This window comes from Mesorhizobium sp. CNPSo 4688 (assembly GCF_057784295.1).
Genome location: NZ_JBWLUY010000008.1, coordinates 111,622 through 163,924, shown reverse-complemented (window position 1 = coordinate 163,924; position 52,303 = coordinate 111,622). Strand labels below are relative to the sequence as shown.

The following is a 52,303-nucleotide window of genomic DNA, read 5'->3' as shown; positions in this document are numbered from 1 at the left end:
ATGACCGCCCACTGCTCGGTGATCGAGGTCAGCCAGACATTGAGATGCGGGAATTCGGTTTGGAGATAATCCTCCATATGGTTCATGACGCGCGGCGCACCGCCCGTCGTCGTCGTGACATGGAAACGGTCCGGCGCCAGCCGGCCGACGACGCCGTCGTCATAGATGAAGCCGTCCTCGCGCAGCATGATGCCATAGCGGCAGCGGCCGGGTTCCAGCTTCTCCCACGGATTGGTGTAGAGCAGTTCCATGAACTTCGCCGCATCCGGCCCGACCACTTCGATCTTGCCCAGCGTCGAAGCGTCGAACAGGCCGGCACTGGTGCGAACCGCAACGCATTCGCGGTCGACAGCCGAATGCATGTCCTCGCCGCCCCTAGGGAAATACCAGGCGCGCTTCCACTGGCCGACATCCTCGAACACCGCACCTTGCGCTTCGGCCCAAGGATGGATCGCGGTCTTTCGCGTCGGGTCGAACAACGGCCCGCGTGCATGGCTGACAATCGCCCCGAAGGTCACCGGCGTGTAGGGCGCGCGGAACGTGGTCAGGCCGACCTCCGGGATCGGCTTGCCCAGCGTCTCGGCGGCAATCGCCAGGCCGTGCATGTTGGAGGTCTTGCCCTGGTCGGTCGCCATGCCATTGGTGGTGAAGCGCTTGACGTGCTCGATCGAGCGCATGCCCTCATGCACCGCCTGGCGGATGTCCTTGGCGGTGACGTCGTTCTGGAAATCGACGAAAGCCTTGACCGTCTTGTCCGGCCCGGCGCCGGGCGCTGCCCCCAGCATGCCGCGCGACCAGCTTTCCGACGCATCGACCTTTGGCTTCGTGCCCTTCGCGGTTTTCGCACCGGCGTCCTTCGCCGCCTTGGCGCCGGCCGCATAGGCCTCGTCAATGCTTGCCGACAGCCCGTCAGTGCCGTTGCAGGCGCCGACCGAGACGCAATCCTGCGCGTAGATTCCGGGCACGAAACGCTTGGTTTCGTCGTTGAAAGCGACCTTGCCGCGCGACTGCGAGAAGAGATGCACCGATGGCGTCCAGCCGGCCGACATCAGGATGGCATCGACCGGAATGGTGCGCTCGCCGCCGCCATTCTTTGGCTGCACGGTCATCGACGTCACGCGCAATTTGCCGCCGGCGCGGATCACCGCGCGGCCGAAATTGACCTCGATGCCGAGCGCCCTCGCCTCGTCGATCACCGGCCCGGTCGGATGGTCGCGTAAATCGACGATCGCCGCGATGTTGACGCCGGCCTTCTTCAGGTCGATCGCGGCTGCATAAGCCGAGTCATTGGCGGTGTAGACGCCGACATTTTTGCCGACGGCGACACCGTAATGGTTGAGATAGATGCGCGCCGCCGAGGCCAGCATGATGCCGGGCCGATCGTTGTCGGCAAATACCATGTGGCGTTCGATCGACCCTGTCGCCAGCACCACGCGCTTGGCGCGGACCTGCCACAGCCGCTCGCGCGGCAGATCGTGGCCAGGGCTTTGCAGATGGTCGCTGACGCGCTCGACCAGGCCGACGAAATTCTGCGCGTAATAGCCGAACGCCGTCGTGCGCGAGAGCACGCGGACATTGTCCATGCCCCTGAGCTTCGCGATCGCCGCTTGCGCCCAGGCATAGCCGTCCTGGCCATCGATCTTCGCGCCGGTCTCGAAGCGCAGGCTGCCGCCGAAATCCGCCTGCTCGTCGGCGAGGATGACGCGGGCGCCGGTTTCGGCAGCGGCAAGCGCCGCCGCGATGCCAGCCGCACCGCCGCCCAGCACCAGCACGTCGCAATGCGCATAGCGCGACGAATAATGGTCGGGATCGGGCTTGTCAGGCGAAACGCCAAGGCCGGCCGCGGCGCGGATCTTCGGCTCGTACAGGCTCTTCCACGCCGCCTTCGGCCACATGAAGGTCTTGTAGTAGAAGCCGGCCGAAAACAGCGGCGAGGCAATGTCGTTGACCGCGCCGACGTCGAAGGCAAGCGAGGGCCAGCGGTTCTGCGAGCTCGCGACGAGCCCATCATAGAGCTCCTGCACCGTAGCGCGGATGTTGGGCGCCTTGCGTGCCGCGTCGCGCTCGATTTGAACCAGCGCATTGGGCTCTTCCGCGCCGGCCGACAGGAAGCCGCGGGGACGGTGATACTTGAACGAGCGGCCGACCAGATGCACGCCATTGGCCAGCAGCGCCGAAGCCAGCGTGTCGCCCTCGATGCCGGTATAGGACTGGCCGTCGAAGCTGAAGCGCGCGGTCTTGGCCTGGCTGAGCCGGCCGGCGCTCGGGATACGGAACGCGCCGCTCATTTCACAACTCCCGGAAGCTTGGACGGCTTCGGCTCGCCGGCTTTGTAAGTCATGACGAACTTGTCGGTGACCGTGTCGCGCACCGCGTTGAAGAAGCGCGCGCAGCCATGGATGTGGCGCCAGCGCTCATAGATGATGCCCTTGGGGTTAGAGCGGATGAAGAAGAACTTTTCGAAGTCGTCGTCGCTCTCGCCCGCCATATTGGCCGAGCGCGCAATATGCGCCTCGCCGGCGTTGCGGAACTCGAGCTCCGGGCGCTCTTCCTCGCAATAGGGGCAGCGGATGAGAAGCATTGTTTCCGATCCTTAGATTTCGCTGGGGCCGACAATGGTGCCGGGCGGCTGATCGCAAAGCGATTCGCCCAAGGCGGCATAAGGCCTTAGTCGCCGAAGAAATTCCTTCAGGCTCGGCGTCTGGGCAAACATGCTTGTGCTGCCCAAACCGGCCAGATTGATTTTCTTGGGATCGAGCGTGATCAAGACGCCACGATCGCCAGGACCAGTGTCTTTGAGGTTGGGGTTCTGGGGCAGCCTTTCGAAGAAGAAAACAACCTTTTGGCTGCCTAGAAAGGTGCAGAGCAGATAGCCGGTATCGACGGAAAACGGCCAGTCCTTCTCGATGCCCACTTTGGAGATCGCTTGCGCCCGAAATTCATCTTCGGCCGCGACATAAGTCAAATCCCCGTTCCACGACGAAGACAGAGCCGAAGCTACGATTATGGCGAGCGCCAACGAGCTCATCCGTAGACTCTCCGAAACGTGTTGGTGGTAGCGGCGGCATCCATCATCAGTGCGCCACCGCCGCCGCCGCTGCCTCGTCGATGAGGCGGCCGGTGCGGAAGCGCTCGATGGTGAAGGGCGCATTGATCGGATGCGGGTCGTCCTTGGCAATGGTGTGGGCAAAGACATGGCCCGAACCAGGCGTCGCCTTGAAGCCGCCCGTGCCCCAGCCGCAATTGACGTAGAGGCCAGGCACCGGCGTCTTGGCCAGGATCGGCGAACGATCGGGCGTGACGTCGACAATGCCGCCCCACGAGCGCAGCATCTTCATGCGGGTGAAGATCGGGAACATCTCGCAGATGGCGTCCAGCGTATGCTGCAAGATGTGCAGGCCGCCGGTCTGCGAATAGGATACATACTGGTCGGTGCCGGCGCCGATCACCAGCTCGCCCTTATCGGACTGCGAGATGTAGGCGTGCACCGTGTTCGACATCACCACGCATGGCACCACCGGCTTGACCGGCTCCGACACCAGCGCCTGCAGCGGATAGCTTTCCAGCGGCATGCGCACACCGGCCATGTTCATGATGACGGAGGAATGGCCGGCGGCAACCACGCCGACCTTTTTCGCACCGATGAAGCCGCGCGTCGTGTCGACACCCATGACCGCGCCGTTGGCCGCCCGCTTGACCCCGGTGACCTCGCAATTCTGAATGATGTGAACACCGCGTGCCGAAGCACCGCGCGCATAGCCCCAGGCCACCGCGTCATGGCGCGCCGTGCCGCCGCGGCGCTGAAGGGCTGCACCGACGACGGGATAGCGTGCCTGCTTGGAAATGTTGAGCGGCGGGCAGAATTCCTTCGCCTGTTCCGGCGTCAGCCATTCATTGTCGATGCCGTTGAGGCGATTGGCGTGAACATGGCGCTTCAGCACCTGGATGTCGTGCACATTGTGCGCCAGCATCATCACGCCGCGCGCCGAATACATGACGTTGTAGTTGAGCTCCTGGGAGAGCCCGTCCCACAGCTTAAGCGCATGGTCGTAAATGCCCGCGCTCTCGTCATAGAGATAGTTGGAGCGGATGATGGTGGTGTTGCGCCCCGTGTTGCCGCCGCCGAGCCAGCCCTTTTCCAGCACCGCGACATTGGTGATGCCGTGCACGGTGGCGAGATAGTAGGCGGTCGCCAGGCCATGGCCGCCAGCGCCGACGATGATGACGTCGTATTCCTTGTTCGGCTCCGGCGAGGACCATTGTTCCTCCCAGCCCTTGTGGCCGCGCATGGCCTCGCGGGCGATGGCGAATACCGAATATTTTTTCAACGTTCCAGCCTCGCAAATGGCGGCAGGGGCATTCACTCGGCCCCAGCGCGCGAGGTGTATCACTAGCGAAACAGCGCTTCCACCCTTGCGCTGTTTGCGACGGCGCTTGCCGTTTTGCGCCGTGGTGGAAAAGACCTGCCCGGACTGGCAGCCATGGTTGCGTTCGGCCACACTGGCGGTCGCGAGACTCTGGAGGACGGATATGGGCAATGCCTGGTGGAATCTGACGTTGCGCTTCCTGCTGGAACTTGCCGCTTTGCTTGGTCTTGGCATTGCCGGCTGGAGCCTCTCCGGTGGATGGTGGCGCTGGCTCCTCGCTCTGACCTTGCCGGCCATTGCAGCTGTGCTGTGGGGAATCTTCGCGGTGCGCGGCGACCCAAGCCGGTCGGGACGCGCGCCGGTGCCTGTGCCGGGAGCAGTGCGGCTGGTGTTAGAACTGGTGATCCTGTTTGGCGGTGCTGCCGGATTCTATGCCGCCGGTCACACGACCACGGGCATTATCGTCACGCTGCTCATCGCCATCAGCTACGCATTTTCGCTCGATCGCCTCGGCTGGCTGCTGAAGCAATAGTTCGGGCGGTCTGTACCGCCATCATCCAATTCAGCAAACCGGACAGTGCGCACGTATCGGGTGGCTCGCGCTGCCCCAACCTGCGACTAACATCCCAATTGCCGGCGCTGCTGGCGAAGAAAAAGGATGCAGAAAATGTTCGCACTCGCCAATAAGGTCGCCATTGTCACCGGCGCCAGTTCCGGCATCGGCCGCGCTACGGCAAAACTCTTTGCCGAGGAAGGCGCCAAGGTCGTTGTCGCCGCCCGCCGCCAGGCCGAGCTTGACGCGCTGGTCGCCGAAATCGAGGAAGCCGACGGCACGGCAATCGCGCTGGTCGGCGACGTCACCGACGAGGCCTATGCAAAGGCCCTTGTCGATCTAGCCATCGAAAGGTTTGGCGGGCTCAATATCGCCTTCAACAATGTCGGCGCCGTCGGCCCAATGGGTGCGATTTCGGACCTGTCGCTCAAGGGCTGGCGCGAAACGCTCGACACCAATTTGACCAGCGCCTTTCTCGGCGCCAAATACCAGGTGCCGGCGATGGTCGAGCTTGGCGGCGGATCGCTGATCTTCACCTCCACCTTTGTCGGTCACACCGTCGGCATGCCCGGTATGACCAGCTATGCCGCCAGCAAGGCCGGACTGATCGGGCTGACGCAGGTACTGGCCGCCGAATACGGCGCCAAAGGCGTGCGGGTCAACGCACTGGTGCCGGGCGGCACCGACACGCCGTCGGCGACGTTCAAGACTCCGGAAACGCGTGCTTTCGTCGAAAACCTGCACGCCTTGAAGCGCGTGGCGGAGCCCGAAGAGATCGCCCGCGCGGCGCTCTTTCTGGCCTCGGATGCTTCGAGCTTCACCACTGGATCGACGCTGTTTGCCGATGGCGGCATCTCGATCACCCGGACGTGAAGCATTTCGCGGTCACAGCCTCTCCCGATCAGCCATAGAGCCTCGAAACCGGACTTGCTTTTTCCACACGATTTGGCAATTCGGTTTCGAGCGAGGAGACGGACATGTTGCTGATCAGAACCTATGTCGCCCAGAGCGCAATCGAAGGCGTCGGCGTGTTCGCCGCCGAGCCGATCAAAAAGGGCGCCTCGATCTGGCGGCTCGATCCGGAGTTCGACCGGCTGATCCCGATGGACAGATACGAGGCGGCACCCCCGCATCTCAGGGAATTGCTCGACCGCTACGCCTATCCGAGCCCGGACCGACCCGGATTCATGGTCTATGAGGTCGACAATGGCCGCTTCATGAACCACGCCGAACGGCCGAACACCGACTTTTCGCAATATGGCGGCGCCACCGCGACCCGCGACATTGCAGCTGGCGAGGAAATCACCTGCGACTACGGCGAATTCTTCGAGGATTTCGCGCGACTGCACCTGGCCAGCGCCTAGTTGGCGCCCTATCTGGAGGTGACCGTGGCAAATTGGCGGTTGTCCTTCATTTCGAGTGTGGACAGCGCGGCCTGATTCTGCTATCAGCCGCCACAATTCGTGGTGTAAATCACCGCGGAGGCATGTGGCTATGGCCGCTTGCCTGTTGATATCAAACCCGAAAGACAGGATTGCCCGTGCAGGTACTCGTCCGCGACAATAACGTTGATCAGGCGCTTCGCGCTCTCAAGAAGAAGATGCAGCGTGAAGGCATTTTCCGCGAAATGAAGATGCGCGGTCATTACGAGAAGCCCTCTGAGAAGCGCGCCCGTGAAAAGGCTGAAGCCGTTCGCCGCGCCCGCAAGCTGGCCCGCAAGCGCGCTCAGCGCGAAGGCCTGCTGCCGATGACGCCGCGCCCGGTTGCTGCCGGCGCCGCCGGTGGTCCTGGTGGTGCTCCGCGCCCGCCGCGGTTCTGACGCCAATTTTTCGTCCTTTTCGAAGGATAATTTGAGGTGGCGCGATGCGGAATCGCCGCCACCTTTTTGTTTAGAGCGCCGCCTTTTTGTTAGAATGAAGGGCGTTCCCTTGAACGCGCAAACGACGCTCTAGATTTTGTTACGACAATCTGTGAACCCGGCCCGGAGGGGGACCTGGACTGAGCGACGCGACTGAAGTGAGGACAGGGCAGACATGAATGCAATCAGCGTAGAGCGCAGAACCACAATGCGCGGTTTCGCCCTGACGGCAGCCCTGATGTCCGGCCTGGTGCTTGCCAGCTGCCAGAGCGTCCCGACCGGCGAATTCAACAACATCGACAAGGCGCAAGGCTCGACCGAGAACATCTCCTCGCTGTCGGCGGTGATCCAGCGCAATCCGCAGGATCCGGAAGGCTACAATGTGCGCGGCTCGGCCTATGGCCGTGGCGGCCAGTACCAGGCGGCGCTGAAGGACTTCGACACCGCCATCCAGCTCAATCCGAATTTCTACCAGGCCTATTCGAACCGGGCGCTGATCCAGCGCTTCCTCGGCAACCAGGCCGCCGCCCTTGCCGACTACAACCGCTCGATCCAGATCAACGGCAATTACGACGCCGCCTATATCGGCCGCGGCAATCTCTATCGCAAGGCCGGCCAGACCCAGCAGGCCTTCAACGATTTCCAGAAGGCGATCCAGCTCGACACCACGGATGCCCGCGCCTACCACAATCGCGGCCTGATCTATCAGAGCCAGGGCCAGCACAAATTTGCCATCGAGGATTTCTCGACCGCCATCTCGCTGGCGCCGGATGCCGCCGAACCCTATAACGGCCGCGGCCTGTCCTATCTCGCCATGAATGACGAGGACAACGCCTTCTCCGACTTCAACATGGCCATCAAGCTCGACGGCAAGAACGCCGAGGCATGGTCCAATCAGGCGCTGATCTACGAGCGTCGCGGCGACAAGGTCAAGGCGTCGAAGGCCTACCGCGAAGCGGTTCACCTCGACCCGACCTACCAGCCGGCCAAGGACGGCCTGTCGCGCACCGCCACCGCCACCGCCGGCTGATACTCAGCCGGTTCGCCGCGTGGGACGTCGCCGGCAACGTTTTATCCAACAGTGTTCCCTTCCCTGTGCAGGTCGCCACAAGCCCGCGCAGCAAAATCGCAATCTTTGCGCGTCAAAATGGAAGCCGAGAAGCGACCGCGACATCGGAACGGCACCGCGATGGACGAGAACGAACTCCAGATCAAGCAGCAGATCGCCTGGCTTGAAACTGCCTCTCCCGACGATTGGCACCGGGCCGTGCTCGACTTCAACTGGGATTGCGACATCGACCCGCTGTTCTGGATCGCGCGCCAGCCGCAATGCGAAAGGCCACGGCGTTGACCATGTTCTGGCTGGGGCAGCCGGCCTATTACCTCATCCTGGCCGTGGAAAACGGCGGGACGGACGACAGCGACGCCCCGGTGTGGCAGATGCTGAAATACATTGCGCATCGCATCAACGCCAATGACTATATCAGGTCGAAAATCGCCTTCGACGTGGATGATTTCATAGAGCAGGATTTTGACGAGCTGGCTGAGAAGGCGGGGCAGCTGGCCCACTCGCCGCTGAAGCCGCATCCCGACATGCGCCGCGCCCTTCGCGGACGGCGGCCCGTCAACGACATCGACTTCTACCGGCGCTATCCCGAGGATTTCCACGGCACGGTGCTGGTCGATTTGCCGGACCCAGGCCCGCTGGACAAGGCCTGGTCGGCGCTCGGGCGCCTGTGGCGCCACTGAGCTCTGGCCGACACGCCATCACTCAATCTTAACCACCGAGGGGCAAAGCGTTAACCCTTGCCTTGATCGCGCCAAGTTTTCAGCGGAACGCTCCGGGCCGTTCAACCGTTGTTGAAGGCAATTTTTCGAAAGGACTGACCCATGATCAAGAAACTCGGCTGCGCCGCAGCGCTCGCCACGACGCTGCTTGCCGTTCCCGCCAGCGCCGGCAAGCTTCAACTCGGCACGCTCGATTGCACCATCGACGGTGGCGTCGGTTACGTCGTCACGTCGAACAAGGGCGTCGACTGTACCTTCCGCCCCTACCACCATGGGCCGTCCGAGAAATACACGGGGATGATCTCCAAGCTCGGCGTCGATCTCGGCCAGACGCATCAGGGCCAGCTGGTGTGGGCTGTTCTGGCCGCCACCCGCAGCCATGACGGGGGCGACCTTGCCGGCCATTATTACGGCGTCAACGCCGAGGCGAGCGTCGTGACCGGCGGCGGCGCCAATCTGCTGGTCGGCGGGCTGGACGGCGCCTTTGTGCTGGAGCCGCTCAGCGTCCAGGCGCAGACAGGCGTCAATGTGGCGGTGGCGGTGACCTCGCTGGAGCTGATCCACTCGTTCAAGTAAGCATCGGCAAATAAGGATCGACTGATCCCTCTACGTACGGCGCGGAACAGGATACTGTTTCGCGCCGTATGCTTTTTGGGGGAACCGCCGTGCTGAAGACCATCGCCGCCGCTGCCATCATCGCCATTGCCTGGGCAGAACAGGCTCAAGCGCAGGACCAGGGCATAGAACTCGGCGTGCTCGATTGCGCCATCGGCGGCGGCACCGGCTTCATCTTCGGCTCCAGCAAGGATCTGAGCTGCACCTTCACGCCGGCCGACAAGAGCTTTTCGCCGGAAGCCTATTTCGGCGCCGTCAACAAATACGGGTTGGATATCGGCACCACCAAGCAGACTGTCATGCAGTGGCTGGTGCTGACGCCGCTGAAGAACATCTATGCCCCGGGCGCGCTGGCCGGCGACTATGTCGGCGCCAGCGCCGAAGTGACGGCAGCGGTCGGCGCCGGCGCCAATCTGCTGGTCGGCGGCTCCTCGCAGGCCTTTACCTTGCAGCCGCTCAGCCTGCAGACCCAGACCGGCATCAACATCGCCATCGGCGTCAGCCAGTTCCAGCTGCGCAGCACCGAGAACTGATCGGCGAGGTAAGGGCGAAAAAAGTCGCTTGAACTCAACCACGGTTGAGGTTTTAGAAGCCTGCCCTGACTGAAACAGCGCGCATGGCCCCGCCGGAAAGCCCCGCTGGCTTCTGGCGCCATGCGCCGGCACGCGCATATGTAAAGCAGGGTAAAAAGAATGACTGAAATCACCAGCAACAAAGTCGACTGGCGGGCCTTGTGGGCAAGCGGCGACCTCGCGCGCTTCTGCTTCATCAGCCTCGGCATCCTGCTGCACGCCACCAACGAGACGATGGTGGCGACGGTGATGCCGGCCATGGTCGGCGACCTCGCCGGCGTGCAATTCGTCGGCTGGTCGCTGGCCGTCTACGAGCTCGGCGCCATCGTCGCCGGTGCCGCCGCCGGGCGCATGGTCAGCTATGTCGCGCTGCGTTCCAATGTGACAGTCGCCGCTTTGCTCTATGCCGCCGGCGCGCTGATCTGCGCCACCGCACCATCCATGCCGGTGTTTCTCGCCGGCCGCCTGGTCGAGGGTCTCGGCGGCGGCGCGCTGGTGTCGCTGGCCTTCGTCTCGGTCGAGCGGCTGTTTAACCGCAACATCTGGCCGCAGCTGTTCGGCATCATGTCGGCGATCTGGGGCGTCGCCGCCTTCAGCGGCCCGATGCTCGGCGCCATCATGGTCGAGCTGTTGTCCTGGCGCTGGGCCTTCGGCGTCTTCGTGCTCGGCGGCATCGCCATGGCGCTGGCGAGTTTCATCGTGCTGAACACGCCGGAAGCGACAAAGCCGCAAGCCGCCGCCGGCACCTCGCCACCCTTCCCCTATGCAGCACTTGGCTGTCTCGCCATCGCTGTCGTGCTGATCGCCACCGCCGGCGTCGACGTCGCCCTGCTGCGCTCCTCGCTGCTGCTTTTTCTCGGCCTCGCCGGACTGGCGCTGTTCGTATTCGTCGACGCCATGAAGCCGCGCTCGCGGCTGTTCCCCTCACAGCTGTTTTCGTGGCGCTCGCCGGTCGGCAGCGGCATGACCGTGGTCGCCGCCTTTTCGGTGGCGACGGTCTCCTTCTCGATCTACGGGCCACTGCTGCTGACCACGCTGCACGGCATCCCGATCCTGACCACCGGCTACATCATCGCCGCCGAATCGATCGCCTGGTCGATCCTGTCGATTGCCGTCGCCAATGCGCCGCTGGAGCGCGAACGGCAAATCATCGTCATCGGCGCGCTGATGATTGCATCCGGCCTCGCCGGTTTCGCTTACTCGATCCCGTCGGGGTCGATCCCGCTGATCCTGGTCTGCGCCCTGCTGCAAGGTGGTGGCTTCGGCGTCACCTGGCCGTTCCTGACGCGCATCATCGTCGCCTCGGCTCGCGATGGCGAGCAGACGATTGCCTCGGCCGCCGTGCCGACCATGCAGCGCATCGGCTACGCCGTCGGTGCTGCTGTCGCCGGCATCATCGCCAATGCCAGCGGCTTCTCCGCAGGGCTGAACCGCGATGCGGCGGCCAGCGTCGCCGGCTGGCTGTTCCTCGCCTTCGTGCCGCTCGGCATTATCGGCTGCCTGGCGGCGTTGAGGATGGCTTTGACGGCAAGCCGGCCGCAATTGGCGACAGGCTGAGGCCACGGCCGGAAAACTGGCCGGTCGCCTCCGGCCGGCCAGCGCTCAAAGAGACGGAAGAACGCTGCGGATGTGATTGGCAAACGCCTCCACCGCAGGCGACCGCTCGGTGTCGGCAAAGGCGATGAGAATGCCAAGGCGCGGCAGTGGAGGCAGCGGCAGAATATGCAGGTCGGATGGCACCGCCTCCTGCGCCATCACGCTGATCGCGAGACCCGACCGCGCCACCGCGATCAACCCCGCAAGGCTGTTGCTGGCATAGGCGATTTTGTAGCGCAGCCCGGCGCGGGCCATGGCCTCGCACGCCGCTCTGTGGTCGACAGCGTTCGACGCCGACAGCGCCAGCGGCACGGTGTCGCCGAATTCATAGAGATCCAAGGTCGGCTTGCTGCCGACCCAGACCAGCCGTTCCGTGCGCACGACGCCTTGTGCATCATGCGCATTCGAAACCAGCGCCAGGTCGATCTGGCGTGCGTTGAGCAGCGTGCGCAATTCGACGGTCGGCGCTGAGACCACCTTGATCTCGACATCGGGATACATCGTGCCGAAACTCTTCAAGAGGGCGGGAAAGAAGGCGCTCAGATAATCCTCGGGGCTGCCGAAAATGATCGAGCCGTGCAGGCCCTTGTCGGACAGCGCCGAGATCGCTTCATCATGGATTTTGAGAATGCGCTCGGCATAGGCGAGAAAGCGCTCGCCGCTGCCGGTCAGCCGCACGCCGCTGCCGCTGCGATGAAACAGGTTTTGGCCCAGCGCCTCCTCGAGCCGTTGTATCTGCATGGTCACGGCCGACTGCGTGCGCCCAACCTGTATGGCCACCGCACTCAGCGTTCCCGAATGCGCCGCACGCACAAAGGTCGTCAGCAGCTTGAGATCGAGTGGAGCCTGCATATCAATTCCATTGATATCGGAATCCGACTACTATCAACTTTACTGCACCCGCGCCATCGGCTATTTTTTCCTCCTCAACGGTTTTATGGAGCTGCGGCATGTCGAAAAATGCGGATCGGGAATTCTGGGCTGCGGCGCAGAAGCATTTGATACGCTATGGCGGCAGCTTCGAACCCGCCATCATCGAGCGAGCCGCCGGCTCCTTCGTCTACGATGCCGACGACAGGCCGATCCTCGACTTCACCTCCGGCCAGATGAGCGCGCTGCTCGGGCATTCTCATCCCAGGATCGTGTCGACGGTGACCCGCCAAATCGCGGAGGTCGCGCATCTCTTCAGCGGCATGCTGTCGCGACCGGTGGTCGAGCTTGCCGAACGCCTTGCGGCACTGGCGCCAGGACTCGACCGGGTCATGCTGCTTTCGACGGGTGCGGAATCGAATGAAGCCGCGATCCGCATGGCCAAGCTGGTGACAGGCAAGCACGAGGTCGTTGCCTTCTCCAAGAGCTGGCACGGCATGACCGGGGCCGCGGCATCGGCGACCTACAGCGCCGGCCGCAAGGGCTACGGTCCCGCCACGGTCGGATCACTCGCTATCCCCGCTCCCAACAGTTTTCGGCCGCGCTTCAAGCACGCCGACGGCTCGCTCGACTGGCGCACCGAACTCGACGATGCCTTCGACCTTGTCGACAGCCAGTCGACGGGGAGCCTGGCGGCGTTCGTCGCCGAGCCGATTCTGTCGAGCGGCGGCATACTGGAACTGCCGCCGGGATATCTGGCGGCGCTGCAGCAGAAGTGTCGCGAGCGCGGCATGCTGCTGATCCTCGACGAGGCGCAGACCGGCATTGGCCGCACCGGCGACATGTTCGCCTTCCAGCGGGACGGCGTCACGCCTGACATCCTCACGCTGTCCAAGACCATCGGCGCCGGCCTGCCTCTATCGGCCGTCATGACAACAGCCGACATCGAAGACGCCGCGCACGAGAAAGGCTTCCTGTTCTACACCACGCATGTCTCCGACCCCCTGCCGGCGGCCGTCGGCCTCGCCGTGCTCGATGTGGTGGAGGAAGAGCGGCTGGTCGACAGGGCACGGCGTATGGGCGCGCGTTTGTTCGACGGGTTGTCGGGGCTCAAGCAGCGCTATGAATGCGTCGGCGACGTGCGCGGGCGTGGCCTTCTGCTCGGCGTCGAGATCGTTAGGGATGGCAAGGAGCCGGACCACCAGCTCGGCGCCACGATCGCGGCGGAGGCGTTCCGGCGCGGTCTCAGCATGAACATCGTCAAGCTTCCTGGTATGGGCGGCGTCTTCCGCATCGCCCCGCCGCTGACCATCTCTGAGCAGGAACTGGATCGCGGCCTGCGGATCATTGCGGAGTCGATCGAAGCCGCGCTTGCCGCGGGCGCAAGCGCACCAGGTATCGCCGCCGAGTGAGGTCCTGAGCGCGGCGAGCCGCGCCGCGACGGTTTTTCACCACCTTAATACTGCCGCTCGCCTGGCGGATTGGCTAGTGTGCGAAAAAACGCAGCGAGGATGCGCTATGTCCGCCGTACGTTACTTTGTCCATGATGTTCCGGAAGCGATTGCTTTTTACAGAGATACCCTGGAATTCGAGGTAATCGCACAATATGGGCCAGCAATGGCCATCGTCAGGCGCGGATCGCTGACGCTGTGGCTTGCCGGTCCTAGCTCATCGGCCGCGCAACCGACCGCCGACGGCGAGATCCCTTCGCCCGGAGGCTGGAACCGTATTGTCCTGATCGTCGAGGATTTGAAATCCCGCTTGCCAGGGATCGAAGCTGCCGGCTGCAAAATACGGGTGCCGCTGCGGAGCGGCCCCGGCGGGTCGCAACTGGTTATCCATGATCCTTCCGGAAACTGCATAGAACTCTTCGAAGAAGGCTGACGATCAGACCACGATGGTCTTTAGCCGCTCGGCGATGAGCGCGGCGAGCCGCGCCGCCACCTCGTCCTTGCCCATTTCCGGCCATTCCTCGACGCCTGACTTCGAAACGATGCGCACCTTGTTGCGGTCGCCGCCCATGACGCCGGTGGGGCCGACGCCGCTTTCATGCGAGACGTCATTGGCGACGATAAGATCGGCGCCCTTCTTCTTTAGCTTGGCCTCGGCGTTGGCGATCAGGTCCTGCGTCTCGGCGGCGAAGCCGACGACCAGCCCCGGCCGCTTCTGGTGATGACCGACGCCGGCCAGAATATCGGGGTTTTCGACCATCTGCAGTGCCGGCGGCCCTTCGCCCGCCACTTTCTTGATCTTCTCGCCGGCGGAATTGGCGGTGCGCCAGTCGGCAACGGCAGCGACGAACACAGCGGCGTCCGCCGGCAGTAGGCTCTCGACGGCGGCCTTCATCTCGCTTGCGGTCTCGACATGCGTCGTCGCAACGCCGGCCGGATCGGCAATGCTCACAGGGCCGGAGACCAGTTGGACATCGGCGCCGAGCGTCGCCAGCGCTGCCGCGATCGCATGACCCTGCTTGCCCGACGAGCGGTTGGCGATGTAGCGCACCGGGTCGATCGGCTCATGCGTCGGGCCCGAGGTGACGATGATCCTGCGGCCGGCGAGCGGCTTCGGCCTGGTGTCGAGCATCGCTTCGATCGCGGCGACAATCTCCAACGGCTCGGCCATGCGGCCTTCGCCGGCCTCGTTGCTTTCGGCCATCTCGCCCTTGGCCGGACCGACAAAGGCGATGCCGTCCTTGGCCAACGTCGCCCGATTACGGCGCGTCGCGGCATGCGACCACATTTTCGGGTTCATCGCCGGCGCCAGCAAAACTTTCTTGTCGGTGGCGAGCAGCACGGTGGAGGCGAGGTCGTTGGCGTGGCCGTTGGCGAGCTTGGCCATCAGGTCGGCGGTGGCCGGCGCCACCACCAGAAGATCGGCCTCGCGCGACAGCCTGATATGGCCGACATCGTGTTCATCATTGCGGTCGAACAGGTCGGTGAAGACATGGTCGGCTGAAAGCGCACCGACCGACAGCGTGGTGACGAACTCCTGCGCTGCCGCCGTCATCACCACGCGCACCGCAGCACCGCGCTCGCGCAGCCGGCGGATCAGGTCGAGCGCCTTGTAGCCAGCAATGCCGCCGCCAATGATCAGCAGGATGCGCTTGCCGGAAAGGCTGCCCCTCGACACGACCTTGCTCGCCCCAACTGCAGCCGTCGCTGCCGGGCTGCGTGCAACAGCCAGTTCGCGCAGCGTCTCTTCGATCCGGTCGATGCGGCCAGAGGGGGCAAGCTGGCCCTCGACCGCGGCGCGGATCATCACCCGCGCCTGCTCTTCCATCGAGCGATCGTTCTCCGCCGCAAGCCGGCGCAGCAGATCCTTGACCTCATCGTCAAGGTTGCGAATGGTGATGCTGGCCATATGATTGCACTCTGCTCGAAATCCCCGAATGCAACGATAGCAATGCAATCATTTTGAGACAAGCCGTTCCCGGCAGACGGCTAGAGCAGCTTCCAGGCAATATAAACCAGCGTCAGCGCGATCACCCACAGCGCCAGCCGGCCTGAGCGTGTGTAGCGGGCTTCGGCCTTGCCGATGGCGCGCGATGTCGCCTCGTCGAAACGCAGCCCGTGCTCGGCCATCAAATCGATCTCGCGCGACAGCCGCTCGGTGCGGGCGGCAAGGTCGGGTGCTTGGCGAGCGAGTGCCAGCAACGCCTTGGCGCCGTCGCGCGCATCGGTGAGCAGCCCGCTGGGACCTAGATTGCCGGCGATCCAGCCGCCGACCACCGGCTCGGCCGTCTTCCACATGTTGAAGGCCGGGTCGAGCGTGCGGGCGACGCCTTCGACCACCACCATGGTCTTCTGCAGCAGGATCAATTCGGGCCGCGTCGCCATGTCGAACAGTTCCGTCACCTCGAACAGCAGCGTCAGAAGCTTGGCCATCGAGATGGTCTCGGCCGGCTGGCCATGGATCGGCTCGCCAATGGCGCGGATCGCCTGGGCGAAGGCCGCGACATTGTGCTGGCGCGGCACATAGCCAGCCTCGAAATGCACTTCGGCCACGCGCAGATAGTCGCGGGTGATGAAGCCGTAGAGGATTTCGGCGAGGAAGCGGCGCTCCTTCTTGCCGAGCCGTCCGGCAATGCCGAGATCGACGGCGACGATATCGCCGTTCGCCTCGACGAACAGGTTGCCCGGATGCATGTCGGCATGGAAGAAGCCGTCGCGCAGCGTGTGGCGCAGGAACGATTGGATCAGGTTGGTGGCGATCGCCTTGAGATCGTGACCGACCGCCACGAGACCAGCCACGTCGTTCATTTTGACGCCGTCGACCCACTCCATGGTCAGCACGTCGCGGCCGGTGCGCTCCCAATCGACCGACGGCACGCGAAACCCCGGATCGTCCTTGGTGTTTTCGCCGAGCTCCGAAAGCGCGGCCGCCTCGAGCCTCAGATCCATTTCGATCTTGGTGGTCTGCGCCAGCGTCTCGGTCACCTCGACCGGCCGCAGCCGGCGCGATGACGGGATGTATTTCTCCTGCAGGCGGGCGGCGAGGAAATAGCTTTCGAGGTCCTGGAAGAAGCGGCGGCGCACGCCAGGCCGGATCACCTTCACCGCCACCTTGGTATCGACACCATCATGGATGGCTTGCGCAGGATGAACCTGGGCAATGGAGGCCGCCGCGACCGGATCGCCGAACTCGGTATAGAGCTCGCCGATCTTGCGCCCGAGCGAGCCCTCTATCGCCGCCACAGCTTCCGCCTGCGGGAAGGTGTGCATCTTGTCCTGCAGCATGGCGAGGTCGAGCGCCATGTCGTTGCCGACGACATCGGGCCGCGTCGCCAGGAACTGACCTAGCTTGACGTAGGAGGGCCCAAGCCGGACCACCGCCTTGGCCAGCCGGTCGCTGCGCTCATAGGCAAGCGCGCGGCGACGGGTGAACAGCCGCGCCATGCGCCAGCCGAATTTCGGCAGGCCGCTGAGCTCGTCGCCCGGAAGTGCTGCGATCACGCCCTCGCGGACCAGCACCCAGCCGGCCCGTGCGAGCCGAAAGGCGGCGCCGACGCTGCTCATGCCCAAACCTGCTGCAAATTGACCTGCTGCAAATTGGCCTGCCTCAAAGCTTCCAGCCCGAATGCAGCGCGGCAATGCCGCCGGAATAGTTACGGAACGAGACCCGCTCGAAGCCGGCCCGGGTGATCATCGAAGCAAAGTTCTGCTGGTTGGGAAATTTGCGGATCGATTCGACCAGATAAGAATAGGGCTCGCCGTCGCCGGTCACCATCTTGCCGATCTGCGGAATGGCGTTGAACGACCACGCTTCGTAGACCTTGTCGAGCAGCGGCATCTCGACCTCGGAAAACTCCAGGCACAAGAACCGCCCGCCGGGCTTCAGCACGCGGAATGCCTCGCTGAGCGCGACATCGATGCGCGGCACGTTGCGGATGCCGAAAGCGATGGTGTAGGCGTCGAACGTGCTATCTGCAAAAGGCAGTTCTTCGGCATTGGCCTCGACGAAATCGGTGCTTCCGGAGAGCCCCTTCTTCTCAGCCCGGTCGCGGCCGACGCTGAGCATCGAGCCATTGATGTCGAGCACCGTGGCATGCGCATTGCCGTGGCTGGCGTCAACGATGCGGAAGGCGATGTCGCCGGTGCCGCCGGCCACGTCGAGTACTTTCCAGCCCGGACGTTTCGGCGGATTGAGCCATGTCACCATGGCGTCCTTCCACAGCCGGTGCAGTCCGGCCGACATCAGGTCGTTCATCAGGTCGTAGCGGTTCGCCACCTTGTGGAAAACCTCGTTGACCAGAGGCTGCTTGTCGCCTGGCCCTACGCTCTTGAAACCATAGGAGGTTTCCATGCCGCCCGCGGCCGTGGTTCTCTCAACTGACATTATTTTGATCCGCCATAAAACCGGCGGGACCATAGCCGATCGATGGTGCGGGCGCTATTGTTTAAGGCGCGGTGTTCAGCCGCGCTTCCAGGTGGCGGGTTTTCAAGACCTGGACTGACCGACGGGATATTTGAATGCCTTTGAAAGCAGAACTGCACTGCCATATTGAAGGGGCAGCGGCGCCCGAACTCGTCATTCGCCAGGCGCAGAAATACGGCAAGGACACCTCGCCCTATATCCAGAACGGTTCCTTCGTTTGGCACGATTTCACCTCGTTCCTCGCGGCTTACGATTTTTCCTCCGATCTATTTCGCACCGAGGAGGATTATGCCCGCCTCGCCGACCATTATCTGACCAGCCTTGCCCGCGACGGCGCCATCTATTCCGAAGTCTTCACCTCGCCCGACCATGCCGTCAGGGCCGGCCTGTCACCCAAGGCCTACACCGACGCGCTCGGCGAAGGCATGCTGCGCGCCAAAGCCAAGACCGGGATAGAGGGCCGCATGATCGTCACCGGCGTGCGCCATGTCGGCGTCGAATCGATCGAACAGGCGGCGCGCTTCGCCGCGCGCTGCGGCAACCCGCTGGTCACCGGCTTCGGCGTCGCCGGCGACGAGCGTATCGGCGAGATGGAGGATTATGTCAGGGCTTTCGAGATCGCCCGCGAAGCCGGCCTCGGCATCACCATCCATGCCGGCGAACTGACCGGCTGGGAGACGGTGCAGGCAGCCCTCGACCACATCCGCCCGTCGCGCATCGGCCACGGCGTGCGCGCCATCGAAAACCCTGACCTTGTCAGGCGCATCGCCGACGAAGGCGTGGTGCTGGAATGCTGCCCTGGCTCCAACATCGCGCTCAAAGTCTACGACAGTTTCGCCGACCACCCCCTCCCTGCCCTGCAGGCAGCCGGCTGCAAGGTGACGCTGAACTCCGACGACCCGCCCTATTTCTGGACCTCGCTGAAGCGCGAATACGACATCGCCGCCGAGCATTTCGCCATGAACGAAAAGGCGCTGACCGCCGTCACGCGAACGGCGATCGAGGCGGCTTTCGTCGACAGAAAGACCAAGACGGCGCTTCTTGCGCGGCTGAACGCCGTCGCGCGCTGATTTCCCGCGACAAAGCTGTGGCCGGCGCCGCCAGGCGGTTCCTTGGCCGGCGCATTGTCGCTAGGGTTGTTGCAAGCAGCGAAAATTTCAGGAGTAACCCATGCAGGGCGTCACCGTCGTCGACCACCCGCTTGTCCAGCACAAGCTGACCATCATGCGCAAGAAGGAGACGTCAACCGCCGGCTTCCGGCGGCTGCTGCGCGAGATATCGCTGCTGCTCGGCTATGAGGTCACCCGCAACCTCGAACTGACGACCACCACCATCGAGACGCCGATCGAGACCATGGAAGCGCCGACGCTGGAGGGCAAGAAGCTGGTCTTCGCCTCGGTGCTGCGCGCTGGCAACGGCCTGCTTGAAGGCCTGCTCGACCTGGTGCCGGCGGCGCGCGTCGCCCATATCGGGCTGTACCGCGACCACGAGACGCTGGAGGCGGTGGAATATTTCTTCAAGGCGCCGAGCGACCTCGCCGACCGGCTGGTGATCGTCGTCGACCCGATGCTGGCGACCGCCAATTCGGCGATCGCGGCCATCGACAAGCTGAAAGGGCGCGGCGCCACCAACATCCGCTTCCTCTGCCTGCTGGCGGCACCAGAGGGCATCGAGCGCTTCACCAAGGCGCATCCGGATGTTCCGGTGTTCACCGCCTCAATCGACCGCCAGCTCAACGAGAAGGGCTACATCATGCCCGGCCTCGGCGATGCCGGCGACCGCATGTACGGGACCAAATGACGGCGGCTGGCAAAGCCGGCTGACATTCCGTCGTTTACCGCCCGTTTACGCAAAGCCTCGGTTTCGGGCCGGCGTTAAAGCGGCAAACACCATGTGCGCACGAGAATGGGCCTTCACGAAGGTCCATTCATGCTGCGCAGGCTTCTCATTCTGGGCGTGTTTGCCGGAACATCGGCGTCGATCCCGATCGTCTACCAGTCGAACCCGCAGATCCTCGACGGCCTGCTGAAGTCGACCGTCGCCAGCAAGCCGGTGGCCGAACCGAAGCCCGAGTTGAACCTCGCCTCGGTTCCCGACAAACCGGCGACACCGTTGCCCACAGGCCGCAAGGTACTGGTGGCGGCTGACGAGCGCGGCCATTTCACCTCCGCCTTCAAGCTCAACGGCCGCCAGGTCGACGGCATGATCGACACCGGCGCCACTTTGGTCGCCATCAACACCTCGACGGCGCGCCGCATCGGCATCTCGCTCAACCCGTCGGATTTCAGCCATCAGGTCAACACCGCCAACGGCGCGATCAGGGCAGCCGTGGTCAACATCGACCGCCTGCAGATCGGCAAGATCAGCATCGACAACATCCAGGCGGTGGTGCTCGACGACAGGGCGCTGCACACCAACCTGATCGGCATGAGCTTTTTGCAGCGGCTGGCAAAATACCAGGTCGAAAACGGCACCTTGCTGCTCGTGCAGTAGCGCTTGCCACTAGCCGCGCGCCAGCACCCGGCGGATGACGGTCTTGTCGGCGGCCGGCTTCGAAGCCCCGATCGTGTAGGCCGAAAGCACGGCGGCAGCGGCTGCTTCGGCGTCCGCTTCCGTGCGGGCATGGACCAGCGCCAGCGCATCGCCGGATCGCACCTCGGCGCCGATTGGCAGCAGCCTGGTGATGCCGACCGCATGATCGATCCTGTCGTCCGGCCGCGTCCGCCCGCCGCCGAGCCCGACCACGGCAAGGCCGATGTCGCGCGTGGCGATCCCGGTGACAAAGCCATTGCCGGTCGCCTTGACCGCAAACTCCACTGCGGCCTTCGGCAGATATTTTCCCGGCTTCTCGACGAAATCGGCGGGGCCGCCAAGGGCGGCCACCATGCGCGCGAAAATGGCCGCCGCGCGGCCACCGGCCAGCGTTTCGGCGGCGCGCCTGAGACCATCTTGCTGGGATGACACCAGTCCCGTCGACTGCAGCATCTCGGCGGCCAGCGCCAGCGTTACATCCTCCAGCCGCTTGTCGCGGAACCGCCCGGTCAGGAAGTCGACGGCGTTGCGCACCTCCACGGCATTGCCGGCTGCCGACGCCAGCGGCTCGTTCATGCCGGTGACCAGCGCCGAAGCCTTCAGGCCGGCGCCATTGGCGACCTCGACCAGGCTGTTGGCCAGTGCGGTCGCATCGCGCGACTTCTCCATGAAGGCGCCGTTGCCGACCTTGACGTCGAGCACCAGCGATTGCAGGCCGGCCGCCAGTTTCTTTGACAGGATTGAGGCGGTGATCAGCGGCACGGATTCCACCGTTCCGGTCACGTCGCGGATAGCATAGAGGCGGCGGTCGGCAGGCGCGAGGTCAGAGGTCTGGCCGATGATGGCGCAGCCGGTCTCGAGCACCGTCTTGCGAAAGCGCGCCACGTCCGGCTGGCTGACATAGCCGGGAATGGCGTCCATCTTGTCCAACGTGCCGCCGGTATGGCCAAGCCCCCGACCCGAGATCATCGGCACATAGGCGCCGCAGGCGGCGACGATCGGCGCCAGCATCAGCGAGACATTGTCACCGACGCCACCGGTCGAATGCTTGTCGGTGACCGGACCCGGCAGGTCCGACCAGTCAAGCACGTCACCGGAATCGCGCATCGCCAGCGTCAGCGCCACCGCTTCGTCGCGACTCATGCCGTTGAAGAACACCGCCATGGCGAAGGCGCCGACCTGGCCGTCCGAAACGCTGCCCGAGGTCACGCCGGCGACGAAGGCCGCTATCTCCTGCGCCGAAAGTTTCTGGCCGTCGCGCTTGCGGCGGATGATTTCCTGCGGAAGCATCAGGCGTCGTCGCCCTTCGGCTCCGGCAACCCGTCCTGGAACACATGCGCAAGGATCGTCGCCAGGCGCGCGCCGCCGATCGGCGCCATGTCCTTGGTCTCCTGGTGTGACAACTCCGCCCCGGTCATCCCTGCGGCAAGGTTGGTGATCACCGAACAGGCGGCAACGCGCAGGCCGAGGAAACGGGCGAGGATAACCTCCGGCACGGTCGACATGCCCACCGCATTGGCGCCCATGATGCGGGCCATGCGGATTTCGGCCGGCGTCTCGAAGCACGGGCCGGAAAACCACATATAGACGCCCTGGTGCAGCCTGGTCCCGGTGGCCTTGGCGGCGCGTTCGATGGCCGAACGCAGGCCGGCGTCATAGGCTTCGGTCAGGCCGACGAAGCGGCGGTCGCTCGGCTCGCCGATCAGCGGGTTGCTGCCAGAGAAATTGATGTGGTCGGTGATCAGCATCACCGATCCCGGCGGCATGTCGGGATCGACGGAGCCGGCGGCATTGGTCAGGATCAGCTTGGTGATGCCGATACCGGCGAGCACTTCCAGCGCCGGCCGCATCGCCGCGGCAACGCCGTGTTCGTAATAGTGGGCGCGGCCCGACAGCATCAGCACCGGCGTGCCGGCAAACAGCCCCGCAACCACCTCGCCGGCATGGCCAGTAACGCCGCTGCGGGGGAAACCCGGAAAATCGGCATAGGAGACGCGCACGGCATTTTCGACCTGGTCGACAAGCCCGCCGAGACCCGAGCCGAGCACCATCGCCGTCGTCGGCGCCAGCCCGTCCAGCCTTTCGACGAGGTGGTCCAGAGCTTCCTTCATGTCAGCACTCTCACTTCAAAATGTCGCCGCGAAACCCGTAGGGCAGCATGTCGCCCATGGTCACGGTCTCGACCACGCCGCCATTGTCGCAGAGGTAGAGTTTGGTGTCCGGCCGGCAGAACTCCGCCAGCCTCTGCCGGCAGCCGCCGCAGGGCGTGCACTTCGCCATGCGCGAGGCGATGACGGCGATCTCCACGATCTTGCCGCCGCCGCCCATGATGTAGTGGCCGAGCGCGGTTGTCTCGGCGCACCAGCCTTCCGGATAGGATGCCACCTCGATGTTGGCGCCGGTGAAGACACGGCCATCCTCGGTGCGTAACGCCGCACCCACCGGAAATTTCGAATAGGGCGCGTAGGCCTTGGCCATGGCCTCCTGAGCGGCTTCGAACAGATCATGCGACATCTAGACGTTCTCTCCGACGATCATGGTCAAAACCCGGCGCTTTGCGTTTCCTCGCGCCTTTCAAGCACCGAGCCGCGTGTTCGGCTCAGCGGTCCCAGACTAGCCTGCCCGGATCAACGTTCCTTGACATAGGGCACGCCGCCGGCGCGTGGCGGGATCGCCTTGCCGATGAAGCCGGCAAGCAGGATGACGGTTAGCACATAGGGCAGCGCCTGCATGAACTGTACCGGCACCTTGCCGATGAGCGGCAGCGGCGAGCCCTGCAGACGGATCGCCGCCGCGTCGAGGAAGCCGAACAAAAGGCAGGCGAACATGGCGTTGACCGGCCTCCATTTGGCAAAGATCAGCGCCGCCAGCGCGATGTAGCCCTTGCCCGCGGTCATATCCTTCACGAAGCCGCCATTCTGCACCATCGACAGATAGGCGCCGGCAATGCCGGTGAGTATGCCGGTGCAGATCAGCGCCCGGTAGCGCAGCCAGGCGACCGAGATGCCGGCGGTGTCGACGGCGGCCGGGTTCTCGCCGACGGCGCGCAGCCTCAGGCCAAAGCGGGTGCGAAACAGCACCCACCAGGTGAACGGCACCATGGCGAAAGCGAGATAGACCAGGATCGAGTGCCCGGACAGAAGCTCGGAATAGATCGGTCCGATGATCGGCACATCGTGGATGGCGGCCGCGCCAGGCAGAGTGATGGCCTCAAAACGCTCGCCCGGCTGCAGCGCCGGCGTTCGCCCGCCCTGCTGGAACCAGGCCTGGCCCAGAATGATGGTCGAGCCGGCGGCGACGAAGTTGATTGCCACGCCGGAGACGATCTGGTTGCCGCGGTGGGTGATCGAGGCGAAGCCGTGCACCAGGGCAAAGGCGACCGACATCACGATCGCCATGCCGAGACCGAGGAAGGCCGAATGGAAGACCGAAGCTGCAGCCGCACCGGCGAACGCGCCGACCAGCATCTTGCCTTCCAGCCCGATGTCGAAGACGCCAGCGCGTTCGGAATAGAGGCCGGCGAGGCAAGCAAGCAGCAGCGGGACCGACAGGCGTATCGTCGAGTCCAGAATCTGTACGATGGCGATGAACACATCCATCTCAGGCGCCCTTCCCTTTGACGGCTTCCATGCCGACCGACCTTGGACTGAACGAGGCGAACAGCGCCTGGACATAGGGCCGGAACATGTGCTCCAGCGCACCGGCAAACAGGATGACGAGACCCTGGATGATGACGATCATGTCGCGGCTGATCGCCGGCATTTCGAAGGCGAGTTCGGCGCCACCCTGATAGAGCATGCCGAACAGGATCGCCGCCAGCACGATGCCGACCGGATGCAGACGACCCATCAGCGCCACGGCGATACCGACGAAGCCGGCGCCGGAGACGAAATCGATCGCCACATTGTGCTGGTCGCCCATCACCGGGTTCAGCGTCATCATGCCGGCCAACGCGCCCGAGATCATCATCGCGATGAGGATGATGCGCGTCTCCGAAATGCCGGCATAGCGCGCCGCCTTCGGGCTGTGGCCATAGGTGCGCATCTCATAACCGAGCTTGGTGCGCCAAATCAGCAGCCAGACCAGGAAGGCCATCACCAGCGCCAGCAGGAAGCAGATGTTGAAGGGCGCCGAGCGGATCTTGGCGCCGAACAGTTCGATGATCCAGTTGAGCTTGGGCAGCTCGGCGCCAGCGAGGAAGTTGCGCGTCTGCGGCGCCTGCGATGCCGCCGGCTTCAACGGTCCGACCAGGAGATAGACCATGATCGAGGCGGCGATGAAGTTGAACATGATGGTGGTGATGACGATGTGCGAACCGCGCTTGGCCTGCAGATAGGCCGGGATCAGCGCCCATAGCGCGCCGACCGCGGCCCCGGCGACGATCGCCAGCGGGAAGGTCAGCCACCACGGCAACACACTGTCGAAGGCAAGGCAGACCACGCCCACCCCGAGGCCGGCAATATAGGCCTGGCCCTCGGTGCCGATGTTGAACAGGCCGCAATGCGCGGCCACCGCCACCGACAGGCCGGTGAAGATGAAGGTGGTGGCGTAGAACAGCGTGAAGGCGATGCCGGTTCCCTTGCCGAAGGCGCCTTCGACCAGGATGACGGCGGCGCGGAACGGGTTCTCGCCCACAAGCATGACGACGAAACCGGCAACGATGAAGGCGACAGACAGGTTGATCAGCGGAATCAGCCCATAATCGGCCCAAGCCGGCAATTTGGCGTAAGGCGTGCTCATTCTGCAGCCTCCTGGCGCTCGACACCCGCCATCAGCAGGCCAAGCTCGCCTTCGGTCGCCTCGGGGCCGCGTTCGCCGACGATGCGGCCGGCAAACATCACCAGGATGCGGTCGGACAGCGAACGGATCTCGTCGAGTTCCACCGACACCACCAGCACTGCCTTGCCCTGGTCGCGCATGGCGATCAGCCGCTTGTGGATGAATTCGATGGCGCCGACATCGACCCCGCGCGTCGGCTGACCGACGATGAGAACACCAGGGTCTTGTTCCATTTCCCGCGCCAGCACGATCTTCTGCTGGTTGCCGCCGGAGAAATTCGCCGTCTTCAGGCGCGGATTGCCGGGACGAATGTCGTATTTCTCGATCTTGTCCTTGGCGTCGGCCATGATGGCATCGATGTTGAGGAGCGGTCCTTTGAGGTAGCGCGGGTCGTCGTGATAGCCGAGGATCGAATTCTCGTTCTCCTCGAAGGCCAGCACCAGCCCGACATGATGGCGGTCTTCCGGCACATGGGCGAGGCCGCGGTCGCGCAACTCGCCGGGGTCGGCCGCTCCGGTCAAATCGATCGGCTTGCCGTCGAGCATGACCGAGCCGGAAACCGCGCGCCTGATGCCGGAAATCGCCTCCAGCAGTTCGGACTGGCCGTTGCCGGCGACGCCGGCAATGCCGACGATTTCGCCGGCGCGGATATCGAAGGAGATGTCGTCGACCATGGTGACGCCACGGGAATCCTTCACCGTCAAGTTCTTGACCGCGAGCTTGACGGCGCCGGCTTCCGCTTCGCCCTTTTCGACCCGCAGCAGCACGCGCCGCCCGACCATCAACTCGGCCAGTTCGCCCACCGTCGTCTTGGCTGTCTCGCGCGTTGCCACCATCGTGCCCTGGCGCATGACCGAGACATTGTCGGTAATGGCCATGATCTCGCGCAGCTTGTGGGTGATCAGCACCACCGTTTTTCCCTGCTCCTTCAATTGCTTGAGGATGCGGAAGAGGTGGTCGGCCTCAGCAGGTGTCAACACGCCCGTCGGCTCGTCGAGGATCAGGATTTCGGCGCCGCGATAAAGCGCTTTCAGGATTTCGACGCGCTGCTGCAGGCCGACGGGCAGTTCCTCGATGATGGCGTCGGGATCGACTTCCAGCCCGTATTCGCGTTCCAGGCGCTCCAGTTCGGAGCGCGCCTTGGCGATGCTCTTTTTCAGCAGCGCATCGCTTTCGGCGCCGAGGATGATGTTTTCCAGCACGGTGAAATTGTCGACCAGCATGAAGTGCTGGTGCACCATGCCGATGCCGAGCGCGATGGCGTCATTGGACGTCTTGATCGACGCCGCCTTGCCGCCGACTCGGATCTCGCCGCTGTCGGCCTGGTAGAAGCCGTAGAGGATCGACATCAGCGTCGACTTGCCTGCGCCGTTCTCGCCGACAATGCCGTGGATGGTGCCGCGCGCGATCTCCAGGTTGATGTCGCGATTGGCGCGAACGGCGCCAAAACTCTTGTTGATGCCGATCAGTTCGATTGCGGCTTGCGCCATGCAGCCTGTCCCACTCTTATTTTTTTATCGCTTGGTCAAAACGCCTAGCATGATGCCCCGTCTGTGCCAATTGGCGGCGCAGCGACCACTCTCGACAAATCCCGGTGCGATTGTCAATTTCGAACGTGGCCGGAGACCTTCACATTCACTAATATACAAAGCTCAATAGTCGCATCACTTTGTAACTGCGTGCGCCGAGACCTGGGGAATTCGAATGATCATGCCTGCCGACCGGCTGACGACGCTGGAAATCCGCGCCACCGAACAGGAAAAGACCATCGAGGAACTGTCGGGCCAGATCGCCGAGCAGTGGCAGGTGATCGAGCGCATGCAGCGCAAACTCGATGCCCTGACCGAGCGCTTCATGGCGCTGGAGGAACAGTCGGCGCCGGATGTGCCGATAACCAAACCACCGCACTGGTAGCAAGGAGAAGCCGATGGCCAGTGAGAGCGATCCCGTTGCCCGTGCCGGCGACTATGTGCTTGGCCTGATGAACGACCGCGACCGGGAGCGCGCCGAGCGCGACCTCGAAATCGATCCCGCCTTCCGCGACACGGTGATGCGGCTGGCCGAGCGCATGCATGTCTTCGATCGTGCTGAGCCGTCGGGCGGCATTGACCGCTGGCGGCAGATCTCGCAACGCATCGCCGAAATGCCGCAAATGCGTGTGGTCGGCCACGACGAGACAAAGCCCGCGCCAGTGATCAGCAAGCTGGAGCGCCGCCCCTACGGCGTGGGTGTGCATTCGCTCGGCGGCCGGCGCGGCGCCGTCATCGCCATCGCGTTGATCGTGGTGTTTGCGCTGGGTTATCTCTTGGGCTTGTTGTCGGCAGGAAGTGCGCTTCTGCCTTGAACGGCGGAGCAAGTCGCATAAGGCGCTCCCCCCTCTCCGTCTCGGGCTTCGCCGATCCCGCAACGCCGGAACTGCCGATCTCCCCCCTTGCGGGGGAGATGGCCGGCAGGCCAGAGGGGGGTGTGAAGGATCGCCAGCCTGAATTGCTTCCGCCGGGAATGAACCCGTGAATTGGCTGATAGGTTGAGGGACAGCACCCCCCTCTGCCTTGCCAGGCATCTCCCCCGCAAGGGGGGAGATCGGATGTCGCCGAGACCTTCGCCAATCTTCAACGTCCCTCCGGACCCCCCAAAAACAAAACCGCCGGGCTTTCACCCGGCGGTTCCGAACCTTAGTCCTTGCCTATCAATACGGGCAGGCGTTGTCGGCGGTGTAGTCATGCACCTCGATCTTGCCGGCAATGATGTCGGCCTTGGCCTTTTCGACCGCCGCCTTCATCTCGTCGGTGACCAGCGCCTTGTTGTTGTCGTCCATGGCGTAGTCGACGCCGCCTTCCTTGAGGCCGAGATTTTGCAGGCCGCCTTTGAAGGTGCCGTTCTTGCCGTCCATGAAGGCGGTGTAGACGGCCACGTCGACGCGCTTCAGCATCGAGGTCAGCACCTTGCCGGGCTGCAGGCCGTTCTGGTTGGAATCGACGCCGATGCCGAGCTTGCCGGCATCCGCCGCCGCTTGCAGCACGCCGACGCCGGTGCCGCCGGCCGCGGCATAGACCACGTCGGAGCCCTGGTCGATCTGCGTCTTGGCGATCTCGCCGCCCTTGGCCGGATCGTTCCACGCCGCCGGCGTGTCACCGGTCATGTTCTGGATGACGTCGGTAGCACCGGCAGACTTGGCGCCGCCGACATAGCCGCATTCGAACTTGCGGATCAGCGGAATGTCCATGCCGCCGATGAAGGAGACCTTCTTCGTCTTCGAAGCCATCGCCGCCATGATGCCGACGAGATAGGAGCCTTCATTTTCCTTGAAGACAAGCGAGCGGACATTGGGCAGGTCGACGGCATCGTCGATGATGGCGAAGTTGAGGTCCGGATATTCCTTCGCGACCACCTTCAGCGCATCCTCCCAGGCAAAGCCTGCCATGACGATCGGATTGCGGCCGTCCTCGGCGAAGCGGCGCAGCGCCTGCTCGCGCTGTGAGGCGTTGGACACTTCGAACTCGACATAGGCGGTGCCGGTTTCAGTCTTGAACTTTTCGGCGCCGTGATAGGCAGCCTCGTTGAAGGATTTGTCGAACTTGCCGCCGAGATCGTAGAGGATGGCCGGCTGGACATCCGCGGCGAAAGCCGGGAGAACCATTGCGGTTGCGGCCAGGAGGCCGAGAACGATACGTTTCATGTGATCCACACCCTGTCGGTTATTTTTTTCCGTTACGCGCCGCCCGCCTGCCCGGTTCTCCGGCAGGCATACGACATCAGCCAGGAGCGTACTCCCCTCCCGCTCCAGGCAATCTGGCACGGCCCGAAACAAAATTCACGCGGAATTTTGACCTTTTGGAAAAGCATGCCCAAGGCGGTGACAGCCGTGGACGGGAGCCGCCTTGTCGTCGCAAGTCCGCCGGAGCAATCCCGTCAGCCCGGGGCGAATTCTCCGCCTCGCCGCCGGCGCCGGTAGCCGACCGCATGGAGGAGGAAGGCAAGCACCGCGAACACGGCAAAGCCGGGCTGGGCAAGCACCCAGGCGATGCCGGCATCCCATATGATCGGGCTAGCCTTGGCGCGCACGAAGGTCTCGAAAGCCGCACGGGTGTCGGGCGACACCGCCAGCCAGCTCGAATTGAGCGGCGTCATGACCAGCGCGGAGGCCGCCACCGAACGCGTCGCGTCGAGCACCGCCATGATGACGGCGACCGAAAGTGCGACCATGGCCGCAAGGCGAAACAGAAAACGCAACATCGATATCTTTCCTCCGGTCCCCAAGCTCCTCCCGAGGACCTTCCGGTCAAACGAGGAATAGAATGCGTAGGCCCGGCGCGCAATCGGCCTACGCGAATTTGAAGCCCCCCGTCTGCCTATATCGCCGCCTTTCGGCTGCGCCGATGCACGAGCCAGACGGCAAGGATGCCGCCGGCAATCGCGCCGACCACCAGCCCGGCAAGGCCGATGAACACCGCGAAGTAGCCGCAACCGCCCTCGAAACAGCTGATGTCGGTGACTTCGGCAATGACAGCACCCAGCCCGAAGCCGGCAACGGCGCCGACGACCGCGCCGAGGATGATGCCGAGCAAGGCTGCGGCAATCGAGGCGAAGGCCGACGGCGCTTGCGCTTGCCGCGCGGTATAGACGGCCGCAGGTCCGGCATCGCGGCGCAGCAGGTAGATGCAGAACAGGCCGATGCCGATTTCGGCGGCAGTGATCGCCATGCTCCTGGCGGAGAAGACGAAATCCGGCACCGCCAGCACATAGGCCTGCCTTGCCAGCAGAAAGACGATGATGGCGATCTGCCAGAAGGTGAAATGGCGCGGGAAGTGGGCCGAACGGCCGAAGGCGAGGCCGAGCAGATAGAGCCCCCACAGGATGGTGATGACGTCGAAGGCCAGCGCGCCAAGGACGAAATAGAACACCGTGTCCGGCAGGCCGGAACTGCCGACCAGCCACCAGGCCGAAACCAGGCCATAGGCCGACCACGCCATGACGAAGGCCAGCCAGACCACCGGGATGAAGGACAGGTCCGAACGCCCGGGCGGCGGCAACCCGCCTGGCACACCTCCGGCCGGCGTTCCGCTGCCGGGATTTTCGCCAATCGATGTCACGTCGGACAATGCCCCCCGCAAAGCCTCTGCTTCACTCGACAACTGGCCCGGGGCGAAGTCAAGCGCGGCCGTCCCCCAGGGCGTTGCCTGTGCACACCATTCGGCGCCCCAGCGCTTCTGGAACGGGGGCGCCGACGATCACGCGAAACGATGCATGGCCGGCAAAGCGAATAGACTGCCGTTATGGCTTGGCATTCGGCGCCGGATCGACTAGATGAGCCCCGCGCCTGTTTGATTGACGGGCGCCGGGAAGGGCATCCGCTGGTTGGCGGCGCCCGTGACGCGGGTCTCCCCCGCACTTCCCAAAGGGATGCATCTCCCCAACCCGCTCGGCAAAACCGGCCGGCGCGAATGCAAGGACGGAGAGGTGGCCGAGTGGTTGAAGGCGCACGCCTGGAAAGTGTGTTTACGGGAGACCGTAACGCGGGTTCGAATCCCGCTCTCTCCGCCAGCCTATTCATCGTCAAACAAATACTTGATATAATTATATAAATCTTATTGACGTTGGCAGCCGGTGCCCCAAAAGCGATCCGCGCCTTCGCAATAGCCTGAGACATTGCGTCGTGGCTAGGCGGTTGCGGCGGTCGCCTGAGCTGGGCCCCGTTTTCGAGGAGCAGGACGGCGTCGATCACGGCGTTTCGAAACGACTTTGAGGGGAACGGCCGGCGCTGGAGACAGCGCGCCAAGCACAGCGTTGACCATGCCGTTGGCCACGAAATCGGCGCTGATGTCGGCGGCCAGAGCTTGCCCTTCTTTCCAGGCATCGCCTTCCTCCGCGTCCGACCAGAACACAATTCCGATTCTCAAACCTGCTTTGGCGCGTTTCAGTCGGCGAACCAGAAAGCGAGCATGCTTGACAGAATCCCGGTTCAGGAAACCGACAACGACGGTGTCGATCGCCCCTAGTTCGAGAAGACGAATACCTGCCGGCTCCATATCGACGAAACTTGCCTTCGCCACCGTTGCACCTTGCACCTCCAGCACCTGAGCGAGCATGGCGGCCGCGGCGTCGTCGAGTTCCCCTCGACCCCCGGCACAAAGCACCGAGATGTCCTTGCCATCGGGCAGCTCGATCTCTTCCTCTTCGACGCCGTCTGGCTCCTTGCTCCCGCTCCCTTCCGCGGTGGCTGTCGGCTCATCTTCCTCGCTTGCTTCTTCCTGTGCATCGTCGGCAAGATTTGCCACAAGAATTTGGGCGCTCGCCGCTACCTGCCTTCGCTGCTGATCGCCCATCACGCCACGCATGCGGTCCTGCTCGCCCAACAGGAGAGCAGGAATGGCGACCTTGTCATAGAAATCGATCAGATACTTCTCCTCGAGGATCTCCTCGGCATGGTCGGTGGCTTCGTCCGGATCGCCGGCCAGGAGCCGCTGATAGAGCCGGGCGTGAGGTTCGAGGACTGGTTCGTTGCCAAACAGGACGTCGAGAAATTCGAACTGCGGAACATGTCGCCCAAGCACGACGAGACACACCGTCAGCGGCGTCGAAAGCACCAGGCCGAGCGGCCCCCACAGCCACGTCCAGAAGATCGCCGCGACGATGATCGCCAAAGGCGAAAGTCCCGTGCGCGAGCCGTAGAGCCACGGTTCGACGACATTGCCGGTTACCATTTCCATCACGATGAACAATGCAGCGGTCCACAGCACGAGCGACCAGCCGGGTGCCACGGCCAAGGCGAGGAACAAGGGCAGCATCGCGCCTATCGCCGGGCCGATATAGGGAACGAAGCGAAGCGCCAGTGCCAGCAATCCCCACAGCAGCGCGTTCGGAATGCCGAGCACCCAAAGCCCGATGGCAATGGGTATTGCGTAGACAATGTTGACCACCAATTGCATGAGCAGATAGCGGCCCACTCGCTTGCCGGCGTCCTGCAATGCTTGTGTTGTGCGGTGGAGGTCCCCGTAACCGACCAGGCGGATGAACCGATCGCGTAGATCCTCGCGCTCGAGCAACATGAAGATGACGACAATGATGATCAGGCCAGCCGATGCCATCGGGCTGATCAACGGTCCGACGATGTTCTGCAGGACCTGGAGCGGTCGCTCACGGGCGACGATCTCGACGGGAACAGGCTCGCGCCGGGGCTTGTCCGCTGCTGGCGGCGTCACGTCCTGTTTATCGATCTCCTGACCGACACGCTCGATCACCCCGCTTAGCCTCGCAATGATGCCACCACCAACGCCCGTTTCCTTGAGCGAACGCACCTTGGCCAGGATGTTTGTCTGGTAGGCTGAAATGTTCTGGGCAAGCTCGCTGACCTGGGTCGCCACAATAAAGCTGAACAGACCCAGGGCCGCGAATGCACCAATCACGCTCAAAAGAACAGCAGGCAGGCGGGGCACGCCGGCACGTTTCAGCCCGGCAACAACCGGCGCCAGCGCAAAGGTCAAAAGCAACGCGATGGCAATCGGCAGAAAAACCTCGCGACCGAAATACAAGGCAGCGACCGTCGTGACGACCGTTGCCACAGTGGGCAGCGCTGTCCGCGGATGGGCATTCCCTGCCGCAAGGATCCGTCCCAGCCCTCGCTCGGACGATGGGATGTCGTTTCGACGATTGGCGGCCACCTGATTCCCCCCCGTTGCCACAGGATAGTTAGCCGCATTCGGCGGCCGGGCAATGTTAGCAGGGTCGAATACATGCGTTTTGCGGCTTGCAGGCTCCAGATTTCCCGCCTCACGCTCTCCTAACCGTGAGACCGAGCTCGGGGACCTCCTCGCCCCATCAAAGAGATATGGTGGCCGAGCGCAGATTCCTTTCGACCTTTCAAAACGGATGCACAACCCAACGACGCAGGCTATGTTGCCCCCGTTTGGGCCAAGGGGAGGGAATGACATGCAGGCAATGCCGATAGCGCATCAAGCCGCGCAATCCGAGGTCAGGCCCGTATCCTCCTTGACCGGCTATCCGGCCGCTGTCCTCTGCTGGCTGCTTTCGGCTGGTGTCTATATCGCGGCCAAATGGGTGGCGCCCGAGATGCCGCCCTGGGGCCTCTGCTTCTGGCGGCTGACGCTTGCTTGCGCCATCCTGCTCCCGATTGTGCGCCGTCATCACGACGCGATGATTGGGCTTTTGCGCACTCGCGCCGTGGAGGTCATCGCCGTGGGGGCGATCGGTCTCACGCTGTGCCAGGGTATGATCTACCATGGCCTCAATCACACCGACGCCACCACGGCCGGTATCATCATGGCGCTGTCGCCTGTCATGACGATGGTGCTCGCCCGTTTCGTGCTTGGCGAGCCGCTCGGGCTGTGGAAGTCGCTTGGCGCGCTGGTTGCGCTCGCCGGGATGATTTTCATCGTTGCCCACGGGAACCTGACGGCGCTGCTGCAACTCAAATTCAACGCCGGTGAGCTGTGGATCGTCGGCAGCGCGTTCTGCTGGGGCCTGTACACCGTGCTTTTGCGCCGTGCCAAATTCGGTATCGAACTCCTGCCGATGGTCGTGCTGCTGCTCGGCGCCGGCGCGCTGGTCGCCTTGCCCTTCCATTTGTGGGAATTGTTCAACGACGAACGCTCCGCCATGGACGTCGACAGCATTCTCGCGCTCGCCTATCTGGCAGGTCCCGGCGGCGCCTTGATGTACTATCTCTACAACAAAAGCGTGGAAACGCTCGGCGCGAGCCGGGCGAGCATGCTGCTCTACCTGCAGACGGTGTTCGTCGCCATGCTCGCCTATCTTCTGCTCGGCGAGAAATTGCACGATTACGATCTGGTCGGCGCGGCCTTCATCGTCGCCGGCATCGTACTTGCCACCGCGATCAAGCCAAGGCCAGCTTAACCATCAGCCAGCAGCCTGGGCACGGCGCGTCGCTCTGAGCGGCACGCCACGCGGACTACGCGCCCTACATCCAGGCATGGATGGTGGCTACCGCCATCTATGTCTGCCTTCCCGAATCGAGTTGCACCCCAAGTCGCTCTTTCCTCCTCCACCGCACCACGGCGCGGTAACTGGTTCGATCTACGGGAACGTGAAGCACGAAACGGTCGGGAATTGCGATGTCGGCCTTCACCCGCAACTCCGCACCGTGAGCGTGCTGGTTACAAACCAGACAATTGATGCTGACGTCGCCGGAGTCGATTGTCGCTTCCTTCAGAACAAGGTCACGGATATGCGACCGTCGCTCTATGGGTGGGTCAGTCGGCACTGCCTTATTCCTCTGATTTGACGAACCGAAACCGTTCCGGAACGGGGGTTGGAAACACACTACCGGCCCAGTGGCTGCCTCGAAAGGCTGACGAGCTCGGCTTCGTCGACCACGCCGGCCATATAGTTCGCGATAATCCGGGATGCGAGAGCCTCGCGTGCTTCCGGCGATTGACCGTCGAGCTTGAGCTGCTGGAATACACGCCCCAACAGTTCGAGTTCGGATGGCTGCAGAATGCCAGCCTCCGTGGCTTTGCGTCGAATGGGCACGTGTTCTCCTCCACCGCGGTCAATGAACATACGACCGCAGCCAGGAAACTCAACTCCACTGTTGAGGGCGCCCAGGCGCGCAAATGCCGTTTCGGACGCGCGAAGCTCTCACCGCGGCCTGTGCCGCGCTCGCCATCTTCATGGCGGATTGCCGGCCTGCTCCCGCAGCCAGGCGCAGAAATGCCTCGGAGCCATGCGGCGGTCGTCGGCGCGCATCAGCGCAAAGTGCCAGGCGGGACCGCTCAGCACCTGACGGAAGGGGGCGACCAGAAGGCCCTGGGCCAACAAGGAACCGAACAGGGTGGGCGACAGCAGTGCCACGCCACCACCTGCCAATGCGGCATTGGCGTTGAGTTCATGGGTCGGGAAATCGACTGCGGCAAACCGTATGGCCGACGGGATTTCGCCGTGCGCCATGATGAACCATTGTTCCCAGTCGGGATGCGGCAAGAGCTCGAAATCGACCAGTTCCGCCGGAACTGCAAGCGAATGCCCTCCGAGCAGGGTCGGCGCCAGCATTGGCGTCACGTCCACCGGGATGAGCCGGTGTTCCTCAAGGCCGGTCCACCCACCGCGACCCGTTCTGATGATGACGTCAAATGCGTTGGGATCGCGTATATCCGTCGAGACATCCAGCTCGATACCGGCCGGTCCTGACTCAGGATAGTGCGGTAGACGCGGTGCGAGCCAGCGTGATGCGAACGTGGGTGGTGCAGTGACCTTTAGAGGAGGCGTCGCCGCCTGAAATCGGTCGACCGCCTCTGCTATCCCGGCGAGTGATTCCCGAACCTGGCTTGCCAGCGCGGCGGCGGCAGGTGTCGGCACAACGCGGCCATGAACGCGTACAAAAAGCGGCTGCCCAAGCTCGGCCTCCAGCGAGCGGATACGCAGGCTGACAGCCGCGGGCGTCAGGAAAAGGCGTTCGGCGGCCCGCGCAAAGCTGGCGGTCGCAACGCATACTTCGAGAATGCGCAAGGATTCGAGGGAGGGCCGCATGATTAGTTTTCCTTGTGACAGCGACAAGAAGAGCGCGTTTTTTGAGTAACGCGCACTGGTGTAGATGCCGGCCTCGAAACTAGGAGGCATTTGATGTCGCTGCAATCAAGACACTTGTTTACCCTCTTCATGACGCTTCACCCCGTCATGGATCTTGGGCACACGCCGGCGGGCGGCCGACGCATTTTCGCGGTCTCGGGCGGAAACTTCGAGGGCGAGCGCATTGGCGGCACGGTGTCGCCGCTCATCGGGTCCGATCTGCTTCTCGGCCGGACGGACGGCACATTCCAACAGGATGTCAGGCTGCTCCTCGTCGCCGACGATGGCGGCTTGATCATCATGACCTATCGCGGCGTCAGGCGCGCGTCTCAGGCCGTCGACGAACGCCTGGCACGCGGAGAGTTGGTCGATGCATCCGAATACTATCTACGCACAACGCCGTATTTCGAGACCGCTGCGCCGGCCCATGCCTGGCTCAACAGCATTGTATCGGTCGCCAGCGGTGGCCGGACGGCAAGCGGTGTCGAATATGAGGTCTTTGAAATCCTCTGACGTGACAGCGCGGCCACCCAATACGCCTCGCTTGGAGCGAGCATGGCAGATGATGCTCCGCTGGTTCTGGCTGCAAATGCAGAGGCGCCAAAGCTCGCGCATGCTGCGCGAGCTGACAGACGAGCAACTCAGCGACATTGGCCAGCGCCGCAGCTCCAACGGAAAAGTCTCGCCACGCCCAGACCGCCTTGATGAACGCTAGCCAGACCATGTCACTCCGGTCGCTGAGCGGCGCAATCGGCAAGGCCGCCATCCCATACTTGCCAGCCGTGCGGTACCTTCATCCCGCGGCCTGCGCCGACCTGCGCCGCGCGTCGCTCACCGTCAGCCAGACGGCGGAGACCAGGAAGTAGAAGGCGCCGAACGCTGCATAGGGCGCGACATTGGTGATGTCGATCGTTGCCGAACTGTCCGCCATCTTCACAAAGAAAATGCCGGCCAGTGCCGACTGGGCGCCGCTCAGCACCATTGCCCACTGCGCGCCGGACTTCCAACGCCTGACTGCGGTCGCGAGCTGAAAGAGGCCCGAAAAGACTGCCCAGACGCCGAAGACGACGAGCACCGTGCTCATACCTTTGCCGAGAGCAATGGCGACTGCCACGGTGGTGATGATGCTGACGACGAAGTTAAGCAGCTGCGTCTTGTTGCGGTTCAAGCCGCCGGTGCGCTGTGCGTCGATGAAGTTGGCCAGCGCGTCCCAAGCCGGATAGGCGACCAGCATGATGGCTGCCAGGAGAGGCATTGTTTTGGCGAGCGTGAAGGCCAGGAGGACCCAGGCGGTCGAAACGGCAAAGCGTGTGAAATAGTAGCTTTTAAGCCAGGCGGTTGAGGATTGAATCAGCGTGGTTTCATTCGTCTTAGCAAGCATTTCGATTTCTCCTTTGTGTTCGCTTTAGAACTACCTACTAGAAGGTAGACATGTCAACTCCTGTTTTTGCCGATCGGACCTAGCCATCCCGGCTACCATCATTGCCGGCCAAAAGGGGGCAGGGCGGACCAGAACTCCGGCCCAACCGGCATGATCACAACCTTCGCTCGGAAAGCGCTTCGGCCGTCAACGACATGCCTGTCTCGGCCGCGGCAGCGGTTGCACGGCCGATCGCACCAACGAAATCGGTCCCTGGGGACCAGTCGAGTGCTGACCTCCGGCGCAGTGGATGACCGGCTCCCTATTTCCAGATCAATTCAACTGCTCCGGGGGCGAAATTGCTCTCGAACCAACAAAACATCAGCTCGACTTGGAACCAAGACCCATCGCCATCTGAATGGCAAAGGAGCCGCTAACGGCCGAGGGAAGCGCCCGTGCAACCAGACGAAAACCCTTGGCCACGCTTTGGCCGGTCGAGCGGGGCTTCTCATCACGGGTCGGCGGAACGAGGCGATTGGCTTTCACCTTCTCAAACCCGGCGGTGATCGTCGACTGCCGCCGCGCGATCCAGGCATTGAAGGAATCCGACGTTATCGAGCTTGTCCGGCAAATTGCGACGGCGGACGACGCCGATGTCGGCCTGATGGCGGACACCTTCTGTACCTTACTTGTCGTCGATCGAATGGCCATGTTCCGGCGTCCTTAATCTGCATCAAGGTCAGAGATCATCCGGCTTTCACATCGGCGGGACGACGCCATCTTTGCCGACGACCACCTGCTGTCCGAGCACGCCACTTGCCGCTTTCTCAGCAATGATGAAGACGACCGCCCCCGGTGCGAGGTCGTCCTTTGTAGCCGCGGCAAGGGTGACAACAGGCGTGCTGTCAGGGATGGAGATCTTCTTTTCCTTGCCATGGTAGGACACGGTTACGGTCCGCCCCTGGATGCCCGTGACCGCATCGGCCACCGTGGCATTGGTCATGCTGCTGTCGGGCTTGAGATCCCAGCCATAACTTCCCTCGCCGGCGCCCCGCAACGCCGGCGGGAAGATGAGGACCTCAAGCGCACCGTCGCCGCCCTCAGCTTTTGGCTGAGAGGCGATCCCGACAAAATCGCCAGGCTTGATGTCGGTGACCTGTGCCCGGGCCACGGCCGAGATTTTCCAACCATCGGCCAAAGTGACGTCAAGTGTTTCGCCCTCCCGGGTTTTTACTTTCAGCACCGATGCGCTGAAGGTCTCAACCGTCCCTCTGATATGGAGTTGCGGGGCCTTCTGGTCCTCCGCCTGCGCAGCGCTGGTTAGCAGCGGAAATGCAGCAAAGCCCAAGGCGACCAGCGCGGGTAAAATCTTTCGGATCATGGTGGTTTCCTTACCTACTGGTTGGTAGTTGCTCAACGTAGTATGAGAATTCGGAGGCGGGCTAGCCGCCTCTGCCGTGCACACAACTTGTTAGTGAACCTTCGCCGATAGTCGCTGCACGGTCGGCGTCAGGATGGCGTCAAAGACGGCAGGGTTGCCATAGGCGCGCGCGGACAGCATCGCGCCATGGACAGTCGCCATGAAAGTCTCAGCCTCCAGTTCCGCCGAGCCGGCGAATTTCAGCACCCCCTGTTCGGCGCCCCGCTGCATGACCTTGGTCAGCCAGGACGACAGAAACCTGAAGTAAGCCCGCACCTCGACGGCAATTTCAGGCGGGAGCGCCGGGAGTTCGCTGGCAAGCAGCGCGCAGACGCAAAACGGGACGCTCGCATCCTCAATGCATTTTGCCCAGTAGCCGGCATAGGTTCGAAGCAGCGCGAGGGGGTCAGGGAATTTGCTTTCCAGATCTGCCATGCCGGCCTCGGTACGCTCGCGATGGCGCACCACAAGCGTGCGAACGAGGTCGACCTTGCTGGGGAAATGGTGGTGGATGCTCGCCTTGCGGATTCCCACTTCGCCGGCGATATCGGCGTAGCTGAATCCGTTGTAGCCGCCCGCCACGATGAAGTTTCGCGCCGACGCCAGAATCTGATCGGAGGTCATCACAAGATTGCTCATGGCGATTACCTACCTACTAGTAGGGTTATTGTCAACCCTGGATTTCTGGGCGAGGCGATCTACGCCAAGGCCAGGCTGAATTGGCAATCCACCCGGAAATGAAAAGCCCGCCGGCCGAGCCAGCGGGCGAGGTAGGGCAGGAAACCTTGCGGCCATTCCGCAAGAACGGGACAAGCTGCAATACGCCTTTGCCGCCGGCTAGAACCAGCGGCGGTCGCGTTCCAGGGTTTGCCCGAGCAGCATGCCGATCAGCAGCCCGGCAATGCCACCAAGGACAAAAGCGCTGCTGATCGTGCCGGGATTCTGCTGGACGGTTTCGGACACCGTCTGCGCCTGCGATCTCAACTGCTGCGCTGCCCGCGCCGCGCGCTCGGTCGCGCTGCCATACCAGCCGCCTGCTTCGTCGACGGCATCTTCGGCGCGGTCGGCAAGTATCCTGTTGATCTTGGCTATCTCACGCTTCAGCGATGCAACCTGCTTTTCCAGGGCCTCCTGGGCTTCTCGGGCGGAAATCTTCGGGGTTTCGTTGTCGGCCATGGGCTGTTCCTTTCGTTGAGGTACGGGGAACGGCTTACAGACAGGGATGGTTCCGAACGCGTGTCCGCCGCACACGGCATTCTCATCCGGCCTCGGCTCGCCCCGCCAGCTTCTTCGCAGCCCTGCGGAACCACGATGAGTCTGCCGTGTTGTAGGCTTCAGAGCCAAGCGAGAGGATACCGCACGTGCTAAGCACCGTTCGAATGATGATCGGCCAGACCCGCGATGCGATCGGTTTGCAGAAGCGCGCCCCCACCATCCCGACCGATACCGATATGCCCGTCTCCAGGGAAATCGCCACGCTCACCGCCATTCGCCTCACCGACATGGCCGGCCTCGGCCCATCGACAGCCGAGAGCTGACGGCCTTGCGGACCGGCGACCCGGTCCACTAACTTTTGATGTTGAAAAAATGCTTCGCGCGAGCCTTATAAGAAGAATCGACGTTTCCCATTGCTCATTGAGGAGATTTGCGATGGATAACGTCCAGAGCAACACAGTCGATCAACCCGCCGTCGAGGTGGTCGAGGCCTGCGGAGAATGGTTTGTCCGCGTGGTCGAAGACGGCAAGGCAACCACGACATCTTTCGAACGCGAAGCCTTCGCCCTGACCTTTGCCGAGGGCCAGCGAATACGCCTGCGGCTGGAGACGATCACGAGGGTCTAGCGTTGGCGCCAACGCACGGGGCAAGGCATGTTCTGTCCGGTGGCGAGCCGCATCCGCTATCGCCTTGGGCGCTGCAGCCTTCACCCTCTGACGGCAGGCGGCCAGTCTTTGAAGACGGTGGTCGAAATGTGCAGGGCAAACAGCTTGCGGCCCTCTCCATCGCTGACTTCCATACGCCATTCCCGATCGCGTTCGAAAGCGCCGTCCAGATCGCGCAGTATGTAGCCGGTGGTCTGCGTTGCCTGTTCCCAGGCAGTCTCGACATCGGGCAGTACAACGCCCTCGTCATCGCGCAAAAGCGGTCCGTAGCCGGTGTCGAAGAAGTATCTGGGCATCGGGTCTGCCTCTAGGCTTATCTTAGCAACCCGGGATGGGCTGGTCCTGCCATAAGACAGGAAATCACCCCTCACGCATTCACATGCATTAAGGCCACATGAATTAGGGCCGTGCGCAAGGCTTCAGCCGCCGACCGCTGCTTGCGTCCGCAGATGCAGATAGCTTGGATTCCAGCCGGCCTCCTGTTCGAGCCCCTTGGAATTCAGCACCGTCAACTGGTCGCCTTCGAGGCTGATCAGCGATTTGCGGCGAAGCGATTGCAGGACGCGGTTCATGTGGACCGGCGTGACGCCCATCGTGTCGGCCAGCTCGACCTGCGTGAGCGGCAGCGTGTATCGGTCGTCGGAGACCAGACCCACCGAGCGCAGCCGGGCCAGCAATTCGCACAACAGGTGCGCAACCCTCGGCTCGGCCTGTCGTTGTCCGATATTGACCAGCCATTCGCGCAATGTCCCCTCGTCGACCATCGTGCTCATCAGCATGGCCCGGGCGATGGCCGGGCGGCCAAGCAGCTGCTGGATGGACGAACGGCTGACATCCACCACCTGGCACTCGGCCAGCGTGCCGACGGAGTGATCCATGTGATCGAGCAGATAGACATGCAGGTCACACAAGTCGCCGGGCATAGGCCATGATCTGGCGCCGGCCGTCCTGCAGTATCTTGTAGCGGCAGGCAAAGCCGCGCAGCACCAGATGGACATCGCCCGGCTTGTCACCTTCCGCGATCAGGTCGACATAGGGCTGGACTGTGCGGGTCTTGCCCACCACCGCGTCGAGGAGAGCGAGATCGGCTTGGTCGAGATGGCCAAAATTGAGAAGCTTTCGACTGAGAAAGTTGACGCTCATCATCCAACCTGCGGTGAATTCTCCTGCAGATTTAAGGCCAGTTCCGGGATCGGCCTTAACATATGATAAGACGCGGCTGGCCAAAAGCCGTCACGCGGCCTATCTCTCTAAGAGTGGTCGTCGAAGGCAGGAATGACTTCCCCAGCAGCGAACGATGCCCTCCCCAGCGCGGGATCGGCCGGTGGATCGGTTTCTTCGCAAACCGAGGATTGTTGCGTGCCACGATTTTATTTCGACGTTCAGCGGGACGCGGTCTCCGAACCCGATCGGATCGGCACCGAACTCAGCGGCGATGACCTCGTTTCCGCAACTGGTGTTGGGATTGGCGCTGGAGATTGCAAGGAGGCCTTGCCGCAACTGATGACCATTGTCATTTCGGTGCGGGGCGGCGGAACCCTGCAGCTTTATCAGGCGACACTCAGCCTTGTCGGCAAATGGAACGCCTAGCGTTAACATAGGTTGAGGCGGACAATCCGAAGAACGGCATAATCCTCCCACGCGATCAAATCCGGGCGAGCGCGTGCGCCTTCGCGGGAGGGCAGCCACTATGCTATTCGGCGTATTGAATAGAGACGAGCTTGCTCTTTGCAGGCAAGTTTTCCGACATTGGTCCGGGCTCAGTGGTCTAGTCGAAACGTTGTCGCGCGAGGATTTGGCGTGGGAAATTCTGCAGGCGCACAACGCCGGCGCAACCACTTACGCCAAACTGGTCGCCGCGATTACCACGAGGACGGGCGAAGCCTGGTATTTCAACGCGATCGACAGCGGCCCGCCAATGGCGTCCGATAGCGAAGCACCCGTTGAATTCTAGAGGCTGCGCACCGCTTCTAGCGCTCTGTGCCCTTTGGGAGTGCCTGTGATGAAATCCGAGAGCGATGGTCTGGTCGACATGCCCTACGACACGGAGGGCTTCGCGGAAAAACATGGCCTGACGGTGCGCGCAGCCGAGGTCGTTCTGATTTCCAACGGGCCGTCGAAAGTCGCATGTGATGCCGCGGCCCGCGCTTTCAAGGAAGCGCTGTCGATGCGCAACAGGCAGTGGCAACGCGACTAATGGATACGCGCTGCGGGAGGCGGGCTATGGCTGAGCATTTTATATCGAAAAGCGGCGTAGCATATCCGGATGACCTGACGTTGTTGAAAAGGGTGTACGACCGCATCTGCGCCGAACGGACCCTGTCTCACGGTTGTCCCGAGGCTGCCGAATTGGCTGCAATGGCGATGGACCTTTTCAGCCGCGGGATTTTTGAGGAAGACACGCTCTATGGCGAACTTCGCCGAAGCTGAGCAATTGGTCTGATCTCAAATCCTGCAATGAGACCGCTGCAAGTCTTGTCCTGACGCACCTGCACATCGTTGCGGCGCGAGGCGGGCGGCGAATCCTTTGGAACGCTCTCTGCGCCCAAGGGTTGTCCTCCGAAGGGAGGACGCGATGCCGAATCCATTGAACCATGTCGAAACATTGCGGGCGGTGTCAGACCTGCTCCACCGCGCCCGCCTTATCATTCGCGATGGCGGGCATGCCGTGGCGATGTTCGAAATAGACACGTTGCTGCAGGTCGCCCAGACCGAGGTTGCGCGCAACCTCGAACGCAGCGAGCGCTGAGCGCTGAAACCGGCCCATCGTCACGTGCGGGCCGCGAAGGCCTTCATTCCCTTCTTGATCGACTTGCGCGCTTCCGCGGCATCCTGCCAACCCTTGAACCTGATCTCCTTGCCCGTTTCCGACACCGACGAGCGAAAGAACTGTTCGATTTCGCGCCTGAGATGCTCGGGCACGCGATCCGCGACCGGCTCGTCTTCGGCGTCCTCCTTGCGCGGGCAGAGGATATAGCGGTCATTGCGCAGAGCCGCGCCGCCCCTCTCCTTCTGCTTGACCCGCAAGGCGCCCAGCAGGTCGCATTTGATGACGACGCCGGGGGCTGAGGCCGCCTGGTGGATGACCAGCCCGTCGAGGGGGTCTCCGTCCTCGCCGAGCGTCGAAGGGATAAAGCCCCAATCGTAGGGATAGGTCATCCCGACCGGCAGCGGGCGGACATAGGCGAAGGCCTGGATGGCCGGGTCATAGGCCATTTTGGCGGCAGCCCCGCGCGGAGTTTCGATCACCACTCTGACCAGGCCTTTGGTCGTGGTCGGCAGTTTCAGATAGTCGGGCATCGTCTTGTCTTTCGCGGGTGACTCCGCATGGAACTTCAGCCGACGAAGAATGTTCCGAAGGCAGGTCCCTGATTCCGAAGGCGGGCCCCTGATTCCGAAGGCTGGACTTGATGGAGATAAGCTGATGACGAGAGCTGCTTTGCACCTGCTGAAGGGCGTCGGCTATCTGATTTCCACCGCAAGTGTCGTCCTGCTTGCGATCGTCAGTTGGTCGAGCGCCTCGCAAAGTCCGCTGCTGGCCGCCTGCCTGCTTGGCGGCGCTGCGGCATCGATCGTCGGAATGTTCTGCCGGTGGCTCACCTATGAGATCGAAAAGCGCCAGGAGCACAAATAGCGCCAGCCAGCCTGCCCTTCATTCGACGCCGATTAGGCCGTCGCAGCAGGCGTCTGTTTAATCGAAATCCATCGGAACCTGTCCCGGATGCAAGAGTTGAGAGGAACCCACCCTCAAGAAAGGACGAACAACAATGGCACCGACAAAGGCATCCTCCAAAGACCTGAGCAACCTCTTCCACGACACGCTGAAGGACATCTATTTCGCCGAGAAGAAGATCCTGGCGACACTTCCCAAAATGGCCAAGGCAGCGCAGAGCCGCGAGCTGAAGGCAGCCTTCGAAAAGCATCGCGGCCAGACCGAAGAGCATGTTGCCCGGCTGGAGAAAGTTTTCGCCGTCATCGGCAAGAAGCCGGTCGGCAAGACCTGCGCGGCGATCATGGGCATCACCGAGGAAGGCGCCGAGATCATGGACGAATACAAGGGCGCGGCAGCTCTCGATGCCGGCCTGTTGGCGGCAGCACAGTCCGTCGAGCATTACGAAATCTCGCGCTACGGCACCTTGCGCACCTGGGCCTCCGAACTCGGCTACAACGATGCGGTCAACCTGCTCGAGCTGACGCTCAGCGAGGAAAAGGAGACCGATGCGGCGCTGACCCAACTCGCCGAGTCGGCGGTCAACGTCGCAGCCGAAGCCGCTTAAGCAAAGCAGCAGCGTCGACGGCACTTCACCGGCATCTGCTCTGGAGCCTCGATGTCACGCATCGGGGCTCTTCGCGCGCCCAACCAGCGATCGGAATTCTTCCATGCAAATATTCCGGACTGAGGTCGACGACACGATCGGGCGCGACGGTCAACCCGTTCGGCGCGTGGTGTTTTGCGGTGAAGGCGGCGAATGCGTCAGCGTCGACATGGCAAAGGCGCAAGCAGCCGAGAATGAGGGGGCGACTATCGAGCGGGCGAGAGCGGTGCTCGTGCAGACCGCCACCTTCGGTTTGGCGGCCAACGACTACGAGGCTGAAAGCAGCGGCAATTTCGACGAAGTCGCGGTGACCGCCGTCAACGACGAGAGCGGCGCGACCTACATTTTTGAGTATCACGATGGCGACGGCGTCCGCCAGGTTCCCGCCTCGAGGATGCCAAGTTTCGAAGCGGCCCGCCAGGAAGCCATCCGCTGTGCCGTCGACGTGCTGGCCGATCTGCAACCGGGCACCGACGATCTGTCGGGCTGGCTGGTGCGGGTGCTCGACGAGAATGGCGGCCTGCTCTGCTCGATCGACGTTTCCGAGGCGGAAGCAGCGCGCCAAGCCGAGGTTGCCGCGTTTTGAAAGCGGTGAGGATCCATGTAGTCGGGAGTTGAGGATGGCGGCGCGCGGCCTTGTTCATGGCCCTCTGGGAGAAACCTGCCTTCATCTGTGCGTCGACATGCAACGGCTGTTCGCGCCCGAAGGGCCTTGGGCAGTACCCTGGACGGAAAAGGTGCTCCCGGCGATTGAAGAGCTTGCTGGCAAACACCCCCATCGAACCGTGTTTACCCGCTTCATCCCTGCCGAGAAGCCCGGCGATGGAACCGGCATGTGGGCGCATTATTATCGACGTTGGGCGGACGTCACCCTTGCCAATATCGATCGCAGGCTCGTGGATATCATGCCGCGGCTGGCGCGTTTCGTGCCGCCCGCGACGGTGCTCGACAAGCGGGTTTATTCACCATGGACGGGAGGTCGCCTGGACGCTGCGCTGGCGGGGCGGGATGTCGACACGCTCGTCATCACGGGCGCGGAGACGGACGTGTGTGTGCTTGCCACACTGCTGGGTGCGATTGATCGAGGCTTCCGCGCGATCGTGGTGACTGATGCCGTCTGCAGCTCGGCCGACCAGACCCATAATGCGCTAATGGAACTCTACCGATCGCGTTTCAGCGAGCAGGTCGAGGCCGTTGCCATGCAGGACGTCTTGGAAAACTGGCACTAAGACAGGACCACGAGCATGAGAGCCTTCTTCCGAAACAACGGACTGACCATTGCTTTGAGCGCGATGTTCCTAGTCAGCGTTCTGGGCATGATCTGGTCAGGTCAGGCCGCGCATAACGAAGATCTCCGGGAGCACGGCGCGCCATTGGTCGGCCTGGCAGCCTATGTGACGAGCGGCGACTTCGTGTCTGCCCTGTTCGAAAATTGGGAAAGCGAATTTCTGCAGATGTCGGCCTATGTGATGCTGACCGCGATGCTCTATCAGCGCGGCTCGTCGGAGTCGCGCGATCCCGATGATCCCGACAGACCCAACGACCAGATCCGGTCGGCCATGCGCCGGCAGATGCCAATCCTGTCCTGGCTCTATTCCTACTCGCTGGGGATAGCCTTGACCGTACTGTTCATAACGTCCTTCGTCCTGCACTGGTGGGGGAGTATGGCGGCATCGAATGCCGAGGCGCTGCGCCATGGCGGCCAAACTCAATCGCTCGCAAGCTACCTCTTCGACGCAGAGCTCTGGTTCGAGTCTTTCCAGAACTGGCAGTCGGAATTTCTGTCGACGGCGGTGCTGGTGCTGCTCTCGATCGTCCTGCGGCACAAGGGCTCGCCGGAATCGAAGCCGGTGGGTGCAGCACATTCCGATACCGGTGACTAGGCAGGTCCGTGGCCTTCGGCCAATCATTGGCGGAACCGGCGGCTCGGATCTTTGTTTACGATCAACCCCAGGAGGATCGAACATGAGCGCGAACGAAAACCGTCGTGAGACCGGAGCCACCAAATACCCGGCACGGACCGGTCCCGACCCTTCGGACGATTTCTCTCAGGATGCCGCGGCCAACAAGAAGCCGCCAAGTGGCATGGGCTTGACCCGGCCTGTCGGGGATGTCGACGACAAGACGCATCAATCCGACGGGCGAAATCCTCCCAAGCCTGCCTCGCGCCCAGCCGGAAAATAGTCCGGCTGCCTGCATGAATAAAGCCCGCCTGCTAGGACATCTGACGGGCGGGTTCAAACAAGTTCGGCATCTTTACTGATCGCCGCGCAACGCTGCCCGCGCCATCTTTTCCGCTGACGTTGCGTCCCCGCCATAAACGTTCGCGCGGCGGAACAAAGCCCTCCGGTACTTGTTAGCCCCTCAGCACGATGTGTGCCTAACGAGGATCCTATTCATGAGAAACCGTATGCTTCTGGCTCTGGCCGCTGCCACTGCCATGACCTTCGCCTTGCCCGCTTTCGCCGCCGACAGCGCGCAGGATTTCGTCGACAAGGCCGCCGTCGGCGGCATGTTCGAGGTCGATTCCAGCAAGATCGCCGAGGGCAAGGCGCAGCACCAGAGCGTCAAGGATTTCGCCAAGAAGATGATCGACGATCATGGCGCGGCCAATGCCAAGCTCGAGACCATCGCCGGCGAGCAGAAGCTGACAGTGCCCAAGGAACTGGACGCCAAGCACAAGGCCGATCTCGACAGCCTGCAGACTGCCAAGGACGCTGTCGACAAACCCTATGTACAGTTGCAGCGCGATGCGCATTCGGAGGCGGTCACGCTGTTCGAGAGCTACGCCAAGGACGGCGACAACGCGCAGCTGAAGACCTTCGCCTCGGAGACCTTGCCGACGCTCAAGATGCATCAGGAGATGATCGAGAAGATCGCCGCCACCCGCGCTTCCACCACCGGCGAGGCTGCCCTAGCCACGAGCTCGACCACCCCTGCCGTGACCACGACGGACACCGCCAATCCGGCCGCTCCCGTTCCCGGCGCCAACAGCTTCACCGAGGACCAGGCCAAGGATCGCATCCAGAATGCCGGCTACTCCGATGTGTCGAAGCTGACCAAGGACGACCAGGGCATCTGGCGCGGCCAGGCGACCAAGGACGGCAAGAACACCACCGTCGCGCTCGACTACCAGGGCAACATCGTTGCCGGCACCAACTGAACCGACTGAAACCAGATCGAGGAGATCAAGACCATGAAAACCGTAACCGGACTTTTCGACAATTACGATGACGCTTCCGATGCCGTCGGCGAGCTGGAGGCAAGCGGTGTTCCGCATGCCGATATCAGCATCGTCGCCAACAATTCGGACGACTGGTACGAGGATGGCAACACCTCCAAGGCGGCTGAAGACGCAACCGGCGGTGCCGGCGTTGGCGCCGTCATCGGCGGCGCCGGTGGCCTGCTGACCGGTCTCGGCCTCATGGCCATCCCGGGCGTAGGTCCTGTCGTCGCAGCCGGCTGGCTGGCCGCCACCGCGGTCGGCGCCGTGGGCGGCGCGGTGGTCGGTGGTGCCGCCGGCGGCATCGTCGGCGCGCTGACCGATTCCGGCGTCTCGGAAAAGGATGCCCATGTCTATGCCGAGGGCGTTCGCCGCGGTGGCACGATGGTGACCGCCAGGGTCAGCGACGAGCTTGCCGGCGAAGCCGAGCGGATCCTAGGCCAGGCCAACTCGGTCAACCTGGAAGACCGCCGCGGCGCCTATGAAGCCGGTGGCTGGACCGGCTTCGATCCCAAGGCCGACCCTTACACCGACATCGAGGTGGAACGCGACAGGACGCGCAACGCCAGCCCGCTCTGATCATCGAAGCCCCGCCGCCGAAAGGCGACGGGGCTTCGTCTATCGACCACCCAGGATCCACTCGCTATCCAAGGAACCCGTCCATGTCCAAGTCTCCAAGCCGCGTCAGCAATCAGGCTGTCATCCACGATCAGAAGCTGGTTCGAGGCGAAGGGGGAGAATTGCATCAGATTGCCGAGGGCGACGTTCCCGTCCTCACCACCGCCCGGGGCGGACCGGTCTCGGACGACCAGAATTCACTGAAGATCGGCGCGCGCGGACCGACGGTGCTCGAAGACTTTCATTTCCGCGAGAAGATTTTCCATTTCGACCATGAGCGCATCCCCGAGCGCGTCGTGCATGCGCGCGGCTACGGCGCGCACGGCTATTTCGAGACTTATGAATCGCTGACCAAGTACACCCGCGCCGACATCTTCCAGCGCGCCGGCGAGAAGACGCCGGCCTTCGTGCGCTTCTCCACCGTTGCCGGCAACAAGGGATCGTTCGACCTGGCGCGCGACGTGCGCGGCTTCGCCGTCAAGCTCTACACGCAGGAAGGCAATTGGGACATTGTCGGCAACAACATCCCGGTGTTCTTCATCCAGGACGCCATCAAGTTTCCCGACATGGTCCACGCCGTGAAGGAAGAGCCCGACCGCGCCTTTCCGCAGGCGCAATCGGCGCATGATAATTTCTGGGACTTCATCTCGCTGACGCCTGAGTCCATGCACATGATCATGTGGGTGATGTCTGACCGGGCGATCCCGCGCTCCTTCCGCTTCATGGAAGGCTTCGGCGTCCACACCTTCCGCATGCTCAACGCCAAGGACGAATCCACCTTCGTCAAGTTCCACTGGAAGCCGAAGCTCGGCCTGCAATCAGTGGCGTGGAACGAAGCGGTCAAGATCAACGGCGCCGATCCGGATTTCCATCGCCGTGATCTCTGGGACTCGATCAAGGCCGGCGCGTTTCCCGAGTGGGAATTGCAACTGCAATTGTTCGACCAGGACTTTGCCGACAGTTTCGATTTCGACGTGCTCGACGCCACCAAGCTGATCCCCGAAGAGATCCTGCCGCCAATCCCGGTCGGCCGTCTGGTTCTCGACCGCATGCCTGACAATTTTTTCGCGGAGACCGAACAGGTCGCCTTCATGACCCAGAACGTTCCGCCCGGCATCGACTTCTCCAACGACCCGCTGCTGCAGGGCCGGAATTTTTCCTATCTCGACACGCAGATAAAGCGGCTGGGCAGCACCAACTTCACCCACATCCCGATCAACGCGCCGAAATGTCCGTTCCACAATTTCCAGCAGGACGGCCATATGGCCATGCGCAATCCGGTCGGCCGGGTAAACTACCAGCCGAATTCCTTCGGCGAAGGCCCGCGGGAATCGCCGCAGCGCGGCTTCCGCTCCTTTGCCGAGGCAGAGCAAGGTCCAAAGCAGCGCATCCGCGCCGAAAGCTTCGCCGACCACTATAGCCAGGCGCGGCAGTTCTACATCAGCCAGACGCCGCCCGAGCAAGGCCATATCGCGGCCGCGCTGACCTTCGAGCTCAGCAAGGTGCAGACCCCTGTCATTCGCGAACGCATGGTGTCCCACCTGCTCAACATCGATGAAGGGCTGGCCAACAAGGTCGGCGACGGGCTTGGTCTGAAGGCGATGCCGAAACCGGCCGATGCCGCCATTGCCACCAGACAGGATTTGGCCGCTTCACCTTCGCTCAGCATCGTCGCCAACGGCCCCAACCGTTTCGAGGGCCGCAAGCTCGGCATATTGGTGACCGACGGCACCGATGCCGCGCTGCTCAAGGCGCTGACCGCTGCATTAACCAAGGCCGGTGCGGTGTTCGAAATCATCGCCCCGAAGGTCGGCGGCGCCAAGGCCAACGACGGCAGCCTGATCGAGGCGCAGCAGATGATCGGCGGCGGCCCGTCCGTGCTCTACGATGCGGTCGCCTTGCTGCCATCCAAGGCGGCGATGGCCGATCTGGTCAAGGAATCCACGGCGCGCGATTTCGTCGCCGACGCTTTCGCCCATTGCAAGTTCATCGGCTATGTCGAGGCGGCACTGCCGCTGCTTGACAAGGCAGGCATTGCCGACAGCCTCGACGATGGCTGCGTCGCGGTCTCCGGACCCAAGGATGTCGCCGGCTTTGTGTCGGCCCTCGGCGTGCTGCGCCTGTGGGCGCGCGAGCCGAAGGTGAAGATGGCATAGCCAAGCGTGGCCCTGGTTGGCACAAGCAAGGAGTTCGACATGAACGATGACAGCGACCGAACAAAGGTCACAGGCAAGGCGTTGCGGGTAAACGACAACAGCGCGGGAGAGCGCGACGAAACTCCCTTGCCGGCGCCGACGAAGCCGCGCACCGATGCCGAACCGAACAAGGTGGAAGGCAACTCACTGCGGGTGAACGACAACAGCGTCGAGGGGGAAGAGCCCGCCCCTTCGCCGGTCCCTGCTCGCAAGGGATGAGTGTGGCGGGCGAGCCCGTAAGCTCGCCTTCGCCAAACGCTAGCGCATCAGCCCCGCTGCGCGCAGTGCATCTTCGATGACCTTGGTAATGCCGCCTGCCGTGCCGCGTGCGCTGGCAGGCCCCGGCGTGGGATCGACACGGACCGCGCGCGGCTTTTCCTTCGGCGCAAAGGGCTGCAACGCCGCGCCTGAAGCGGTCGCGGCTTTCACCTTATGTCGAACGCCCGGCTTTGCCAGATCCCAGAAGCGGGCGATGTGGCGCGTCGAGGAAATCCCGACATCCAGCATGAACGGCCCTGCTTTGCCGAGGCCATCGTCGCCGCTCGTCTTCAGCGGTGTGCCGTGGCCCATGCCGGCAATGGTGAATGTCTCAACGACGTCGCGTCCATCGCTGCCCGACCAGACTTTCCGCGTCTGACCGTCGACCTTTTCCGTGCGTGTCGGTCTCTCACCGACGCCGTGCACGCTTTGCCATTGCGCCAGCACCGCGTCCGCATTGGCCGGCACGACGGTGGTGTCGGCCGTGCCCTGCCACACCGAAATCCGTGGCCACGGACCCTTGTGCGGCGAGGCCGCCTGCAGCAGACGCTGCAGTTCGGCCCTGGACGGGCCGCCATGGCCGCGCATGCGGTCGAAGGCTTCGGGGATGGTCGAGGCGCTGCCATAGGCAAGCCCGGCAATGATCGCGCCGCCGGCAAACACCTCCGGATAGGCAGCCAGCATCGCCGCCGCCATGGCGCCGCCAGCCGACAGTCCGGTGACGAAGATGCGACTGCGGTCGAGACCATGCGTGACGATAGCCGCCTCGATCATCTGGCGGATGGACGCCGCCTCGCCGCTGTCGCGGCGGATATCGCCGGGCACAAACCAGTTGAAGCAAAGGTTTGCGTTGTTGGCGCGCCGCTGCTCCGGGAACAGCACGGCAAAACCCTGCTCCGCTGCGAGCTCGGTCCAGCCGGAACCGTGATCGTAGCCGGCGGCATTCTGGGTACAGCCATGCAGCACGACGACCAGCGCCGCCTGCCGCGGCAGGTTGTCAGGAAGATAAAGCCGCGCCCGCAAGGCGCCGGGATTGGACCCGAACCCCGTCATGTCGGACAGATGGTCGTCCTTGCTCTGCAT

General features: G+C 63.1%; 66 protein-coding genes and 1 tRNA gene (2 of these 67 running past the window's edge). 38 read left to right on the top strand and 29 right to left on the bottom strand.

The window, feature by feature from the left end; genetic code table 11:
- The 4 genes in view from AC04SH_RS16860 to AC04SH_RS16845 are tightly spaced (at most 46 nt apart) and all read right to left on the bottom strand, a layout consistent with a single transcriptional unit that may run on beyond the window.
- Positions 1 to 2,288, bottom strand: partial view of a sarcosine oxidase subunit alpha gene (locus AC04SH_RS16860; RefSeq protein WP_488575866.1) — the 5' portion only. The gene continues 706 nt to the left of window position 1, outside the view; 2,288 of the gene's 2,994 nt are visible here — the first part of the coding sequence; it begins with the start codon at positions 2,286 to 2,288; the stop codon falls past the left edge of the window.
- A complete protein-coding gene (locus tag AC04SH_RS16855) occupies positions 2,285 to 2,581 on the bottom strand; it encodes a sarcosine oxidase subunit delta (RefSeq protein ID WP_477261157.1) in 297 nt (98 codons plus the stop codon). The genes AC04SH_RS16860 and AC04SH_RS16855 overlap by 4 nt, the downstream gene beginning before the upstream one ends.
- A 12-nt stretch (positions 2,582 to 2,593) precedes the next feature.
- The gene (locus tag AC04SH_RS16850) at positions 2,594 to 3,028 is read right to left on the bottom strand and encodes a hypothetical protein (RefSeq protein WP_488575865.1); all 435 of its coding nucleotides are present in this window, start codon (positions 3,026 to 3,028) and stop codon (positions 2,594 to 2,596) included.
- 46 nt (positions 3,029 to 3,074) lie between these two features.
- Complete coding sequence (locus AC04SH_RS16845; protein ID WP_112559217.1) at positions 3,075 to 4,328, bottom strand: sarcosine oxidase subunit beta; 1,254 nt, start codon at positions 4,326 to 4,328, stop codon at positions 3,075 to 3,077.
- A 202-nt stretch (positions 4,329 to 4,530) separates the two neighbouring features.
- On the opposite strand from AC04SH_RS16845, the gene AC04SH_RS16840 reads away from it, so the two are divergent.
- The 10 genes from AC04SH_RS16840 to AC04SH_RS16795 all read left to right on the top strand — a co-directional run bounded on the left by AC04SH_RS16840 (position 4,531) and on the right by AC04SH_RS16795 (position 11,310).
- On the top strand, positions 4,531 to 4,899 hold the full coding sequence (locus AC04SH_RS16840; protein ID WP_488575864.1) for a YrdB family protein: 369 nt from the start codon (positions 4,531 to 4,533) through the stop codon (positions 4,897 to 4,899).
- A gap of 135 nt (positions 4,900 to 5,034) precedes the next feature.
- Entirely contained in the window at positions 5,035 to 5,793 is a 759-nt protein-coding gene (locus AC04SH_RS16835; RefSeq protein ID WP_488575863.1) for an SDR family oxidoreductase, read from the top strand.
- A gap of 104 nt (positions 5,794 to 5,897) precedes the next feature.
- The gene (locus AC04SH_RS16830) at positions 5,898 to 6,284 is read left to right on the top strand and encodes an SET domain-containing protein (RefSeq protein WP_488575862.1); all 387 of its coding nucleotides are present in this window, start codon (positions 5,898 to 5,900) and stop codon (positions 6,282 to 6,284) included.
- A 176-nt stretch (positions 6,285 to 6,460) separates the two neighbouring features.
- Positions 6,461 to 6,739, top strand: a complete 279-nt coding sequence (rpsU, locus tag AC04SH_RS16825; RefSeq protein ID WP_023671138.1) for a 30S ribosomal protein S21 — start codon at positions 6,461 to 6,463, stop codon at positions 6,737 to 6,739.
- A gap of 214 nt (positions 6,740 to 6,953) precedes the next feature.
- Positions 6,954 to 7,808, top strand: a complete 855-nt coding sequence (locus AC04SH_RS16820) for a tetratricopeptide repeat protein (protein WP_477233158.1) — start codon at positions 6,954 to 6,956, stop codon at positions 7,806 to 7,808.
- Between the two features lie 159 nt (positions 7,809 to 7,967).
- Positions 7,968 to 8,129: a hypothetical protein gene (locus tag AC04SH_RS16815; protein WP_488575861.1), complete on the top strand. Its 162-nt coding sequence runs from the start codon at positions 7,968 to 7,970 to the stop codon at positions 8,127 to 8,129.
- Positions 8,108 to 8,527, top strand: a complete 420-nt coding sequence (locus tag AC04SH_RS16810; RefSeq protein ID WP_488575860.1) for a hypothetical protein — start codon at positions 8,108 to 8,110, stop codon at positions 8,525 to 8,527. Before AC04SH_RS16815 ends, AC04SH_RS16810 begins: the two co-directional genes overlap by 22 nt.
- Before the next feature lie 141 nt (positions 8,528 to 8,668).
- A complete protein-coding gene (locus tag AC04SH_RS16805; protein WP_488575859.1) occupies positions 8,669 to 9,142 on the top strand; it encodes a DUF992 domain-containing protein in 474 nt (157 codons plus the stop codon).
- A gap of 68 nt (positions 9,143 to 9,210) precedes the next feature.
- Positions 9,211 to 9,714, top strand: coding sequence for a DUF992 domain-containing protein (locus AC04SH_RS16800; RefSeq protein WP_488575858.1), 504 nt, complete (start codon positions 9,211 to 9,213; stop codon positions 9,712 to 9,714).
- Between the two features lie 159 nt (positions 9,715 to 9,873).
- Positions 9,874 to 11,310 (top strand): MFS transporter, encoded by a 1,437-nt coding sequence (locus AC04SH_RS16795; RefSeq protein ID WP_477233162.1) that lies wholly within the window; start codon positions 9,874 to 9,876, stop codon positions 11,308 to 11,310.
- A gap of 45 nt (positions 11,311 to 11,355) precedes the next feature.
- Here the strand turns inward: AC04SH_RS16795 and AC04SH_RS16790 are convergent, their stop codons facing one another.
- Positions 11,356 to 12,201, bottom strand: a complete 846-nt coding sequence (locus AC04SH_RS16790; protein WP_477350993.1) for a LysR family transcriptional regulator — start codon at positions 12,199 to 12,201, stop codon at positions 11,356 to 11,358.
- Between the two features lie 98 nt (positions 12,202 to 12,299).
- On the opposite strand from AC04SH_RS16790, the gene AC04SH_RS16785 reads away from it, so the two are divergent.
- Positions 12,300 to 13,631 carry an aspartate aminotransferase family protein gene (locus tag AC04SH_RS16785; RefSeq protein ID WP_488575857.1) on the top strand — a complete coding sequence of 444 codons (1,332 nt, stop codon included), beginning with the start codon at positions 12,300 to 12,302 and terminating at the stop codon, positions 13,629 to 13,631.
- Positions 13,632 to 13,737: 106 nt separating this feature from the next.
- A complete protein-coding gene (locus tag AC04SH_RS16780) occupies positions 13,738 to 14,103 on the top strand; it encodes a VOC family protein (protein WP_488575856.1) in 366 nt (121 codons plus the stop codon).
- A gap of 3 nt (positions 14,104 to 14,106) precedes the next feature.
- On the opposite strand, the gene coaBC is transcribed toward AC04SH_RS16780, so the two are convergent.
- The 3 genes from coaBC to ubiE form a co-directional block, all read right to left on the bottom strand.
- On the bottom strand, positions 14,107 to 15,579 hold the full coding sequence (coaBC, locus tag AC04SH_RS16775) for a bifunctional phosphopantothenoylcysteine decarboxylase/phosphopantothenate--cysteine ligase CoaBC (RefSeq protein WP_488575855.1): 1,473 nt from the start codon (positions 15,577 to 15,579) through the stop codon (positions 14,107 to 14,109).
- Between the two features lie 80 nt (positions 15,580 to 15,659).
- Complete coding sequence (gene ubiB, locus AC04SH_RS16770; RefSeq protein ID WP_488575854.1) at positions 15,660 to 17,234, bottom strand: 2-polyprenylphenol 6-hydroxylase; 1,575 nt, start codon at positions 17,232 to 17,234, stop codon at positions 15,660 to 15,662.
- A 43-nt stretch (positions 17,235 to 17,277) separates the two neighbouring features.
- Positions 17,278 to 18,054: a bifunctional demethylmenaquinone methyltransferase/2-methoxy-6-polyprenyl-1,4-benzoquinol methylase UbiE gene (gene ubiE / locus AC04SH_RS16765; RefSeq protein WP_488575853.1), complete on the bottom strand. Its 777-nt coding sequence runs from the start codon at positions 18,052 to 18,054 to the stop codon at positions 17,278 to 17,280.
- 134 nt (positions 18,055 to 18,188) lie between these two features.
- On the opposite strand from ubiE, the gene AC04SH_RS16760 reads away from it, so the two are divergent.
- The 3 genes from AC04SH_RS16760 to AC04SH_RS16750 all read left to right on the top strand — a co-directional run bounded on the left by AC04SH_RS16760 (position 18,189) and on the right by AC04SH_RS16750 (position 20,586).
- The gene (locus tag AC04SH_RS16760) at positions 18,189 to 19,163 is read left to right on the top strand and encodes an adenosine deaminase (protein WP_488575852.1); all 975 of its coding nucleotides are present in this window, start codon (positions 18,189 to 18,191) and stop codon (positions 19,161 to 19,163) included.
- 100 nt (positions 19,164 to 19,263) lie between these two features.
- On the top strand, positions 19,264 to 19,893 hold the full coding sequence (gene upp, locus AC04SH_RS16755) for a uracil phosphoribosyltransferase (protein ID WP_095084682.1): 630 nt from the start codon (positions 19,264 to 19,266) through the stop codon (positions 19,891 to 19,893).
- Between the two features lie 129 nt (positions 19,894 to 20,022).
- Positions 20,023 to 20,586 carry a TIGR02281 family clan AA aspartic protease gene (locus tag AC04SH_RS16750; protein ID WP_488575851.1) on the top strand — a complete coding sequence of 188 codons (564 nt, stop codon included), beginning with the start codon at positions 20,023 to 20,025 and terminating at the stop codon, positions 20,584 to 20,586.
- A gap of 9 nt (positions 20,587 to 20,595) precedes the next feature.
- On the opposite strand, the gene deoA is transcribed toward AC04SH_RS16750, so the two are convergent.
- From deoA to AC04SH_RS16720, 6 genes are all read right to left on the bottom strand, one after another.
- Positions 20,596 to 21,915, bottom strand: coding sequence for a thymidine phosphorylase (gene deoA / locus AC04SH_RS16745; RefSeq protein ID WP_488575850.1), 1,320 nt, complete (start codon positions 21,913 to 21,915; stop codon positions 20,596 to 20,598).
- Positions 21,915 to 22,736 (bottom strand): purine-nucleoside phosphorylase, encoded by an 822-nt coding sequence (locus tag AC04SH_RS16740; RefSeq protein WP_488575849.1) that lies wholly within the window; start codon positions 22,734 to 22,736, stop codon positions 21,915 to 21,917. The genes deoA and AC04SH_RS16740 overlap by 1 nt, the downstream gene beginning before the upstream one ends.
- A gap of 10 nt (positions 22,737 to 22,746) precedes the next feature.
- Entirely contained in the window at positions 22,747 to 23,139 is a 393-nt protein-coding gene (gene cdd / locus AC04SH_RS16735; protein WP_352559568.1) for a cytidine deaminase, read from the bottom strand.
- 113 nt (positions 23,140 to 23,252) lie between these two features.
- The gene (locus AC04SH_RS16730) at positions 23,253 to 24,224 is read right to left on the bottom strand and encodes an ABC transporter permease (RefSeq protein WP_023671125.1); all 972 of its coding nucleotides are present in this window, start codon (positions 24,222 to 24,224) and stop codon (positions 23,253 to 23,255) included.
- Position 24,225: 1 nt separating this feature from the next.
- Positions 24,226 to 25,365: an ABC transporter permease gene (locus AC04SH_RS16725; RefSeq protein ID WP_488575848.1), complete on the bottom strand. Its 1,140-nt coding sequence runs from the start codon at positions 25,363 to 25,365 to the stop codon at positions 24,226 to 24,228.
- Positions 25,362 to 26,894, bottom strand: a complete 1,533-nt coding sequence (locus AC04SH_RS16720) for an ABC transporter ATP-binding protein (protein WP_488575847.1) — start codon at positions 26,892 to 26,894, stop codon at positions 25,362 to 25,364. Before AC04SH_RS16720 ends, AC04SH_RS16725 begins: the two co-directional genes overlap by 4 nt.
- 214 nt (positions 26,895 to 27,108) lie before the next feature.
- On the opposite strand from AC04SH_RS16720, the gene AC04SH_RS16715 reads away from it, so the two are divergent.
- Positions 27,109 to 27,318, top strand: coding sequence for a SlyX family protein (locus AC04SH_RS16715; RefSeq protein ID WP_488575846.1), 210 nt, complete (start codon positions 27,109 to 27,111; stop codon positions 27,316 to 27,318).
- A 13-nt stretch (positions 27,319 to 27,331) separates the two neighbouring features.
- A complete protein-coding gene (locus AC04SH_RS16710; RefSeq protein WP_488575845.1) occupies positions 27,332 to 27,748 on the top strand; it encodes a hypothetical protein in 417 nt (138 codons plus the stop codon).
- Positions 27,749 to 28,093: 345 nt separating this feature from the next.
- Here the strand turns inward: AC04SH_RS16710 and AC04SH_RS16705 are convergent, their stop codons facing one another.
- The 3 genes from AC04SH_RS16705 to AC04SH_RS16695 form a co-directional block, all read right to left on the bottom strand.
- Positions 28,094 to 29,083, bottom strand: a complete 990-nt coding sequence (locus tag AC04SH_RS16705; protein WP_477343930.1) for a BMP family lipoprotein — start codon at positions 29,081 to 29,083, stop codon at positions 28,094 to 28,096.
- 233 nt (positions 29,084 to 29,316) lie between these two features.
- Positions 29,317 to 29,640 carry a hypothetical protein gene (locus AC04SH_RS16700; RefSeq protein ID WP_488575844.1) on the bottom strand — a complete coding sequence of 108 codons (324 nt, stop codon included), beginning with the start codon at positions 29,638 to 29,640 and terminating at the stop codon, positions 29,317 to 29,319.
- Positions 29,641 to 29,756: 116 nt separating this feature from the next.
- The gene (locus AC04SH_RS16695) at positions 29,757 to 30,497 is read right to left on the bottom strand and encodes a hypothetical protein (RefSeq protein ID WP_488575843.1); all 741 of its coding nucleotides are present in this window, start codon (positions 30,495 to 30,497) and stop codon (positions 29,757 to 29,759) included.
- Between the two features lie 361 nt (positions 30,498 to 30,858).
- Between AC04SH_RS16695 and AC04SH_RS16690 the strand changes: the two genes are divergently transcribed.
- Positions 30,859 to 30,948, top strand: a tRNA-Ser gene (locus tag AC04SH_RS16690).
- Between the two features lie 116 nt (positions 30,949 to 31,064).
- Here AC04SH_RS16690 and AC04SH_RS16685 read toward each other — a convergent pair.
- On the bottom strand, positions 31,065 to 33,065 hold the full coding sequence (locus AC04SH_RS16685) for an AI-2E family transporter (RefSeq protein WP_488575842.1): 2,001 nt from the start codon (positions 33,063 to 33,065) through the stop codon (positions 31,065 to 31,067).
- A gap of 268 nt (positions 33,066 to 33,333) precedes the next feature.
- Here AC04SH_RS16685 and AC04SH_RS16680 point away from each other — a divergent pair, with 268 nt between their 5' ends.
- Positions 33,334 to 34,278, top strand: coding sequence for a DMT family transporter (locus tag AC04SH_RS16680; protein WP_488575841.1), 945 nt, complete (start codon positions 33,334 to 33,336; stop codon positions 34,276 to 34,278).
- A gap of 426 nt (positions 34,279 to 34,704) precedes the next feature.
- On the opposite strand, the gene AC04SH_RS16675 is transcribed toward AC04SH_RS16680, so the two are convergent.
- Both AC04SH_RS16675 and AC04SH_RS16670 read right to left on the bottom strand, forming a co-directional pair.
- On the bottom strand, positions 34,705 to 34,914 hold the full coding sequence (locus AC04SH_RS16675) for a hypothetical protein (RefSeq protein ID WP_488575840.1): 210 nt from the start codon (positions 34,912 to 34,914) through the stop codon (positions 34,705 to 34,707).
- Positions 34,915 to 35,052: 138 nt separating this feature from the next.
- On the bottom strand, positions 35,053 to 35,910 hold the full coding sequence (locus tag AC04SH_RS16670) for a LysR family transcriptional regulator (RefSeq protein WP_488576039.1): 858 nt from the start codon (positions 35,908 to 35,910) through the stop codon (positions 35,053 to 35,055).
- A 93-nt stretch (positions 35,911 to 36,003) separates the two neighbouring features.
- Here AC04SH_RS16670 and AC04SH_RS16665 point away from each other — a divergent pair, with 93 nt between their 5' ends.
- Positions 36,004 to 36,462, top strand: coding sequence for a DUF3237 domain-containing protein (locus tag AC04SH_RS16665; RefSeq protein WP_488575839.1), 459 nt, complete (start codon positions 36,004 to 36,006; stop codon positions 36,460 to 36,462).
- A 280-nt stretch (positions 36,463 to 36,742) separates the two neighbouring features.
- On the opposite strand, the gene AC04SH_RS16660 is transcribed toward AC04SH_RS16665, so the two are convergent.
- Positions 36,743 to 37,330 carry a DUF308 domain-containing protein gene (locus tag AC04SH_RS16660; RefSeq protein WP_488575838.1) on the bottom strand — a complete coding sequence of 196 codons (588 nt, stop codon included), beginning with the start codon at positions 37,328 to 37,330 and terminating at the stop codon, positions 36,743 to 36,745.
- 514 nt (positions 37,331 to 37,844) lie between these two features.
- Between AC04SH_RS16660 and AC04SH_RS16655 the strand changes: the two genes are divergently transcribed.
- Positions 37,845 to 38,036, top strand: a complete 192-nt coding sequence (locus tag AC04SH_RS16655; RefSeq protein ID WP_477233184.1) for a hypothetical protein — start codon at positions 37,845 to 37,847, stop codon at positions 38,034 to 38,036.
- A 30-nt stretch (positions 38,037 to 38,066) separates the two neighbouring features.
- On the opposite strand, the gene AC04SH_RS16650 is transcribed toward AC04SH_RS16655, so the two are convergent.
- From AC04SH_RS16650 to AC04SH_RS16640, 3 genes are all read right to left on the bottom strand, one after another.
- Positions 38,067 to 38,690, bottom strand: coding sequence for a hypothetical protein (locus tag AC04SH_RS16650; RefSeq protein WP_477233185.1), 624 nt, complete (start codon positions 38,688 to 38,690; stop codon positions 38,067 to 38,069).
- Between the two features lie 90 nt (positions 38,691 to 38,780).
- The gene (locus AC04SH_RS16645) at positions 38,781 to 39,368 is read right to left on the bottom strand and encodes a TetR/AcrR family transcriptional regulator (protein ID WP_488575837.1); all 588 of its coding nucleotides are present in this window, start codon (positions 39,366 to 39,368) and stop codon (positions 38,781 to 38,783) included.
- Between the two features lie 198 nt (positions 39,369 to 39,566).
- Entirely contained in the window at positions 39,567 to 39,905 is a 339-nt protein-coding gene (locus tag AC04SH_RS16640; protein WP_488575836.1) for a hypothetical protein, read from the bottom strand.
- Between the two features lie 185 nt (positions 39,906 to 40,090).
- On the opposite strand from AC04SH_RS16640, the gene AC04SH_RS16635 reads away from it, so the two are divergent.
- Positions 40,091 to 40,267: a hypothetical protein gene (locus AC04SH_RS16635; RefSeq protein WP_488575835.1), complete on the top strand. Its 177-nt coding sequence runs from the start codon at positions 40,091 to 40,093 to the stop codon at positions 40,265 to 40,267.
- Positions 40,268 to 40,379: 112 nt separating this feature from the next.
- A complete protein-coding gene (locus tag AC04SH_RS16630) occupies positions 40,380 to 40,571 on the top strand; it encodes a hypothetical protein (protein WP_488575834.1) in 192 nt (63 codons plus the stop codon).
- Between the two features lie 80 nt (positions 40,572 to 40,651).
- On the opposite strand, the gene AC04SH_RS16625 is transcribed toward AC04SH_RS16630, so the two are convergent.
- The 3 genes from AC04SH_RS16625 to AC04SH_RS16615 all read right to left on the bottom strand — a co-directional run bounded on the left by AC04SH_RS16625 (position 40,652) and on the right by AC04SH_RS16615 (position 41,753).
- Entirely contained in the window at positions 40,652 to 40,906 is a 255-nt protein-coding gene (locus AC04SH_RS16625) for a DUF6894 family protein (RefSeq protein WP_477233191.1), read from the bottom strand.
- Positions 40,907 to 41,029: 123 nt separating this feature from the next.
- Positions 41,030 to 41,533 carry a Crp/Fnr family transcriptional regulator gene (locus AC04SH_RS16620; protein ID WP_488575833.1) on the bottom strand — a complete coding sequence of 168 codons (504 nt, stop codon included), beginning with the start codon at positions 41,531 to 41,533 and terminating at the stop codon, positions 41,030 to 41,032.
- Positions 41,514 to 41,753, bottom strand: a complete 240-nt coding sequence (locus tag AC04SH_RS16615) for a hypothetical protein (RefSeq protein ID WP_488575832.1) — start codon at positions 41,751 to 41,753, stop codon at positions 41,514 to 41,516. The genes AC04SH_RS16620 and AC04SH_RS16615 overlap by 20 nt, the downstream gene beginning before the upstream one ends.
- A gap of 216 nt (positions 41,754 to 41,969) precedes the next feature.
- Between AC04SH_RS16615 and AC04SH_RS16610 the strand changes: the two genes are divergently transcribed.
- From AC04SH_RS16610 to AC04SH_RS16590, 5 genes are all read left to right on the top strand, one after another.
- Positions 41,970 to 42,200, top strand: coding sequence for a hypothetical protein (locus AC04SH_RS16610; protein ID WP_488575831.1), 231 nt, complete (start codon positions 41,970 to 41,972; stop codon positions 42,198 to 42,200).
- Between the two features lie 100 nt (positions 42,201 to 42,300).
- Positions 42,301 to 42,564 carry a hypothetical protein gene (locus tag AC04SH_RS16605; RefSeq protein ID WP_477233194.1) on the top strand — a complete coding sequence of 88 codons (264 nt, stop codon included), beginning with the start codon at positions 42,301 to 42,303 and terminating at the stop codon, positions 42,562 to 42,564.
- Positions 42,565 to 42,612: 48 nt separating this feature from the next.
- Positions 42,613 to 42,807, top strand: coding sequence for a hypothetical protein (locus tag AC04SH_RS16600; RefSeq protein WP_488575830.1), 195 nt, complete (start codon positions 42,613 to 42,615; stop codon positions 42,805 to 42,807).
- A 26-nt stretch (positions 42,808 to 42,833) separates the two neighbouring features.
- Complete coding sequence (locus AC04SH_RS16595) at positions 42,834 to 43,040, top strand: hypothetical protein (RefSeq protein ID WP_488575829.1); 207 nt, start codon at positions 42,834 to 42,836, stop codon at positions 43,038 to 43,040.
- 145 nt (positions 43,041 to 43,185) lie between these two features.
- Positions 43,186 to 43,359, top strand: coding sequence for a hypothetical protein (locus tag AC04SH_RS16590; RefSeq protein ID WP_488575828.1), 174 nt, complete (start codon positions 43,186 to 43,188; stop codon positions 43,357 to 43,359).
- 20 nt (positions 43,360 to 43,379) lie between these two features.
- Here the strand turns inward: AC04SH_RS16590 and AC04SH_RS16585 are convergent, their stop codons facing one another.
- Positions 43,380 to 43,910 carry an inorganic diphosphatase gene (locus tag AC04SH_RS16585; protein ID WP_488575827.1) on the bottom strand — a complete coding sequence of 177 codons (531 nt, stop codon included), beginning with the start codon at positions 43,908 to 43,910 and terminating at the stop codon, positions 43,380 to 43,382.
- Positions 43,911 to 44,034: 124 nt separating this feature from the next.
- Between AC04SH_RS16585 and AC04SH_RS16580 the strand changes: the two genes are divergently transcribed.
- The 10 genes from AC04SH_RS16580 (at position 44,035) to AC04SH_RS16535 (ending at position 51,181) form a co-directional block, all read left to right on the top strand.
- Positions 44,035 to 44,244 carry a hypothetical protein gene (locus tag AC04SH_RS16580; protein WP_488575826.1) on the top strand — a complete coding sequence of 70 codons (210 nt, stop codon included), beginning with the start codon at positions 44,035 to 44,037 and terminating at the stop codon, positions 44,242 to 44,244.
- Between the two features lie 133 nt (positions 44,245 to 44,377).
- On the top strand, positions 44,378 to 44,887 hold the full coding sequence (locus tag AC04SH_RS16575) for a YciE/YciF ferroxidase family protein (RefSeq protein ID WP_488575825.1): 510 nt from the start codon (positions 44,378 to 44,380) through the stop codon (positions 44,885 to 44,887).
- A gap of 103 nt (positions 44,888 to 44,990) precedes the next feature.
- Entirely contained in the window at positions 44,991 to 45,512 is a 522-nt protein-coding gene (locus AC04SH_RS16570) for a DUF6894 family protein (protein ID WP_488575824.1), read from the top strand.
- A gap of 34 nt (positions 45,513 to 45,546) precedes the next feature.
- Positions 45,547 to 46,155, top strand: coding sequence for a cysteine hydrolase family protein (locus AC04SH_RS16565; RefSeq protein ID WP_488575823.1), 609 nt, complete (start codon positions 45,547 to 45,549; stop codon positions 46,153 to 46,155).
- A 15-nt stretch (positions 46,156 to 46,170) separates the two neighbouring features.
- The gene (locus tag AC04SH_RS16560) at positions 46,171 to 46,809 is read left to right on the top strand and encodes a DUF6766 family protein (RefSeq protein WP_488575822.1); all 639 of its coding nucleotides are present in this window, start codon (positions 46,171 to 46,173) and stop codon (positions 46,807 to 46,809) included.
- 82 nt (positions 46,810 to 46,891) lie between these two features.
- Positions 46,892 to 47,110: a hypothetical protein gene (locus AC04SH_RS16555; RefSeq protein WP_488575821.1), complete on the top strand. Its 219-nt coding sequence runs from the start codon at positions 46,892 to 46,894 to the stop codon at positions 47,108 to 47,110.
- A gap of 214 nt (positions 47,111 to 47,324) precedes the next feature.
- Complete coding sequence (locus AC04SH_RS16550; protein WP_488575820.1) at positions 47,325 to 48,089, top strand: DUF4142 domain-containing protein; 765 nt, start codon at positions 47,325 to 47,327, stop codon at positions 48,087 to 48,089.
- Positions 48,090 to 48,122: 33 nt separating this feature from the next.
- Positions 48,123 to 48,728, top strand: coding sequence for a general stress protein (locus tag AC04SH_RS16545; RefSeq protein WP_488575819.1), 606 nt, complete (start codon positions 48,123 to 48,125; stop codon positions 48,726 to 48,728).
- 83 nt (positions 48,729 to 48,811) lie between these two features.
- Complete coding sequence (gene katE / locus AC04SH_RS16540) at positions 48,812 to 50,923, top strand: catalase (RefSeq protein WP_488575818.1); 2,112 nt, start codon at positions 48,812 to 48,814, stop codon at positions 50,921 to 50,923.
- A gap of 39 nt (positions 50,924 to 50,962) precedes the next feature.
- A complete protein-coding gene (locus AC04SH_RS16535; protein ID WP_488575817.1) occupies positions 50,963 to 51,181 on the top strand; it encodes a hypothetical protein in 219 nt (72 codons plus the stop codon).
- A gap of 39 nt (positions 51,182 to 51,220) precedes the next feature.
- On the opposite strand, the gene AC04SH_RS16530 is transcribed toward AC04SH_RS16535, so the two are convergent.
- Positions 51,221 to 52,303, bottom strand: the 3' portion of a protein-coding gene (locus AC04SH_RS16530) for an extracellular catalytic domain type 1 short-chain-length polyhydroxyalkanoate depolymerase (RefSeq protein WP_488575816.1). Its footprint extends 63 nt past the window's final position; only the last 1,083 of its 1,146 coding nucleotides appear in the window; the start codon falls outside the window, past its right edge; its stop codon occupies positions 51,221 to 51,223.

What these genes read in the sequence shown, in the direction of transcription:
- AC04SH_RS16855 (WP_477261157.1), bottom strand. Translation starts at nt 2,581, where the DNA reads ATGCTTCTCATCCGCTGCCCCTATTGCGAGGAAGAGCGCCCGGAGCTC.
- AC04SH_RS16850 (WP_488575865.1), bottom strand. Translation starts at nt 3,028, where the DNA reads ATGAGCTCGTTGGCGCTCGCCATAATCGTAGCTTCGGCTCTGTCTTCG.
- AC04SH_RS16840 (WP_488575864.1), top strand. Translation starts at nt 4,531, where the DNA reads ATGGGCAATGCCTGGTGGAATCTGACGTTGCGCTTCCTGCTGGAACTT.
- AC04SH_RS16835 (WP_488575863.1), top strand. Translation starts at nt 5,035, where the DNA reads ATGTTCGCACTCGCCAATAAGGTCGCCATTGTCACCGGCGCCAGTTCC.
- AC04SH_RS16830 (WP_488575862.1), top strand. Translation starts at nt 5,898, where the DNA reads ATGTTGCTGATCAGAACCTATGTCGCCCAGAGCGCAATCGAAGGCGTC.
- AC04SH_RS16820 (WP_477233158.1), top strand. Translation starts at nt 6,954, where the DNA reads ATGAATGCAATCAGCGTAGAGCGCAGAACCACAATGCGCGGTTTCGCC.
- AC04SH_RS16815 (WP_488575861.1), top strand. Translation starts at nt 7,968, where the DNA reads ATGGACGAGAACGAACTCCAGATCAAGCAGCAGATCGCCTGGCTTGAA.
- AC04SH_RS16810 (WP_488575860.1), top strand. Translation starts at nt 8,108, where the DNA reads ATGCGAAAGGCCACGGCGTTGACCATGTTCTGGCTGGGGCAGCCGGCC.
- AC04SH_RS16805 (WP_488575859.1), top strand. Translation starts at nt 8,669, where the DNA reads ATGATCAAGAAACTCGGCTGCGCCGCAGCGCTCGCCACGACGCTGCTT.
- AC04SH_RS16800 (WP_488575858.1), top strand. Translation starts at nt 9,211, where the DNA reads ATGCTTTTTGGGGGAACCGCCGTGCTGAAGACCATCGCCGCCGCTGCC.
- AC04SH_RS16795 (WP_477233162.1), top strand. Translation starts at nt 9,874, where the DNA reads ATGACTGAAATCACCAGCAACAAAGTCGACTGGCGGGCCTTGTGGGCA.
- AC04SH_RS16790 (WP_477350993.1), bottom strand. Translation starts at nt 12,201, where the DNA reads ATGCAGGCTCCACTCGATCTCAAGCTGCTGACGACCTTTGTGCGTGCG.
- AC04SH_RS16785 (WP_488575857.1), top strand. Translation starts at nt 12,300, where the DNA reads ATGTCGAAAAATGCGGATCGGGAATTCTGGGCTGCGGCGCAGAAGCAT.
- AC04SH_RS16780 (WP_488575856.1), top strand. Translation starts at nt 13,738, where the DNA reads ATGTCCGCCGTACGTTACTTTGTCCATGATGTTCCGGAAGCGATTGCT.
- coaBC (WP_488575855.1), bottom strand. Translation starts at nt 15,579, where the DNA reads ATGGCCAGCATCACCATTCGCAACCTTGACGATGAGGTCAAGGATCTG.
- ubiB (WP_488575854.1), bottom strand. Translation starts at nt 17,234, where the DNA reads ATGAGCAGCGTCGGCGCCGCCTTTCGGCTCGCACGGGCCGGCTGGGTG.
- ubiE (WP_488575853.1), bottom strand. Translation starts at nt 18,054, where the DNA reads ATGTCAGTTGAGAGAACCACGGCCGCGGGCGGCATGGAAACCTCCTAT.
- AC04SH_RS16760 (WP_488575852.1), top strand. Translation starts at nt 18,189, where the DNA reads ATGCCTTTGAAAGCAGAACTGCACTGCCATATTGAAGGGGCAGCGGCG.
- upp (WP_095084682.1), top strand. Translation starts at nt 19,264, where the DNA reads ATGCAGGGCGTCACCGTCGTCGACCACCCGCTTGTCCAGCACAAGCTG.
- AC04SH_RS16750 (WP_488575851.1), top strand. Translation starts at nt 20,023, where the DNA reads ATGCTGCGCAGGCTTCTCATTCTGGGCGTGTTTGCCGGAACATCGGCG.
- deoA (WP_488575850.1), bottom strand. Translation starts at nt 21,915, where the DNA reads ATGCTTCCGCAGGAAATCATCCGCCGCAAGCGCGACGGCCAGAAACTT.
- AC04SH_RS16740 (WP_488575849.1), bottom strand. Translation starts at nt 22,736, where the DNA reads ATGAAGGAAGCTCTGGACCACCTCGTCGAAAGGCTGGACGGGCTGGCG.
- cdd (WP_352559568.1), bottom strand. Translation starts at nt 23,139, where the DNA reads ATGTCGCATGATCTGTTCGAAGCCGCTCAGGAGGCCATGGCCAAGGCC.
- AC04SH_RS16730 (WP_023671125.1), bottom strand. Translation starts at nt 24,224, where the DNA reads ATGGATGTGTTCATCGCCATCGTACAGATTCTGGACTCGACGATACGC.
- AC04SH_RS16725 (WP_488575848.1), bottom strand. Translation starts at nt 25,365, where the DNA reads ATGAGCACGCCTTACGCCAAATTGCCGGCTTGGGCCGATTATGGGCTG.
- AC04SH_RS16720 (WP_488575847.1), bottom strand. Translation starts at nt 26,894, where the DNA reads ATGGCGCAAGCCGCAATCGAACTGATCGGCATCAACAAGAGTTTTGGC.
- AC04SH_RS16715 (WP_488575846.1), top strand. Translation starts at nt 27,109, where the DNA reads ATGATCATGCCTGCCGACCGGCTGACGACGCTGGAAATCCGCGCCACC.
- AC04SH_RS16710 (WP_488575845.1), top strand. Translation starts at nt 27,332, where the DNA reads ATGGCCAGTGAGAGCGATCCCGTTGCCCGTGCCGGCGACTATGTGCTT.
- AC04SH_RS16705 (WP_477343930.1), bottom strand. Translation starts at nt 29,083, where the DNA reads ATGAAACGTATCGTTCTCGGCCTCCTGGCCGCAACCGCAATGGTTCTC.
- AC04SH_RS16700 (WP_488575844.1), bottom strand. Translation starts at nt 29,640, where the DNA reads ATGTTGCGTTTTCTGTTTCGCCTTGCGGCCATGGTCGCACTTTCGGTC.
- AC04SH_RS16680 (WP_488575841.1), top strand. Translation starts at nt 33,334, where the DNA reads ATGCAGGCAATGCCGATAGCGCATCAAGCCGCGCAATCCGAGGTCAGG.
- AC04SH_RS16670 (WP_488576039.1), bottom strand. Translation starts at nt 35,910, where the DNA reads ATGCGGCCCTCCCTCGAATCCTTGCGCATTCTCGAAGTATGCGTTGCG.
- AC04SH_RS16665 (WP_488575839.1), top strand. Translation starts at nt 36,004, where the DNA reads ATGTCGCTGCAATCAAGACACTTGTTTACCCTCTTCATGACGCTTCAC.
- AC04SH_RS16660 (WP_488575838.1), bottom strand. Translation starts at nt 37,330, where the DNA reads ATGCTTGCTAAGACGAATGAAACCACGCTGATTCAATCCTCAACCGCC.
- AC04SH_RS16650 (WP_477233185.1), bottom strand. Translation starts at nt 38,690, where the DNA reads ATGATCCGAAAGATTTTACCCGCGCTGGTCGCCTTGGGCTTTGCTGCA.
- AC04SH_RS16645 (WP_488575837.1), bottom strand. Translation starts at nt 39,368, where the DNA reads ATGAGCAATCTTGTGATGACCTCCGATCAGATTCTGGCGTCGGCGCGA.
- AC04SH_RS16640 (WP_488575836.1), bottom strand. Translation starts at nt 39,905, where the DNA reads ATGGCCGACAACGAAACCCCGAAGATTTCCGCCCGAGAAGCCCAGGAG.
- AC04SH_RS16630 (WP_488575834.1), top strand. Translation starts at nt 40,380, where the DNA reads ATGGATAACGTCCAGAGCAACACAGTCGATCAACCCGCCGTCGAGGTG.
- AC04SH_RS16625 (WP_477233191.1), bottom strand. Translation starts at nt 40,906, where the DNA reads ATGCCCAGATACTTCTTCGACACCGGCTACGGACCGCTTTTGCGCGAT.
- AC04SH_RS16620 (WP_488575833.1), bottom strand. Translation starts at nt 41,533, where the DNA reads ATGCCCGGCGACTTGTGTGACCTGCATGTCTATCTGCTCGATCACATG.
- AC04SH_RS16615 (WP_488575832.1), bottom strand. Translation starts at nt 41,753, where the DNA reads ATGAGCGTCAACTTTCTCAGTCGAAAGCTTCTCAATTTTGGCCATCTC.
- AC04SH_RS16605 (WP_477233194.1), top strand. Translation starts at nt 42,301, where the DNA reads ATGCTATTCGGCGTATTGAATAGAGACGAGCTTGCTCTTTGCAGGCAA.
- AC04SH_RS16600 (WP_488575830.1), top strand. Translation starts at nt 42,613, where the DNA reads ATGAAATCCGAGAGCGATGGTCTGGTCGACATGCCCTACGACACGGAG.
- AC04SH_RS16595 (WP_488575829.1), top strand. Translation starts at nt 42,834, where the DNA reads ATGGCTGAGCATTTTATATCGAAAAGCGGCGTAGCATATCCGGATGAC.
- AC04SH_RS16590 (WP_488575828.1), top strand. Translation starts at nt 43,186, where the DNA reads ATGCCGAATCCATTGAACCATGTCGAAACATTGCGGGCGGTGTCAGAC.
- AC04SH_RS16585 (WP_488575827.1), bottom strand. Translation starts at nt 43,910, where the DNA reads ATGCCCGACTATCTGAAACTGCCGACCACGACCAAAGGCCTGGTCAGA.
- AC04SH_RS16580 (WP_488575826.1), top strand. Translation starts at nt 44,035, where the DNA reads ATGACGAGAGCTGCTTTGCACCTGCTGAAGGGCGTCGGCTATCTGATT.
- AC04SH_RS16575 (WP_488575825.1), top strand. Translation starts at nt 44,378, where the DNA reads ATGGCACCGACAAAGGCATCCTCCAAAGACCTGAGCAACCTCTTCCAC.
- AC04SH_RS16570 (WP_488575824.1), top strand. Translation starts at nt 44,991, where the DNA reads ATGCAAATATTCCGGACTGAGGTCGACGACACGATCGGGCGCGACGGT.
- AC04SH_RS16565 (WP_488575823.1), top strand. Translation starts at nt 45,547, where the DNA reads ATGGCGGCGCGCGGCCTTGTTCATGGCCCTCTGGGAGAAACCTGCCTT.
- AC04SH_RS16560 (WP_488575822.1), top strand. Translation starts at nt 46,171, where the DNA reads ATGAGAGCCTTCTTCCGAAACAACGGACTGACCATTGCTTTGAGCGCG.
- AC04SH_RS16555 (WP_488575821.1), top strand. Translation starts at nt 46,892, where the DNA reads ATGAGCGCGAACGAAAACCGTCGTGAGACCGGAGCCACCAAATACCCG.
- AC04SH_RS16550 (WP_488575820.1), top strand. Translation starts at nt 47,325, where the DNA reads ATGAGAAACCGTATGCTTCTGGCTCTGGCCGCTGCCACTGCCATGACC.
- AC04SH_RS16545 (WP_488575819.1), top strand. Translation starts at nt 48,123, where the DNA reads ATGAAAACCGTAACCGGACTTTTCGACAATTACGATGACGCTTCCGAT.
- katE (WP_488575818.1), top strand. Translation starts at nt 48,812, where the DNA reads ATGTCCAAGTCTCCAAGCCGCGTCAGCAATCAGGCTGTCATCCACGAT.
- AC04SH_RS16535 (WP_488575817.1), top strand. Translation starts at nt 50,963, where the DNA reads ATGAACGATGACAGCGACCGAACAAAGGTCACAGGCAAGGCGTTGCGG.